Source organism: Sulfitobacter sp. TCYB15, from assembly GCF_040435955.1.
Lineage (GTDB): Bacteria > Pseudomonadota > Alphaproteobacteria > Rhodobacterales > Rhodobacteraceae > Sulfitobacter > Sulfitobacter pontiacus.
Genome location: NZ_CP159196.1, coordinates 56,782 through 111,825, shown reverse-complemented (window position 1 = coordinate 111,825; position 55,044 = coordinate 56,782). Strand labels below are relative to the sequence as shown.

The window sequence follows — 55,044 nt, the reverse complement described above, 5'->3', positions numbered from 1 at the left end:
GTGTTTGGCTCGTGGCGCCCAAGGCATGGTCGTCCGCACGGCGGCTGTCGCCCGACATGAACCTGCTCATGGTCATCGCAGTCGCGGGTGCAATTAGCCTCGGCGAATTTTTCGAGGCGGCGACGGTTGCGTTCTTCTTCTCGCTCTCGCTTTTCCTCGAAAGCTGGAGCGTCGGGCGTGCGAGGAATGCGGTTTCAGCTCTGCTGGACCTGGCGCCGCCGACGGCAAGAATTCTTTATGATGACGGTTCGGAAGCGGACGTACCGGCTTCCGCGGTTGCTATCAACGCACGTTTCGTCGTGCGCGGCGGAGACCGCATCCCATTGGATGGTGAGGTTGTCGATGGGGCAGGGGCCGTCGATCAGGCGCCAATCACCGGAGAGAGTGCGCTGGTCCCAAAGGAACGGGGCGACGAAGTCTATGCCGGTACGATCAACGGCGAAGGCACACTGACGGTGCGCGCCACGAAGGCCGCCTCGGACACCGTATTGGCCAAGATCATCCGCATGGTCGGTGACGCCCATGCCCGCCGCGCGCCGGTGGAGCAGTGGGTGGCGAAATTCGCCCGCATCTATACGCCTATCGTCATGGCTCTCGCCATTGCAATTGCCCTGCTGCCGCCGCTCATTTTCGGGGGGGCCTGGGATTATTGGTTCTACAATGCACTCGTGCTGCTGGTGATCGCTTGCCCATGCGCTCTGGTCATCTCGACACCGGTCTCCATCGTCGCTGCACTCACCGCCTCAGCGCGGGCCGGGGTGCTGATCAAGGGCGGTGCATATGTTGAGGCACCGGGCAAGACCACTGCACTGGCCATGGACAAGACCGGCACGATCACCATGGGCGAGCCCGAGGTGGCGGCGGTGCATCCGCTGGGCAAAGCATCGGCGCAAGATCTGATGACCCTCGCCGCTGGGCTGGAGGCACGTTCCTCGCATCCCTTGGCGCGCGCCATTCTTGCGCGGGCAGAAGCCGACGGCATCAAGGTATCCGCCGCGGAAGATACCCGAACCGTTCCGGGCAGGGGACTTGAAGGACGCACAGACGGCCGGTCGATCTGGCTGGGGTCGGACCGGTTTGCCGAGGAGAAGGGTTTCGGCGACGCCATTCCGAAGGATTTGCGCGACCGCATCGAAGGGGCTGGCAGCACCCTTGTTGCCGTGGGCGACGACACCGGTGTCACCGGCATCTTGGAATTGCGCGACCGTATCCGCCCGGATGCCAAAGGCATCGTGGCGCAGCTTCACGCGCAGGGTGTGAAGACCATCGTCATGCTGACCGGTGATAACGAGCGGACAGCGCGCGCTGTTGCAGCCGAGGTCGGCATCGACGAGGTCCGTGCCGAGCTTCTGCCCGAAGACAAGGTGACAGCCATCGAAGAACTGGTCGAAACGCATGACATGGTGGCCATGATCGGCGACGGGGTGAACGACGCCCCCGCCATGGCGCGCGCGCATTACGCCATCGCGATGGGTGCTGTTGGTTCGGACGCGGCAATCGAGACGGCGGATATTGCCCTGATGACCGACGACCTCGGCAAGGTGCCTTGGCTGATCGGTCATTCGCGCCGGACAATGTCGATTATCCATCAGAACATCGGTATTTCCTTGGCGACCAAGGGCGTTTTCGTTGTCGCTACCGCGTTCGGACTGGCATCGATGTGGGGCGCTATTGCAGCCGACGTAGGAGTGTCATTGCTGGTGGTGGCCAACGCCCTGCGCCTGCTTAACAGCCAAGAGGCCAAGGCGCCGCCGTCCGGCGGTGAACAGGTTGGCGAAGGCTTGGCCAAAGGGGCGCTGGCACATGGTCATTGAACTGGGAGAACGCGGAAAGGAGCCGAGACGGGACATGAGCGTGAAGGGCAGGATGATGTGTCCGGTTTGCGAGGTGCCCTTGAGTATGACAGAACGCCAGGGGATCGAGATCGACTTTTGTCCCGATTGCCGGGGTGTCTGGCTCGACCGAGGCGAACTGGACAAGATCATCGAGCGTTCGGCACCCGATGTGGCGCCTCAGCGGGTGCCTGAGCCGCGCGGCTACAACGATGATCGAGGCTACCGGCGCGGAAAACACGGCGGCGGCGACGGCAAGCACGGCTATCGCCGCAAATCCTGGCTTCACGAGTTGTTCGATTAAGGCCTGCCGTGGCCTCCCTGCCGGTCGCCCTCAAGGCGCTGCGGTAGGCCCGCAAGGCATTCAGCGGTGAGCAGGTTGGTCCAGCGATGGCAAAGGCCGCGCTTGCCCACGGACATTGATCACGCAGCATTTGCAAGGTAATGTAGTGTCCATATCAGCCCTCACGAAAGAGGCATCGAGCAGTGAAAACCATCCGATTTCCCCGCCGCGCCGTCCTGCTGGGCGGGTTGGCAGCGTTTTTGTCTGGCTGTGCCAGCAAGTTCCGCAGCTATGGCGGACCCGAGGTGACCCGTGTTCGGCTTTACAAGGGGCAGCGTTTGCTTGTTCTGGACGGAGCCGATCGCGTATTGCAAACCTATCCGGTCGGGCTGGGTTTCGCTCCTGAGGGTCACAAGCAATTCGAGGGAGACGGCCGGACCCCGGAGGGCACCTACATAGTAGATAAGCGCAACCCTGAAAGTACGTATCATCTTTCAGTTGGTATCTCTTATCCGAACGAGGCCGACATCGCCTTTGCCGAAGCGCAGGGCCTTTCCCCCGGCGGCGACATCTTCATCCATGGTGGTCCACGCCCGGGCATCGACCCAACGGACGTCCGCGACTGGACAGCTGGCTGCATCGCGGTCACAGATCGGCAGATCGAGGAAATCTATGCAATGGTGAAGGACGGAACACCGATCGACATCTACGCCTGATGGGAGGAGATGATCTTCCGTCAGATCAGGCAAATCGTCGGCACAGGGCCACGTTGATCGCTTCGATGGCGATCACGGCCAAAGTGACGCTCGCCGCCGTGGGCCAGCGCAAGCACCCGGTACGCGTAAGGACACTACAATATGTGTCCAGCCGTGGCAGTGGCGAAACAGGCGGGCCCTAGCGGAGAAGAATACGTCTGGTCTCATGTCGAATTCAATCTATCCGAGGGCATAGACGATGGTCACGACGGTAATCATGACAACCATGAACATGGAGGATGCGCCAAGGGCGAGCGTACGGCCCATGTCCCGGTTCGGCTTCTCTACTTTCAGACGCAGTTCCTCCGCGGTTTCCGGAAACTCGAGCGCCGCCGCATTCGATTGGCGCATCAGGTCGTAGCGGGACGTCCAGCGCCGTTCCTCCGCCGCGTTCCAGCCGTTCAGCACCAGAATGATTGCCACGATGAGAACCATCGACGACGGGACCCAGATTACGTAGCCACCGATTGTCTCGTCAGCTAGGGCGCGAAGTCGACCACCGCTCGCTGCGATGATTTCTGATCCATAGAGGGGCACCTCCTTGAGCGTTGTCAGGGAGCCCAGAAAGATGTTGGAAACGATCACCACGAACCCTGACATCAGCCGAGCACCGCGCCGCGCTCCTTCAGGTGGATCGCGCAGATCGAACAGCAAAGCAAAGTACCAAAGCCCAGCCAGCACCATAGACAGATGTGCCAGCGCTTCCATCGCCGCAATACGTTGTGTAAGGGCGTAAATCATCGGGATCTGCCAGACGAAAAGCGCACCAATCAACAAGGAGGTGGCAGATGCAGGAAGCGCCAAGAATCGCGGGATGCGCGCACGCCCAATCGCGGCAAGGCGTCGGCGCCATTCCCTTTTCAATCCAGCTTGAAGGCCAAGCCAGGGCTGAGAAACCGCGATAAGAAGCGGTCCTACCAGTCGCAGAAGAAGATGCTCGACCTGATGTACCGAAAACAGACTGTGCCCCAATGGCGCGAGCGGCCCATTCGTCGCGACTAGGACGGCCGCGAGGCCGGCAAAGAAGGCGGTTCGACGCCAACCAGAAACCCTTCCGAGACAGCGAGCGTGTATTTTGAGCCCACGCAAAAACAGCCATGCTGTAAGACCGACGACAATGAGCGACACCGGTGACAGCACATAGCCGAAAGGGTCGTATAGGAATAAGAAGTTCGTGATCATTCGCTCTGGCCCTCGCTCATCCGAGGGTTGTCGGAGGTAGCTGGTGTGAGCCGCGAGATCCCGGAAGCGCCGCCACGGGCCAGTGACAGATCGGTCGACATGGCGAGGTATTCGCCTTGTATCCACGAGGGAAAGAGATTGTCGTAGAATCGAGATAGCGGATGTCCCGACTGTCCGGCGGGCGAGATGTAGTATGATCCCGCTGCTTCCGATATCGACATGACCGCCTGAAAATTGCTTCCGGCACTCACAAGGAATGGACGGTCTTCTACGACACCAAATGATGTTAAGAATTGCGTAAACGGATCGCCTGAAATCGGCGCTTGAAGGGACAGCAGGTTGGTCAGCAACCGACGCGAACTGATCGGCGACCACTGCATGTCCAATCTATGCTCTTCCCCCCAGGTCCACGTCGAGGGATCGCGCCCATATCGATCGACCAGCCAGCCAAGGGCATCATCCAGGGCCACGCGAACCTGCTCCTCGCATGTCTCGCGAGGTGAGGATAGGCGGATGTCACACCAGATCGCGCTACCGCGACGATCGCTGAGTACCGCAAAAAGAAAGTTCGAGTTCGGACGGGTCCAGAGTTGCTCCGCTGTCGGAAACTCGTCCTTCAAAATGCGCTGCTGCAAAGCCCGGACCCAGGTCCAGAACAGCAGAGGTTCCGGTGAATAGCGATCCATTTCGCCATTCCACGACGCAAGCCTGTCCAGTAGCTCACGACGAAGGCTGTCCGCATCGGTGCCTTCGGTGCTGTCTCTGGACTGCACAAACCAAAGCTCTTTCGCCATCAGGGGCAGGAGGGTTCGCGCCACGGAACTTACGGTGTCCCTTTGAACACCGATGGCGCCTTCCGTCGAGAAGATCGATTGCCGCGCTTCAAGCTCCGCCAGTCGAATGTCGCGAAAAGACGACGCCCGAACGGCCTCCGCTCTTGGCCATCGGGCAACGGTCTCTCGGTCAATGGCCAATGCCTCCATGCCCTTCGGCAACATGTCTGCGGCAACTCCGATGGCATCGGTCGCGTCGGCCGAACGCGCGAACAGCTCCAGCATCGTCAGGAAACCTGCCGCCTGCACGGGTGACGGCCCCCTTGGTGCCTCCTCGTCTGGCACGGGAAATGACCGGAAGGCCCAGGCGACGCGCGTATTGCGACCGACAATAACGAAAGGTACGCCCGGCATTGTGGCCCCTATGGTCGGCCCTGTCGAAAATTGAAGATCTGCGAGATACCATTCCGAGGGAAGCGACAGGGAACCGCTGGTATCGGCGGCTAGAATTGGCGTTCCGGTCGCTGTTCGGTCGCCGTCCATCGCCCATGCATCAAGGCGCTGCTCCGGATCAGTCGCAAACAGTTCGGGCACTCTCAGGCGATCCGCCGGTATAATGGCACCTGATATACTCGGCATTCCTTCCCGTGCGCTTCCCGGTCGCAGGCCATTCAGGAAAGACCGGGCAATCCTCAGGCTATCGCCGGGTGTCCAGGCCGCGATCGACCGTTCGTCTGCGATCAGCAGCTCCGGAGAGCCTCTGCCACGCCCGCCTTCTGACACAAGCTCGAGCCACGCATTGACGCCCGCGGCATAGGACGCGAGCGCGTCTGAGACCGCTGGCGCAACGGACAATGTCTCATCGGATGGCCACGAAGCTTCCGCTTTTCGCCTTGCCCTTAACAGTTGACCGAGCCTGTCTTGGGCGTGAACGAAGCCGATCGCGAAGTAGACATCTGCAGCGGAAGTTGCGGAGATGTGCGGGACTGCCGAAGAATCTCGCAGAATGTCGACCGGTCCGCCTAAGCCTGCGACCGTGAAGTCCTCGTCGTAGTCGGGAACGGATGCGCTCAGCAGAAAATAGACCAACCCGGAACCAACCGATACCGTGATGCAGATTGCCAGAAACCCGTACAGCAATATGTTGAAAAGCCGTCTCATGTCGGTGCTGTTTCGAAACCTTTCTTAAAAAAAGATGCGCAAGAGGACCACCGATATGAAATAGGTGAGAAGACCGAAGGCGATCGCCGAACTTGCCGCATACTGGAGGATATCCAGCCGGTTTCCTTTTCGGTGTCGCGCCAGATATCCACCCCAGATCGCACCCGCGACAATGCCCGCGATTACCAGCATGACTTTTTCTCCGTTCTTGTTCTCTTGTTGCACCGGTGTGTGCCGACCAGATCTGCAGCCAGTCCCACGGCCCAAGTAGTGAAGATGAGAGCCAGCAGCGCCCAGTCGCCGAAGCGCGCATAGAGGGTTGACGGATGAGCAGAGGGCAGAGCCGCATCTATGACACCGGTTTCTCCGTTGCCGAGCCGCGCGACGAGGTCACCGTTTGCGTCGATGATCGCGGAGATCCCTGTGTTTGCGGCCCGGACGATGGGAAGCCCTTCCTCGACAGCGCGCATGCGTGCGGAGGCGAGGTGCTGCTCCGGTCCAATTCTGGTTCCGAACCAAGCATCGTTGGTCGCGTTGAAAATCCAGTCCGGCCGGAACAGGTCGTCGACCACATGCCCTGGGAAGATGATCTCATAGCAGATCGCCACGGCGACCAGCGGCACACCCGGAAGCGCAAGCGTTCGTGGGCCTGGTCCGGGCGTAAAGTCGCCCAGCCCCGCCGTGAGCCGCTCGATCGGCAACCAGCCGCGGAATGGCACATATTCGCCGAAGGGTACGAGATGGTGTTTCGCGTATCCGGTCAGGATCTCGCCGGTCTCGTCAAATGCCTGAACCGTGTTGAAATATTGGATCCCATCCTCACTCCGTACACGGTCCGGCACCCCGGTGAGCAGCACGCTGCCTTCCGGTAGCGCAGCGGCAATGCGGGCCTGCGCCTCCGTATCCTCATCGAGGAAACCCGGAAAGGCGGTTTCCGGCCAGAGAAGAACGTCGAAATCGCCGCGCCGGGTTGAAAGCTCAAGATAGCGCGCGAAGGTCGCCTCGCGGTTCTCGGGCGCCCATTTCTCCTCTTGTGGAATGTTGCCCTGGACGATGCGCAAATCGACACCGGGTGGCTGTTGTGCATCCGACTGGAGGCGAAGCGTGCCGACAGCCCACATCGTCGCTATGCCGGCCAGCGCCATGAGCGAAATGGTCAATCGTTGCCGCCCGGACGCCATGGCAGCCGCGCCGGGGAGTACCGCAACGAACACGGTGAGAAAGCTTAACCCATAGCTTCCGACCCAGGCGGTGGGCTGGCGAAAAGCGGCGTAATCGACCAGAGCGTAGCTGGCGAGGTTCCACGGAAGTCCTGTCAAAACGTGACCTCGCAACCACTCGGCAGCGGTCCAGGAGGTCGCGAACAGGAGGCAGGCCAAGAGACTGCCCATGGCTCCGCGCCGCGCGATTTCGGCAAAAAGCGCGGCGGCAATGGCTGGGAAAATCGCGAGACCTGCGGACAATCCCGCGACCGCCGGGATCGCCATCGTCCCAAACCGCTCGGCCTCGACGTAGAAACTTTCCGCGATCCACGAAATCCCGAAACCGAACTGGCCAAGACCAAACGCCCAGCCGACGAGGAAAGCGCGCCCGAAGGAGAGATCGCGAAGACCGACAAACAACGCGGAATAGGCAATGGGAACAAGCAAGAGAAGCGAGAAAGGCGGGAAAGTCAGAACGGTCAGCGCCCCGGCGACGAAACCAAGCGTCATCCGCGAAAGAAAACGGTGGCGCAGAGCGATGCGGTTCAGAATTTCCGGCTTCACGACTTGATCGAACGCCGCGCGCTGATCCATGCCGCGGCGAGCAAGAGCCCCACGCCACTGACGACAAATACATCGGCCAAGTTGAAGGCAGGCCAATGTGTTGTGCCAATGTAGAAATCGAGAAAGTCTGTTACAGCCCGATACCGCACACGATCGATGACATTGCCCAGGGCTCCGCCAATGATCGCGCCATAGGCAAGTGTTTCGACCGCATTTTCGGCGCGAAACAGCATAACCCCTAGCCAAACACAGATGGCAAGAGCGAGAGCGATTAGGCTCCACCACGGAGCGCCGCCCAGCATTCCGAAAGTCACGCCGTCATTACGATAAAAGACGAGGTTGAATCCCGGAAACACGGAAATCCCGGCGCTTAAAGTGGCGGCATTCGCAACAACAATGGCTTTGGTGATCTGATCAATCGCGAACGCAGCAAGTGCTGCGAAGACGCCGATCATCGGAGATACCTTGTTTAGTGACATTGCCTCATCCCAACCAGACATCAAGGAACAGCATCAGAACGAGCCCGACTGCGAGACCGAGCGTCGCCCTGTTCTGATGGCCGCTGCGATGGGTTTCGGGGATGATTTCGTGGCTGATGACGTAGAGCATCGCTCCCGCGGCAAAGGCCAGTCCCCATGGAAGCAGCGGTTCCGACAGTGTGATGATCCCGGCCCCGAACAGGCCGCCAATCGGCTCGACCATGCCCGTTAGCGCCGCGATGCTCCAGGCGCGCAGCTTCGGATATCCCTCGCCCAGCAGAGATACAGCAACGGCCAATCCTTCGGGCGCATTCTGAAGCCCGATGCCGACAGCAAGCGGCAGACCGCCCTCTATACCTCCGGATCCGAAGCCGACCCCGACCGCGAGGCCTTCGGGGAAGTTGTGGATCGTGATCGCGATGATGAACAGCCAGACCCGCCGCAGAGACGCCGCTTCGGGCCCTTCGCGTCCTGTCTTGAAGTGCTCGTGCGGCAGCTTTTCGTTCATCAGCGCGACAGCCCCCATGCCCAGAAGGATCGAGACGCATACGATGGCCGCAGGCATCGCGCCGTTTTCGAATATTGGCTCTGCCGCATCCAATGCCGGGATGATCAGCGAAAAGAACGAGGCTGACAGCATGACACCGGCGGCGAAGCCGAGCGACAGATCGCGCGTGGCCCGAGACGGGATGCGCCCGAACAGCACGGGAGCTGCTCCGACTGCTGTGAGCGAACCGGCGGCGAGACTTCCGAGAAAGCCGAGCGTTATCGGAGACAGATTTTCCATGGGCGGGCCAGATTATCCTTCGGCGTAGCTCGAAAAGACTTCCGTCGACCCGTCCTTGCGGATGAGGAAGACATCATAGGCCTCGCGGTCGTCTTCTGGCCCCATGCCGGGCGAGCCGTAGGGCATCCCCGGAACGGCGAGGCCGACGGCGTCCGGGCGCTCCTCGCGAAGGCGGCGGATGTCAGCGGCTGGGACATGGCCTTCGATCACGTAGCCATCAATGAGCGCGGTGTGGCAGGAGACCATGCGCTGCGGCACGCCGTTGTCGAGCTTGAAGCGAACCAGCGCCCCACCGAACATGTTCTCGCCCTTCGGCGCAAACCCGTTTTCTTCGAGATGGTTCATCCACGAGAGGCAGCAGCCGCAACCGTTCGTCTTGCGGACGTCGATCGCCGTTGCCTCTGCGAGGGCCTGTGCCGCCGGGAACAGGGCGAGCGTGATGGCAAGAGCTTGGGTCATACGTTTCATGGGTCAGAGCCTTTCGGTTGTCGTTTTGGCAATCTCGCTGCCGAGGTTTTCATTCAGAAGCGCGCGCGCCTCGGCCAGGCGGTAGAGCGCGGCGGTATCATCCGCTTCGCTCTCTGCTGCTTCGGCGAGCCGGTTGTCAGAGAGGGGGTCAGTCGGGCGCCCATCCACGAGAACTTCGTAGTGCAGGTTCGGACCTGTCGCCGTGCCAGTCGCGCCGACGCGGCCGATCACATCTCCCGCCGCAACGCGTTGGCCTTGTGCCAGGTCTTCCGGCACGGCGCTCAGATGCGCGTAGCGCGTCATGGTGTCGGAGCCGTGCAAGATTTCGACCACGCGACCATATCCGCCGCGCCAGCCGATGAAATTGACCCGCCCCGGTGCCGTCGCTTGAACCGGTGTCCCACGTGCCGCTGCGAAATCGACGCCGGTGTGCATCCGGACGTTGCCAAAGACCGGATGCGTTCGGCGCCCGAACACCGAGCTGAGGCGCGCACCCTCGACCGGCTGTGCGAAGACGCGCAGCACCTCGCCATCGACGTAGATCGTCGCCTGACCGCTTCCGTCGTCAGGCCATACGATCTCATAGAGCGAACCGCCGATCTCCAATGCCGCGAAGGCAAGATCGGGTTGTCCGATCCTGTCCTCGCCGACCCGCGCCTCGCGCCAGAGAAGCCTTAGTGTCTCGCCACCGGCCATCTCGCGGCGGAAATCCACGGTCCCACCCAGCATCTGCGCAAGGTCCACCGAAAAACGGGCGGGTATGCCGGCTTCGTCGAGTGCCGCGAAGATCGAGCTGTCGATCACGGCTTCGCCGGCAAGGGTTAAGATCTCCGGATCCGGAGCCACGACCTGCGTGGACAACTGCTCGCCGAAAACCACCTCGATCCGCACTCCGTCCTCGACGGCGAGTGAGACGATGCGGGGGCTGCCGTCCACGGTCGAAGCGACAGTGACCGAGTGCCCAGGCCGCAGCCGTCGCAGATCGTATTCCGCGCCAAGCGCGAAGGCAACTTCGGCTCTGTCAGGTGCCGCAAGTCCAGCTTCGGACAGCAAGAAATCGAGCGTCTCGCCAGGTGCAATGTCGCGCGACCACGTCGACAACGGTGGCTCGATCGCCCTTACCGGCCTGTCGGCAAACGCGACCTGCAGAAGGGGTAGGGGGCCGAGGTCGGGTGCATCCTCTGCCCATGCCGTCGCGGGCAGCGTCACGAGGATGTCAACGTTTCTAAAGGCTTCAGGACCTTGGGGCATCCAGCCACCTGCCTGAGCAAGTTCCGGTGGCGCGGGTTCTTTCGACATGAAATCAGAGATGGCGATAGCCGCTCCCGAAACCGTCCCCGCAATTGCGACACAAGCCGCCAAAGTTCTGAGCCTCATGTCGCCCCCTCCATTTCTTCTGCCAGCGCGCGGCGAATTTTCGGCACCGCGAATTCTCTGGGTTCGTGATAGTCGATCATGGTGACGAACCGCCCAGAGGCTGCGAATAGGAAGACGCTCGCGGTGTGGTTCATCGTGTAATCGCCGCTTTCCATCGGCACCCGCACGTAGGTGGCGCGGAAGCCGTCCGCGACGCGCGCGATCTGCTCTTCCGGTCCCGTCCAGCCACGTATCCCAGGATGGAAGTAGCCGACATATTCGGCCATCGTTTCGACAGTGTCGCGCTCGGGATCGACCGTGATGAAAACCACGTTCATCTCGTCGGCCTCGTCTCCCAGATCGTCGAGCCATCCCGAAATGTCCGAGAGCGTGGTCGGGCAGACATCGGGACAGTAGGTGAAGCCGAAGAACGCCATCGTCGGGCGACCGATCAGGGTTTCTGGCCCGACCGCGTTGCCCTCATGATCCGTCAGACGGAAATCCATCTCGGTCAGGGCGACAGGCCGCTGCCCGACAGGTTCCGGTCCATCGACCTGCCACCAACCGACGAAGAGCATCAGGGCGACCGCCCCGACACCAGCCGCGCCGTACCCCAAGATCGCCCGTCGCCGCATCAGTCCTCTGGCCCCCGCGCGGCTATTCCGAGGATCGGCACCTCGACCGTCACTTCGCCTCCGTCGTCGAAAAGCAGGGTCAGCGGAAAGGTGTCCCCTTCCGTCATCGGTTCTTGTAGCCGCATCAGCATTGCGTGCAGGCCCCCCGGTTCGAGCGCGACGCTCTCGCCCGGGGCGATCGCGATCTCCCCCGCCGGGCTCATGGAACTTACACCTTCGGCATTTGTCTTCGTCTCGTGGATTTCGGGCATCATCGCGAGCGGTGTGGCAAGGCCGGTCAGCGTCACTGGCTCGTCGCCAGTGTTGCGGATCGTCATGTAAGCGGCCCCGGGACGGTTCATCCCGATGGAGGCGCGGGACCACGCGTTCTCGACGACAACATCCTCGGGTCCGGCCAGCGCGGGCGCTGAGAACCCTCCAAGGGTCAAAAGCGCCGCCAGTGTGCTGGTCAAAATATACTTTTTCATCGTTCTGATCCTGCCCTTTCCATTCAGCTTTGCGCGGCAGCGACTTCGGCAGCCACCAGACGACGCAATTCTGCCTCTCCGAATGGATCGAGCGGCATGCCGTTCACGAAGAATGTGGGCGTCTGGCGAATTCCCACGGTCTCGACGTCAGCACGATCCTGGTTCAGGATCGCCACGACATCGGGTGCCAGCATTTGCGTGCGCGCGGCCTCGGCATCGAGTCCGGCCGTGGCGGCGATCTGAAGGATCAGGCCAGGCGCCGGGGCACCGTGCGACGCCCATCTCGGCTGTTCCCGCAGAACGGCCTCAAGCACCGGCACGTAAACGTCCTGCATGCGCGCCGCCTCGAGCACGCGGATCGCTTCCTCGGATGCCGCGCCGTGGAAGGGCGTGTAGCGGATCACGACGCGGACAGCATCCCCATGCTCGGCCATGATGTCCTTCACGATGGGATGAAAGGCGCGACAGGCCTCGCAGGCCGGATCGAAGAATTCGACGATCGTGACGGGCGCCTCCGCAGGTCCGAGGATGGGCGAGTAGGGGCGGATCATCGCCTCAGCAAGTTCCGGAGCAACAGGCTCCGCTTCGGCCACCGGGCCGGGGCGGGTTGCAAACCAGGTGGCTCCGCCGAAACCGGCGACGCCGAGGGCGAGAACGGACAGGATCAGGCCGCGTCGGTTCATGTTCGTGTGTCCTTCAATGAAAGGGCCGACAGCGCCCCGATCAGCGCGAAGGCGACGAGCGCCATCAGCGGGATAGGGACGCCGAAGACCAGTTGGTTGTCATCGGTGCAAGAGGGGCCGGTGGCCGTGCAGGGCTGGATGCGTTCGGGAACAAGACCGACGTACAGCCCCATGTGCCACAGGGCGACTGCGCCGCCGCCAAGCGCCAATGCGATGCCGTAGCGCCCCACACGGCCGTCCCGCCACCACAGGCCCAGCCCGAGGATAATGGCCAAGGGGAACATGAAGGCGCGCTGGAACCAGCACAGCACACAGGGCGTCTGCCCCAGCACCTCGCCGATAAAAAGCACGGCAAGCGAGGCGACGAGCGCGATGATCCACGCCAGCCCGAGGGCTGTTTCTCCGAACATACGGTTCATGTCGGTCAAATCCTCTCTTCCAGATCGGCGAGGATCTCTTCGGCGGAGGTGCCGTAGGGCCACGAGTCGGCGAAGCCTGCCTCGGGGTCGAAGAGGAACAGATGCGACGTGTGGCCCATGGTGTACCCATCCGGCGCTGCGGCCTCTTCGACGCGCTCAAAGAAGATTGGAAACGTCTCGGACGTGGCGGCGATCTGTTCCGGCGTGCCCGTCAGCCCAATGATGCCCGCATCGAACAGCGGGACGTATTTGGCGAGTGCTGGGGGCGTGTCTCGTTCAGGGTCGATTGTTATGAAAATCGGCTGGACCTCGGCGGCATCGTCGCCCAGACCGTCCATCACCGCCGCGACCTCAGATAGGGTCGTCGGGCAGACATCGGGGCAGTTGGTAAAGCCGAAAAACACCAGCATCCAGCGCCCCGCAAAGTCCTCCTCGGTTTGAACCATACCCCGGTGATCTGTCAGTTCGAATTCAGCGAAAAAAGGCGGCTCGGCGTCAGTTCGGGCGCTGTCGGCACGATAGTCAGACCAGAGCAAAAGCCATACGAAGGCAAGCGCTGCCACGCCTGCCAAAACCCAAAGAAATTTCTGTGCCGATGTAAGGGACAATCCTGTGCGCCTGTTTGTGATTCTTATTGCATGTGCGGATACATCCTCTAGCCGCTAGAGGTTCAAGCACGAAATCATGGTATAGCTTGAACTCACGCGTCTGTGAATCCGGCACTTGTTTATTCCGACGGCAAAACCTACACAAACTGTATCTTTTTCATGGAGGCGAAAATGCTCACGATCGGTACCCTGTCAAAGAAGACCGGCACAAAGGTGCAGACCATCCGGTACTACGAACAGATTGGGCTCATGCCCGAACCTGGCAGGACCGAAGGCGGACAGAGGCGCTACGACAATGCACAGCTCGACCGACTATCCTTCATCCGCCATTCGCGACAACTCGGTTTCTCGCTCGATGCGATCCGCGAGCTGCTCGACCTCAGCGACCATCCCAACCGACCCTGTGACGAAGCCGATGCGATCGCGCGCCGGCAGCTCAAACAGGTGGAGCAGCGCATGGCCCGCCTGAAGGCGCTGCGCACGGAACTGAAACGCATGGTTCACGAATGCAGCGGCGGGCGGATGGGAGATTGCAAGGTGCTTGAGGTGTTGCGGGACCATTCGGAATGCCTGACCGAGCACGAGGAAATCGGGGCCTGAAGGAATTCAGCCAACATTCCGGCTGGAACGCAGATCAGCCGCAGAAGTTAATGTGTCGTACAACACAAGCTGGAACCACAAAATGGCCGCTAGACAAGATTCAATGGAGAGACGGACGCTTTGGATCGTTCTGGCGCTCAATATCGGTTTGGCCGTGGCCTTTTTCGCAACAGGCGCCTTCGGCGACTCAAGTGCCCTGATCGCCAACGGGCTCGATAACCTCTCCGACAGCTTCGTCTACGCGATCAGCCTTTTCGCTTTGTCCCGATCCGACAAATGGAAACGCGGGGCGGCGAATGTTTCCGGTGGGCTGCTGATCCTGTTCGCTGCAGGCATCCTCTACGATGCGTGGCGCCGCTACATCGGCGGGTCAGATCCGCTCGGGACGATCATGATCGCCATGGCCCTGATTGCTGCGGCCATCAACGCAGTCTGCGTCTGGCTGCTCGCTAAGCTCAAGGATCCGGACGTCAACATCCGCGCGGCCAACACCTTCAGTTACAACGATTTCGCCGCGAACCTCGGAATCGTCGTGGCTGGCGGCCTCGTCGCCTGGCTAGGAACCAACTGGCCGGACCTCGTCGTCGGCGTGATTGTCGCCGGGATCGCGGCCTGGGGAGGTATCGACATTCTGCGCGACGCACACGGCGAACACCACAAAGCAGTTCATACGGGAAAGTAAATGCGGGAGATTCTTTCTGAAAGAAAGGATTGAAGCTACAGTGACTATAGCAATTAGTCTTATTCCAAGACGATTCGAGGAGCGACCCGTTGCAGATGACCGACCCCCTACTTGTACCCACCAAACTACTGAATTTTGATGCCGCGCCTCTTGCGCATCTAATTGAGAACCGCAGCTGGCGCGGCTTATCCGAATACGATCAGATCGGAGCTGCCTATGATTTCGTTCGGAATGAAATCGCGTTCGGATACAATCGAGCTGACGACATCCCCGCATCCGAAGTGCTTTCCGACGGCTACGGGCAGTGCAATACCAAAGGTACGCTCTTGATGGCGCTGCTGCGTGGTGTCGGCATTCGTTGCCGGTTGCATGGGTTTAAGATCCACAAAGGCTTGCAGCGCGGTGTTGTCCCTGAGCTGGTGTATCCGCTTGCTCCGCAGGAAATTCTCCACTCATGGGTAGAGATCGAATATCAAGGTGCCTGGATCAACCTTGAAGGCTTCATCTTGGATGACGCTTTCCTCAATGTCCTGCAAACGTCATTCTCGGACACAGAAAGTCTCTGCGGTTATGGCGCGGGCACGGATTGCCTTGGCGCGCCTCCCATTGCCTGGAACGGAGAAGATACCTACATTCAGAAAACCGGCATCGTGCAAGATTTCGGCGTGTTTGATACGCCGGACGCCTTCTATTTGTCCCATGAGCAATCCTTTGGATGGCTGCGTGGTGCCCTTTACCGTCATATCATACGCCACTGGATGAATGCGCGCGTACGTGGTTTCCGCAGCGGCCGCCTCAAGACTGACCGACGCGCGACACACGCGCATGAGGAGCCTGCCAATGCCGCATGACCATGGGCACGCGCATATCGATCCGGATTCTGGCGATCGGCGGGTTGCCATCGCCATCTGGGCAAACGGGCTACTTACCGTTGCGCAAGTCGTTGGGGGCATATTCTCGGGCAGTCTGGCACTGATCGCCGATGCGCTGCACAACTTTTCCGATATGGCCTCGCTTGTCATTGCCTTCGCCGCACGCAAGATCGCACGCCGCCCGGCCGATGAGCGCATGACCTTCGGCTATGGCCGGGTCGAAATCGTCGCGGCCCTGATCAACTACACCACCCTCATCGTGATCGGCTTCTATCTGATCTACGAAGGCGGCATGCGCATGATTGACCCACCCGAAGTCATGGGTTGGACCGTCGTCATTCTCGGTGGAATTGCGCTTGTGGTCGACACGCTGACCGCAATGCTGACCTATTCGATGCAGAAGGGCAGCGTGAACATCCGCGCGCTTTTTCTGCATAACCTGTCGGACGCGCTTGCTTCGGTCGCGGTTATCGTCGGTGGATCACTGATCATCCTTTACGACATGCGTTGGGTTGATCCTGCCATCACCATCGGCATCGCGCTCTACATCCTGTATCTGTCTTTCACTGAAATAGGCGGCCCAATCCGAACCCTGATGCTCGGGAGCCCGCCGGACATCGACAACGAGGCCGTCGTCGAAGCGATGCGGAAAGTCGAAGGCGTCGCCGACGTCCACCACGTCCATCTCTGGCAAATGCAAGAGCACGAGGCTGCGCTCGACTGTCATGTCGTCGTGGCAGCCGAGGGGTGGTCGAAGATCGAAGAGATCAAGAGCGCGATCAAGAAGCGGCTGAAGGAAGAGTTCGGCATCAGCCATTCCAGTCTCGAATTTGAGCACGAGGATCGCGCTCATCAGAACGCCGATCTCTACGGTCACGGCAACGCAAGTGAAAAGGAGAAGACCAATGTTCAAGGAAACGCTGACCGAGCATGATGATGTCATCGGGCTCGTCTGCGAAGGCAAGTTGACAGAGGCAGACTTCAAGAAAATGCACGCGCTGCTTCATGAACGTCTTGGAACAACTGATAATCCGGGTCTGGTTCTCGACCTTACAAGTTTCGAGGGCTACGAAGAGCCTTCGGCGATCTTGGAAGATCTGAAGATCGACACCGCCCACGTGAACGATTTCCGTCGTATAGCGGTTGTCGGAGAACGTAGATGGATGGAATGGGGCGCACGGGTGGTCAACCTACTGACGGGCTCCGAGATGCAGTGGTTCGAATCCAGCGATACCGAGTCCGCACTTGCGTGGGCGCGTGACGGGTAGCCAACGATTCTGCAAGAAAAGGACTAACTGAATTGGATATGGAATAATGCTTCTGGCGGATCCGGACCTACTACGTAGCGACTTTAACCGGGTACTGTGTGCCGATGTGCGATTCGAGTGAAATGACATCCGCCTCAAGATCGTGAGGCTACAGGGACATCACGTCCAAGTTACAGAATATCGCTTGACCTCCCCTTACTGGAAGGTTGTAAAAACTGTTTATGTTCCGCGTTTTTCGCCTTGTTTTGATTCTCATGCTGACCTTCGGTGCAGTGACTGCGCCGGATGTGTCGTCGGCCAGTATGTCGGTCACGGCTATGGCGCAGATGGACCCCTCCGAGAGCGCGGATGGCCGTTGCGGCGGGTGCTATCCCACCGGATTTGCTGAGGGCACTGCCTGTGAAGGTGGGTGTCCTGTTCCTTGCGGCTCCAGCGGTACTTCTGGCCTCCTTGCCAATATGCCGTCAGCGCGGCTCACGAGGCCTTTTGGTACTGCCGTCCGGGGTGCCGAACCTCTGATCTCACTCGGCACGAATCCGTCGCTTGATCCATTCCCTCCCAAACTGCCTGTCTGAACCTGAAACCGGCCTCGCCTGCTGCGAGGCCTAATTGTTGCCTTGGCCGAAGCTGGCTGAGTGCGACCCTTTCAGATCAAGGCAAATGCGATGATCCTCCACAGACCGATTTCACGAAGGCACGTGCTTCGCACAGGTGCCGCATTAACAGCCCTATCCGCTCTGTCACTTGCACGAATGGCGATGGCCGATCCAACTGGGGACCCATTCGTCCTACGCGCGGCATCCGGACAGGCCGCCCTGCGCCCGTCACCATACGGCCCGACTAATGTCTGGAGCTATAACGGGTCCGTCCCCGGCCCTGAAATCAGGGTCCGGCAGGGCGACCGAGTGCTGGTTTTGGCTCAGAATGGGTTAGATGAAGGGACCACAATCCACTGGCATGGCATCCGCACGCCCAATGCGATGGACGGAGTGCCGTTCCTCACGCAGGACCCGATCCCGGTTGATGGCGATTTCCTGTACGAATTCGATGCACTGGATGCGGGCACGTTCTGGTATCACCCGCACCAGCGCAGTTCGGAACAGGTCGGACGTGGACTCTACGGGCCGCTGATCGTCGAGGAGGTGGACCCGATCCGCGTGGATCGTGACCTGACCTGGATGCTGGACGACTGGCGCATGACGCGGGCGGGGCAGTTGTCGAATGACTTCGACAACCGCCACGACGCGATGCACGGCGGTCGTATCGGCAATTCCGTGACCATCAACGGCCAGATACCCGAACGCATCGCGGTGCAATCCGGTGAACGCATCCGCTTGCGGCTAATCAACGCGGCGAACGCGCGGATATTCGGGCTGGATTTTGGAGATTTTGAACCAGTCGTCGTCGCGCTGGATGGCCAACCCGTGACCCCTCATGCACCAGATGGCGATATCGTTGTGATCGGCCCTGCCATGCGTGTCGATCTGGTGATCGACATGACCGGCAAACCCGGAGAAGTCGTCACGGTCACCGATGCCTTCTACGAGGGTCTCGAATACCGTCTGGTCGATCTCGCCTACGGGCCGGACAAGTTGCGGGACAGTGTACCGGATTGGCCGATGGACCTGCCGCCCAACCCGCTGGCGGAACCGGACATGGCGTCGGCCGCGCGACATCAGATCGTCTTCAACGGCGGAATGATGGGGCAGATGATGATGGGCGGCGGCATGGGGTCAATGATGGGCCAGATGCGCGAAGGAAACATGTGGTTCATCAACGGCGAAGCCGCGACGGGTCACATGATGGACCCCTTGCTGGTCCTGCCGCTCGGCACATCGCATGTGTTCGAGATGGATAATCGCACCGCCTGGCACCATCCGATCCATTTTCATGGGCATTCGTTCCGTGTGATCGCCCGCAACGGACAACCGACTCGGTATCGCGAATGGCAGGACACCGTCCTGATGGCACCCGAAGAACGGGTCGAGATCGCCTTCGCCGCGGACAATCCCGGTGACTGGATGTTCCATTGCCACATTCTGGAACACCAGGCGGCGGGCATGATGGGCGTCATCCGTGTCGAACCTGGCACGACCAAAACCTGAAACTCACACACTTAGGACCATGAAAATGAATGAACCGATAAAGAAGATACTTGGATTTGCCAGCCTCGGCACGGCAGGTGCCGTCGCCGTCCTTGCGATGAGCCTGAATGCCGCGCCTGCCGCGGCGCAGGAGGTCACGCTCTACAAGAACCCACAATGCGGATGTTGCGAGAGTTACGCGGACTATCTGCGCGAGAACGGTTTCACGGTGGAGGTGAAGCCGACCCACGATCTGGCGCAGATCAGCCGCGATGCGGGCATCCCGGATGACTTCCAAGGCTGCCATACAGGCTTTTTGGACGATTACGTCATCAGCGGCCACGTGCCGATTGATGTCGTCTACAGGCTGCTGGAAGAGCGCCCGGAAATTGCCGGTGTGACTCTTCCCGGCATGCCATTGGGGTCGCCGGGTATGGGCGGCGCGAAACAGGAGCCCTTCAAGATTTACACCGTCGAGGAAGGTCTGAGCCCGACCGTATATTCGGTCGAATGATCAATCGCGCGGTCTGGTGCGAACCCGTGCCAGACCGGTTTCAAGGGAAAACAAAGGATGGAATGCATGATGGTGGACGGTGGAATGATGGGCGGCGGCATGATGATTGCGATGGGCCTCGTCTGGTTGCTGATCGTGGGTGTGCTGGTGCTCGCGGCGATCGCTTTGGTCAAATACATCCGTTCGGACAGCGGAAAATAGAAATGTGCCAGAATGCGGATTGAGGGTGCCAGCAGCGGCGACAGCCTGTTGTCGATGGGGTTGGTCTGGGCGCTTTGCGTCCTGCTTGTCCTGTCGTCGCTCGCGGCACTCATCGTCCTCTGTAGGTGGCTCGTAACAAGAAGGCGGAAACTAGTGAAAAACACGATTAGGCTCTCGGCTGTCCTGCTCGCCACAACGGTTTTGCCGGTTGCGGCGCAGAGCGACGTGCGCATGGGTGAGCGCCTCTATCAAGAGAATTGCGCCAGTTGCCATGGGGCGAGCCTAGAGGGGCAGCTAGATTGGCGCTCCAGATTGCCGAACGGAAGGTTGCCTGCCCCACCGCACGACGCCTCCGGCCATACCTGGCATCACCCCGACCGCGTATTGTTCGACATCGTGAAACGCGGACCGGCGGCGATTGTCGGGAACGGGTACGAAAGCGACATGCCCGGATATGAGGATGTGCTGACAGACGATGAGATCACGGCGATCATCGACTACATCAAGAGCACATGGCCCAACCGGATCCGCGCGTCGCAGGAAAGCCGATCCCTTGCCGATGAGCAGGCGCAGCCATGACGGAAGAGGTCGAGAGAAATGCCGACCCTGTGTCGCGACGCAGAATCTCCGGGTTCGTGCTGGTGCCGCTGATAGCTTTTGCCCTCATGGTCCTGTTCAGTTGGGGGCTTTTTTGGGGTGGCGACGACTTGCCGTCGGCACTTCTCGGTAAACCCGTGCCCGACTTCGCGCTGCCCCCGGTGCTCGGCCGCGAAGAAGGTCTTTCGACGCAGGACCTGATCGGCCATGTCTCGCTGGTGAACGTCTTTGCCTCGTGGTGTGTGCCCTGCCGTGCCGAACATCCGCTGTTCATGGAGTTGAGCGCAACCGGTGAGGTGCCGCTCTACGGAATCAACTACAAGGACCCGCCCGATCAGGCGCGCGCCTGGCTCGACGAGTTGGGTGATCCCTACGCGCGCATCGGGGCCGACATCAACGGACGCGCCGGTATCGAATGGGGCGTCTATGGCGTGCCCGAAACCTACGTCATCGCGCCCGACGGCACCATCGCCTACCGCCATGTTGGTCCGATCACACGAGCAATCCTGCAGGAAACGCTGCTGCCGATCGTCCGTGACCACAAAACCCAATCCGCCAAGGAGAAAACGCCATGAAAAATCTGAAACCGGCGCTGATCGCCTGGGCACTGTCCGTCGGCGCGGCTTTCGCGACACCGCAAGGGTTTGCACTTCACGACACCCCGCAGCCTGTCGCCAATGTGCGCTACGAGAAAGATGACGGCAGCCGCGGAGACATGGAAGATTTTCGCGGCAAGGTGATCCTCGTGAATGTCTGGGCAACCTGGTGCGTCCCCTGCCGCGAAGAGATGCCGACGCTCGATGCGCTTCAGGCGGAACTTGGCGGCGACGACTTCGAAGTGGTTGCCCTTTCCATCGACCGGGCCGGATCACAAATCGTTCGGCGTTTCTACGACGAGATCGGTGTCACCAATCTCAATATGTATGTCGACCAGACCATGCTTTCGATGACCGCGCTGCGCACCGTTGGCCTGCCGACGACGATCCTGATCGACGCGCAGGGGCGGGAGCTCGGGCGACTGGTCGGCCCGGCCGAATGGGATGATCCCGAGATGGTGTCCTTTTTGCGAAGCTTTATTGAATGAATTCCAGCAAAAGTCCACTGCTCACCCTTGACCTTCCAGTTACTGGAATGACTAGCTTTTAATCATCGAAAGGACTTTCCGGATGACCGAAATATCACCTTCCAACATTGCGGGTGCCGCCAACATCGAAAGCGCAGGAAATTGGCCCCGGTGGTTGACGCGCAGACGATTGCTGTTCGTCGGTGCGGCAACTGTGATGGGGGGCGGCATGGCCCTGAACTGGGGATGGCTCACCGCGATCGGGCTCGCGCCTGTTCTGGTCTCGCTGGCCCCCTGTGCCGCGATGTGCGGCTTGGGTCTGTGCATGAAGGGCGGGTCTGGAAAGGGCTGCTCCAAATCGCCGGAGGGGGCGTCTCCCGACTGAGCTCTTTCAATAACCACACGACCAACCAACCCAAGGAGAAAACCATGAGAAAAGCATTTAAAACCTTCGTCGTCGCAACGGCCCTTACCGCAAGTGCATTTGCCGTCAGCGCCCAAGAACAGACCACGCCGGAAACGGGCGAAATGATGCAGAATGAGGGGGCCATGCAAGGCGGCATGATGGACGGCGACATGATGGACATGATGAAGATGATGACCGAAATGAAGCCCATGATGGAAGCCTGCACCGAGATGATGGCGTCCATGACCGAGAATATGGACGGCGGCATGATGCCTTCGCCAAATTCTGACGGCTAAATTGCCGAAAGTGCCTGTCGGTCTACGGATCGGCAGGCAATAGTTTTGAAGGATTCAAGAATTGACAGCACTAACACGACGCGCCGCTTTGGCGATACTTGTGACCACGATTTCGTCTCCGGCCTTCGCCGATCATCCGGGTGAAAACCTGGATGCGCGCATGTTCGAGATGGAGCCCTACTTCCAAGCCATCGATGCAGCGCAGGCTCCGGGTTTCGAGCTGCAGGATTCCGAGGGGAATCCCGTGCGCTTGTCGGATTTTAGCGACAAGGTGGTCATCCTGCACTTCATCTACGCCAACTGCCCGGATGTCTGCCCGCTCCACTCCCAAAAGATCGCGGCCATACAGGCCTCGATCAACGACGGGCCGATGAAGGATTTAGTGCAGTTCATCTCGATCACGACCGATCCGGTGAACGACACGCCGGACGTGCTGCGCGATTACGCGGATCGGCATGGGTTCGATCAAAGCAACTGGGTCATTTTGACCAAGCAGCCCGATCAGGCTGAAGACACCACGCGCCTTCTGGCGCGGGACTATGGGCTTGAGTTCACGATGACCGCCGACAGCGACATGATGACGCACGGGGCAGTCACTCATGTCTTGGATATCGGTGGGCGGTTCGCCGCAAAATTCCATGGCATGGAGTTCAAGAACGTGAACCTGATCCTCTATGTCAGCGAGTTGATCAACAATGCCCAGCATCGACGCCGGGAGCTCAGCTGGTGGGACCGGCTGACAGGTGTGTTTCAATGAGTGTCGTCGCGACTGGCGTCAGGCTGTCCTTAACAGACGGAATTTCCCTGACAGCTCTGCGTCGGTATTTTGCGGTGATCATCCCGGCCAACTTGTTCTGGGAGTTCGCGCATATGCCGCTCTACACGATCTGGAACGAGGGCACTTGGGGTGAGATCGTTTTCGCAGCCGTCCATTGCACGGGTGGCGATATCCTGATCGCCATGAGCGCGCTGATGCTTGCCCTCATGCTGACGGGCCAGGGCTGGCCTCTGGTCGCCTCCACGCGGCGGTCTGTGACCGTCCTGACGGTGGTGTTCGGGCTGGGATACACGCTGTTCAGTGAATGGCTCAACATCGTGATCCGTGAGGCATGGGCCTATTCGGACCTGATGCCGATCATTCCGATCCTCGATGCGGGCCTGTCACCTGTTTTGCAATGGATGGTGGTCCCGCTGGTCGCGTTCTGGTGGGCCGTGTGGCCCTTCAGCACCGAGCGTGATGTATGATGGATATTTCCGGCATCGGCATTTTCGCGGCATTCCTGGCGGGAGCCATCTCTTTCCTGTCACCCTGCGTCCTGCCGCTGGTGCCGGGCTACGTATCCTATATCGCGGGTCAGCCGGATTTGCGCACGACGCGGTCGGTCGGCTTGCGGGCGCGCGCCGGGGCGCTCGGGTTGAGTGCCTGCTTTGTCCTGGGCTTTTCGACGGTCTTCGTCGCCCTCGGGGCCGGGGCCAGCGCGCTCGGATCCCTGCTGCTGACATGGCGCTCCGAGCTCAACTTTCTCGGCGGCGCGATCATCATTCTGTTCGGACTGGTCACGCTGGGTGTCTTTCGTCTGGAGACGTTCTCGCGCGATACCCGTTTCAATCTCGACATTCCCGGCGGTCGCCCGTTTGGGGCCTACGTGCTGGGACTGGCCTTCGCCTTTGGCTGGACACCCTGTATAGGACCGATCCTCGGCGCGATCCTGACACTCAGTTCGACGTCCGGCGGCATGTCGGACGGCATCTGGCTGCTGTCGATCTATTCCGCTGGACTGGGGGTGCCTTTCCTGCTGGCTGCGCTGTTCACCGACGCCATCGCCGCGCGGGTCAGACAGATCGGCAAGGCCGGTCGCTGGCTCTACAAGGGCGCGGGCGTCGCCATGATCATCATGGGCATTGCCATCATGACTGGTCAGCTGTCCCGTTTTGCCTATTGGCTTCTGGGGACGTTTCCCTTTCTCGCGACGATCGGCTGACGAACTTCGAACCAGCTCTTGGCGCGATGGCTGGTAAGTGGGGATCATCTCCACCAGTCAAAAAGGTCGTACACGCCGCGCCTCTGTAGAGGTCGCGGGGCCGTCAACCGATCAGGTAGAACCGGATCGGCATCCAGATACCCATGACCATCGTCATCAGGTTCTCGGTGAGCGAGACGAACCCTAGTGGCACGTTGCTGTCGCCCCCGACGCAGGCGCATTTCAACTCGCGCTTGTCGATATAGACCGCCTTGAAGACCGATACCGCTCCGACGGTGCCGATGAACATGGCCACGGGAGCCGACAGCCAGGTGAGCGCCCCGGCGACCATGAGGACACCGGCGAAAGCCTCTCCGAAGGGATAGATCTTGCCGTAAAGCACCCAGCGGCGCGCCAGCAGATTGTAGTTCAGGAACATGGTCGAAAAGCTTTCGACAACCTGGAGTTTCTGCACCGCGAGAAAGCACATTGAGATCGAGATGAACCATTCCAGCGTGCGCAGCGTTAGGATGTTTCCGAAGCTGTACCACGACAGGCCGAGCGCCATCAGGAAAGCGACCGCGAAGATCGCGATCACCGGCTGGTAGGCGGTGTCCGAGCGTTCGCTTTCCGGCGCGTCGAGGCCGAAATGCACCCGCAGATCGTCATAGCCGCCGATCCGCTCATCGCCGATCCACGTTTGCGGCGTGGTTTCGACACCATGTTCATCCATGAAGGCGTCTGTTTCCTCGCGTGTCGTCAGGTGATGATCCTCGACCTCGTACCCTTCCCGTTCGAGCAGGTCTTTGGACTTGAGACCATAAGGGCAAAGATGATCCGGCATGACCATCCGGTAGAGTTGGGCTGATTTCGATGCGCCTTTCGGCATGGTGTTTCCTCCAGTTTCTGGTTCAGGCACCGCAACCGTAATATCCGCGATACCCTGCACGCAGACCGGACCCAAGTTCGAGAACGAGATCGGCGTCCTGCATTTCGCCACTATTTGCGTCCAATATGCCGGGTCCGCTCGGCGCGCTCAACGCCACTGTCATGCCTTCCGTGCCCCAAGTGCTTCCGGCGTCGCCAGCCTCCAGCCGCACCAGATCGCCGCTGATCTTGGCGAGAGCTACACTCCCACCGTCGATGCGGCCCACCGCCAGCGCAGGCCTGCTTGTGGTGGTGTAGGTGAACGTGCACGCGGCGCCGCCGGGAAACATCTGCGCAATGTCCTCCGTAGTAAGAAATTCGAGGTCGAGAATGGCGACTTCCGGGGTTGATAGCGCCTCGTCAAGGCTCATGATCTGCGGCGGTCCGCTTTCTGACTGTGCCGGACTGTCACCGTTGGCGTCGATATCGTTCACCAGATAACGCATCTCGGCGATTTCCTTGTCCTGCGCATAGATGATCTCATCCGCCAGCTTGCGCACGCGCGGGTCCGAGATATCGGCGCGGCTGGAGGTCATGATCGCGATCGAGTGGTGCGGGATCATTGCCCGCATGTAGCTGGTGTCGCCCACCGTCACCTGGCTGCGGACCAGCCAAATCGAGGCGGCAAAGACCACAGCGGCACCGATGAAGATGGCGGCGTTAGCCATCTTGCTGGAATACATCGACAGCATGAAGCCCAGCATGATGATCGCCATGGTGGCACCCATCAGGAGAGCCATGTAGGTCCGCGTTTCGGACCAGAACACATGCGTCCAGAGATAGGTGTTGAGATACATCAGACCGAACATGACGACGGTAGATGTGGCGATCATCGCGAAAAAGCGGCTGTAGGACATGGAATCCTTCTCTCCCGAAATTGTGAAAGCTGAGGACGGAACAACTTTCCCGCGCTGGAATGTTCCGAAAATCCGTTCCCAAGATGGCGGCGTCGCTGCCGCGCCAAGTTTTTGGAGTGTCGTCAGATTGCGGCTTTGGTGGCCGAAGGCGATTTCTCATACATCGCCAGATCGGCCAGGATCGGACAATTGGGGGGGGTGGTCACCTGCACATGCATCGACAAGGTGCGATAGAGTTGCGCGCATCTCAGTCAACTCCGTAATCTTGCGATCGATCCGGTCGAGATGTTCTTCGGCGATCTGCTTGACCTCGGCGCTGGCCCGGTCGGTATCGGCATAGAGCTTCAGCAGGCTCCGGCAATCCTCGATGGTAAAGCCAAGCGCGCGCGCCCTCCCGAGAAACGCCAGCTTGTGCACATCGCTCTGCCGAAAGCTTCGATAGCCGTTGGTACTGCGCAGCGGCTCGACCAGCCCGATGTCCTCGTAGTAGCGGATGGTCTTCGCAGGAAGGCCGGACAGGTCGGCCACGTCTCCGATATTCATGATCGTTTTCTCCTTGTTTCATTCCGCCGGGAGGGGGGACATGCGGGGGGCAGTCGCGGCATTCGCCGCGTCGTCCATCGCCGGGCGGACACGGCGCAGGCGCAGCGCGTTCGTCAGTACGAAGACCGAGCTGAGCGCCATTGCCCCAGCCGCCAGCACCGGCGACAGCAGCAGGCCCGACACCGGGTAGAGCAGTCCCGCCGCCACCGGAATGAGGGCTACGTTATAGCCGAAGGCCCAGAACAGGTTCTGGCGGATGTTGCGCATCGTACGCCGCGACACTTCCAGCGCGTTGACCACGCCGCGCAGATCGCCCGACATCAGCACCACGTCGGCCGATTCGATGGCGACGTCGGTGCCGGTGCCGATGGCGATGCCCACGTCCGCATGGGCAAGCGCGGGCGCATCGTTGATGCCGTCGCCGACAAAGGCGATGTGCTGGCCCGTGCCGCGCAGATCGTCCAATGCCGCGACCTTGCCATCCGGCAGCACACCCGCGATCACATGGTCGATGCCGGTCTCGCGCGCGATGGCTTCTGCCGTCTCGCGCTTGTCGCCGGTGATCATGGCAACCTTCAGGCCCAGATCGTGCAGCGCCCGGATGGCTGCCGCGCTGGACCGCTTCACCGGATCGGCCACGGCGATGACGGCGGCAACGCGTCCGTCGATGGCGGCGTAAAGCGCGGTGCGGCCCCGTTCGGCCAGGCGGCGCTCTTCGTCGGCCAACGCACCGATGTCCAGCCCTTCGTGCGTCATCAAACGGTCGGCCCCCACCAGGACGTCATGGCCCGAAACCTCTGCCCGGACACCGTAGCCGGTGATGGAGGTGAATTTCTGCGCGTCGTGACGGGCAACGCCCTCGGCCTCCGCCGCCCGCAGGATGGCCTCGGCGATGGGATGTTCCGACTGCGCCTCGACCGCCGCGATCAGCGCCAGCACCTCGGCGCGGTCAAAGCCGTCGGCCAGCACCAGATCGGTCAGCTCGGGGCGGCCTTCGGTCACCGTGCCGGTCTTGTCCAGCGCCACCACATCCACTGTCGAAAGCTGTTGCAGCGCATCGCCCTTGCGGAACAGCACGCCCATTTCGGCGGCGCGCCCTGTGCCCACCATGATCGAGGTCGGCGTAGCGAGCCCCATCGCGCAGGGGCAGGCGATGATCAGGACCGAAACACCGGCGACCATCGCAAAGGACAGGGCGGGTGACGGCCCGGCCAGCAGCCAGACCAAGACGGTCAGGGCGGCAAAAGCCATGACCGCGGGCACAAACCACAGAGTGATCCGGTCGACCAGCCCCTGGATCGGCAACTTCGCCCCCTGCGCCTCTTCGACCATGCGGATGATCCGGCCCAGCGTCGTATCCGCCCCCACGCGCGTCGCGCGGAACCGAAAGGCACCGGAGCCGTTGACCGTCCCGCCTGTGACGGGGTCGCCCACCGACTTGGCAACCGGCACCGGTTCGCCGGTGATCATGCTCTCATCGACACGCGCGCTGCCTTCGGTCACCTCGCCGTCCACCGCGATCCGCTCTCCGGGACGCACCAACAGGATGTCGCCCGCAGTGATACGTTCGATAGCCACGTCCTGCGGCTCTCCGCCCACCACCACTCGTGCGGTCTTGGCCTGAAGGCCTAGCAGCTTCTGGATCGCGGCCCCGGTCCGGCCCTTTGCGCGGGCTTCCAGCCAGCGGCCCAGCAAGATCAGCACGACAATGACCGCCGCCGCCTCGAAATAGACCGCGCGCGACCCTTCGGGCAGCAGCGCGGGCGCGAAGAGCGCCACGAGGGAATAGAGATAGGCCGCCGAGGTGCCGACAGCGACAAGGCTGTTCATGTCCGGTGCGCCCTTGAGCAGCGCGGGAAACCCGAGCGTGTAGAAGCTGCGCCCCGGCCAGAACAGGACCACGGTGGTCAGACCGAACTGGATCAGCCAGCTGGCCCGGTGGCCAATGGTTTCGCCGATCAGGCCATGCATCCCGGGGATCAGGTGCGCGCCCATTTCCAGCAGGAACACCGGCAGGGCGAGGGCCGCCGCCATAGCGGTCCTGCGGGCCAGCCTGCGCGCCTCTTCATCCTTGCGGGCACTCGTGTCTTCCGGCGCGCTGTCCTGCGGCAGGGTCGCGGGATAGCCTGCGTCAACCGCCGCCTTGAGCAGGTCGGCGACCACGACCGCGCCTTCGAGATAAGTCACCGTGGCGGTTTCCGAGGCCAGATTGACGTTCACGTCCAGCACGCCCGTCATCGCCGCCAGCGCCTTGTCCACCCGCCCGACGCAGGACGCGCAGGACATGGAGGCCACGTTCAGACGAACGCTCTGAGTCCGGACGGGATAGCCGATCTCTTCCAACTTCTCGACGATGTCCGAGATGCGCTCCGGCCCGTCGATCTGCGCCTGGGCCGTCTCGCTGGCGAGGTTGACGCGAACGTCGCTGACACCCGGCAGGCCGGAAAGCCCACGCTCCACCCGCCCAACGCAAGAGGCGCAGGACATGTTTTGAAGGGAAAATCGGACGTTGTGCGGACCGGACATGGAAATCTCCTGATTCTGATCCTCCGAGAGATAAGGGTTCCATTCGCTGGAAGGTCAACAGGTGCATCGAGAAATTTTTTCGGGCATTGACCTTCCCATAGGGGAACGCCCTAGGTAGCAGCAGCAAGAAGGAGATCGTGATGATCAGGTTCAGCGTGCCGGACATGAACTGCGGACATTGCACCGCGTCGATAAAGAAGGCCATTGTGACGATAGACCCACACGCGACTGTCACCTGTGACCTGACTGCGCGTTCCGTCGAGGTAGATAGCGCATTGGATGAAAGCGCTCTGAAGGCAGCGATTCACGATGCGGGCTACGGATCGGAAAGACTGACTTAGTCCCGTCAATTCCAGTCATTATTGAAATACTCCCTGCCATTTTCGCGTCTTCTGTCTGAATGGTGAACGTTGCTATGTACCTATTGCGCAACAGTTTTGAGCGCTTGCAGCGAGAATTCGCCTGCCTCGCTAGAATGTGCCAAACCTTCCCGCGCTGTAAGCGTTGACTAATTTGTCAAAACGTCCAAGTTTCCGTTCATGAGAATGCGTGTCGCCACTTCGGTATGGGTGAAATTCCTCACTTGCTTCGCTTTTGCGTTGGCGCTGGTTCTGTCTCCACCTTCTGCGGCACACGCGGCCTCGGGAATGCATGATGGTCAGCATTCTGGATCGATCAGCGCCCTTCTCAGCGAACCGACTGTTGGTCAGGGAACTGATATCCACGCCGACCACATGAAACACCCGGCGACAGTTGACGTGGATGACATATCCTCCGACATTGGTGAAACAGAGCATCAATCAACTCAGTGTTGTAACGGAATATGCATTTCTGTCGTCATTCCAGACGCAGACTTGGTATTCCCGGATCCTATTGCTGCGAAAGAATATATGATCCTGAGCGGTCAGACGCATTCCGTCGAAACATCAGGGTTTCTGCGGCCCCCTCGATTCCTGATCTGAAACGGCGCCCAATCCGGGTGTGAGCCTTGCGCAGACTCTGCGTGAGACATCGTTCATCAATCAGGATACCTTCATGAAAATTCATCTACTTATGGGGGCTTCGGCCCTCGGGCTTGGCGCATGCGCCTATGAGCCTACCCCTTTGCCCTCCGTTGCGACACAACAGGCTGTCGTCAACGCGACCGTTTCGTCTCCGATTAGCTATCAAGATCCATTGGCTGGCTACACCTATCGTGGTACGACCGGCCCCCGTGATTGGCGGTCTGTCAATCAAGAGCAGACGGAGGGCAACTGATGCGGGTATCTAAGATTCCGCTGGTTCTTGGCTTGCCACTTTTCTTGGGTGCCTGCGCAACCGCAGTACCGGGAAGCTACACCGAACCGAAGGCCGGTTTTGCCAATGTGGCCAGCCAGATCACGCCAGCGATCGGCAAACGGACCGTGTTTGCGGAAACGCAGGCCGAAAACGAAGCTCTCAAGAAACAGGTGCACAGCATGGTGCATCAGAAGACGATCTCGGCCGATACGGCGGTTCAGGTTGCGTTGCTGAACAATAAGGGTCTGCAAGCGTCTTACGCCAATGTTGGCCTCTCGGCCGCTGAGGCTTGGCAGCAATCGACGCCGGAAAACCCGATAGTCTCAATTGGTATCTTGGGAATCGGTGCGCCTGAGCTCGGTGCCTACAGGGCGATCGAAGGGCTGATCCGGTCGAACGTCCTCGATGCCACCACGCGCAAACAGCGTATGGCCATTGCTGATGCAAGCTTCCGGCAGGCTCAGCTTGGTGCGGTTAATGACACCCTCGCGCTCGCCAATCAGACGCGAAAGGCATGGGTCGATGCAGTCGCCGCCTTCGAGGCAGTGAGCTATCTGCGCCGCGCGAAAGCGACCTCTGACGCCGGCTCTGAACTGGCGATGAGGTTGGGCGAGACCGGCGCACTTAACAAAGCTGGGCAGGCCCGCGAACAGGCATTCAATGCCGAACTGGCCGGGCAACTTGCACAGGCACGATTGAACGCCACTCGGTCCAAGGAGGCTTTGACCAGGTTGATGGGCCTCTGGGGCACCGAAGTCGATTACTATGTGCCAGACGCCCTTCCTTCACTGCCGCGTTCTGTCGGCCGTGTGACCGACATCGAGACCAAGGCGCTAAGAAATCGGGTGGATCTGCGTGTTGCCAAACTTGGCCTGGAAGCGCAGGCCAAGGCGTTTGGTCTGACCGATCAGACCCGCATTGTCAGCGATCTGGAGATCGTTGCGGGAGCCGAATTTGAGCGTGAAGTTGAAGGCAGTGGCGACATTGAAACCAAGACTTTGCCTCAGGTGGAAGTGGAGTTCGCGATCCCGATCTACGACACCGGCAAGGCCCGGATGCGCAAGGCGGAATTGTCTTATCTTCAAGCGGCCAACGTGCTCGCAGAGAAGGCCGTGAACGTCCGGTCTGAAGCGCGCGGTGCTGAAGCCTCTTATCATGCCGCATACAAAATCGCTCGCCACTACCGCGACGTTCTGGTGCCGCTACGCACGACCGTCGAAGAAGAGGGTTTGCTGTCCTACAACGGCATGATCACCAACACTTTCGAGCTGCTGACTGATGTGCGCGAGAAACTTGCCGCATCCCTGGAAGCGGCAAACGCAAAACGCGAGTTCTACATGGCACAGGCCGATCTGACCGCTGCGATCTATGGCGGCGGCGAAGGCGGTGGTGGTGCTGGTGGAGAAGGCGCAACGCTTGCCGCCGGTGGCGGCGCAGGACACTGAAAGGAACTGACATGTTGAACAGACGTCAATTACTCGGAGCCGGCGCCGCAGGTGCAACGCTGGTCTCTTCAAAAGCCTGGGGTCAAACCCTGAACATGGGCCTGCCCGAAGCCGCGCAGATGGACAGTGCGGCAACGGCGATTACGGCGCGTCCATCGTCAGGGCCGGACTACACACCTGTGGTCACGTTGAACGGGTGGACCCTGCCGCACCGGATGAACAATGGGGTCAAGGAATTTCACCTCGTGGCCGAACCGGTAGAGCGCGAGCTTGCAGACGGCATGATCGCGCATTTGTGGGGTTACAACGGCCAGTCCACCGGTCCAACGATCGAAGCAGTCGAAGGTGACCGGGTCCGCATCTACGTCACCAACAAGCTGCCGGAAGGCACCACGGTGCATTGGCACGGGCTCATCCTGCCCTCGGGCATGGATGGGGTCTCCGGGTTGAGTCATCCCAGCATCCCGCCAGGGAAAACGTTTGTCTACGAATTCGACTTGGTGAAGTCCGGCACGTTCATGTACCACCCCCATGGCGACGAAATGACCCAGATGGCGATGGGGATGATGGGCATGTTCGTGGTCCACCCCAAGGATCCCACGTTCATGCCGGTGGATCGCGATTTTCTGATCATGCTGAATGCCTTTGACATCGATCCCGGCACATACGTGCCCCGCATCATGACGATGACGGACTTCAACCTGTGGACATGGAACAGTCGGATCTTCCCCGACATCGATCCGCTGGTCGTGAACAAGGGCGACAAGGTGCGAGTACGCGTCGGCAACCTCACGATGACAAACCACCCGATCCACATGCACGGCTATGATTTCAAGGTCACCTGCACGGATGGTGGCTGGGTACCGCCAGAAGCGCAATGGCCGGAGGTCAGCATCGACATCCCCGTGGGCGCGATGCGCGCCTATGAGTTCGTCGCAGACCATCTGGGTGACTGGGCGATTCACTGCCACAAGTCGCACCACACGATGAATGCCATGGGTCACGATGTGCCGACGTTCATCGGGGTCAACAAGAAGCCGCTGACCCAGAAGATCCGTCAGTTCCAGCCGGAATACATGCCCATGGGGATGTCCGGCATGGGGGACATGGCGAAAATGGAAATGCCGCTGCCTGACAACACGATCCCGATGATGACGGGTTGGGGGCCCTACGGCCCCATCGAGATGGGCGGCATGTTTTCGGTCGTAAAGGTGCGGGACGGCATCGACGCGGACGATTACTCCGATCCCGGCTGGTACGAAAATCCTCCGGGCGAGATGGCCTACGAATGGACCGGCGAATTGCCCGAGTTCGCCTCGAACAACAGTCCCAAGACCATTCTCACACCAAAACCAAACTCGAAGGGCTGAACGGCCCTTCGTCGACTCCAACCAAACCAACTTACAGGACAATGAAATGAGAAATCTTCTTTTGACGACAAGCTTCGCGTTGGTGCTTTCGGCACCAGCATTTGCCGCAGGCACACATGATGGCGGGCACGGTGAGACCAAGCCGGCCGCAATGATGATCGGCATGCCGGGAGAAGCCGCCAATGTGGACCGCACAATTGATGTCACTCTGCTCGAAAACGACGAAGGCGAAATGCTGATCGAGAGCGAAGAGATGACCATCAAGGAGGGTGAAACCATCCGCTTCAACATCACGAACAAGGGTGAGCTGGAGCATGAATTCGTCCTTGATACAGTCGAGCGCAACGCCGAGCACAAGATCGAAATGGCCAAGATGGATATGGAACACGACGACCCGAACCGAATCCGTCTCGATGCAGGCGCTTCGGGTGAGGTCGTCTGGACGTTCGCGAATGCTGGTACGTTCGAAGCGGCGTGCCTGATTCCGGGTCACTACGAATCCGGAATGCACCGTGCGGTCTCAGTGGGGGACCAGATGGCTCAGGCTGACGTGGAATATACGAGCGGGACCATCAAGAAGATCGACGCCAAGGCCGGCAAGGTCACAATCATCCACGGCCCTCTGGTCAACCTCGATATGCCCGCGATGACGATGGTGTTCCGCGCGGACGAAGCGATGATGGCCAAGATGGCGGAAGGTCAGGACATCGAGTTCGTTGCCGACCGGGTCAAGGGCAAGCTTACTGTCACGCAGGTGAAGTGAAGATAGACAATGGGGCCGAGGCGAACACGCTCGGCCCCTACGTTTTGAGGCAATAAAATCAAGCGCTACGGAAATAGCCGAGCATTATGAATTTCCTGATAATCTGCACCACCGCCCTTGTGCTCGTCTTTCCGGCTTTCTCAGTGAACGCTTCTAGTGGCAAAGGCCAGCAACCTCATGCGCGGGCCTTTGAATTGCCTGGCCATGATGCGATCGGGAAGCCCGGTGTCGGTTCCTCATTCGACCGGACGATCGAAATATCCATCAGGGAGACAGAAAGCGGATACATGCTTTTCGAGCCGGACGCGATCCAGATTGAAAAGGGATCGGTCGTTCGGTTTTTGATCGGCAATACGGGCGCTCTGGATCACGAGTTCTTTCTCGGCTCCTTTGACGAAATTGCGAAACATCAGCAGTGGATGCGCGAACACCCCGATATGCAACATGATCGCGCCAACTCGGTTTTGATCCCAAGTGGACAAAATGCCGACCTGATCTGGGAGTTCTCCGATATGACAAACCTGGAGTTCGTGTGCTTGATACCCGGCCACCGGGAAGCGGGCATGTGGGGCGTCATCATGGTGCACGATCACCTTGCGCCGAAATCAAAGGGTTAGAATTTTTGATGTCACTCCTGGACAGGTATCACGTGCTTGTACACAACGTATCTGCCGCGTTTGGGTACGACTACAGCGATGCGACGCCAGACTGGGTTCACCCGTTCATTCATCTGATACTGGTCTTGGCACCCGCGCTGCTGATCACTGTCGGCTCATATCTTGCTATTCGCGGCATTCTCAAGCTTTGGAAGCGCCGTCACACCCCTACGTTCCACCCCGAACCCATACGGGGGCTTGAAGGCAGTCTTTTCAGCACGGTCCTGCGCTACTCCAGAAGGCAGCAGGCATTGATGATTGTCGTCAGCCTCATCGCGATGCCTATTCTATATTTGACCCTCGAACTGCCAAAGCAGATCGTCAACAACGCTTTGGATTCTGATCGTTTCCCCGTTGCCGTTTTGGGGCGAGACGTCGATCAGGTCGTTTTCCTAATGCTTCTCTGTGGTCTCTACCTTTTGGCGATCATCCTGAATGGGCTAAACAAATATGGCCTTAACGTGTTCAAGGGATATGTAGCTGAGCGTTTTCTGCGGCGCTTCCGGCTGCTGGTCTATCGGCAATGGCGCAGCGATCCCGACTCCCGAAACCAGAGCGAAATCGTCCCTATTCTCGCACAGGAAGTTGAGCCCATAGGTGGCTTCGCGGCAAATGTCCTCACGCTGCCAATCCTACAAGGTGGTACACTGTTGACGATCCTGTTTTTCATGTTCGTTCAGGACCCTGTGTTGGGTGCCGCCGCACTGACGGTGCTGCCAATCCAGCTCGTGCTGCTGCCCAAGCTACAGCGGCGTGTCAACGCCCTTTCACGTACAAGAATCAAGGAAGTCCGACAGCTCGGCAGACAGCTCAGCGAACAGTTGCATGAACGGCAGGTCAATCCGACCGGACTGCTACCGGCCGGAGCGAGTTTTAGAGAGCTTGAGCACGTCCGCAGGAAAATTTTCCGCCTGAAGTTCTTCATCAAGGCCCTCAACAATTTTCTTACCGCGCTGACCCCATTCCTGTTCTACTCATTGGGAGGATATTTCGTCATCGAAGGGCGTATTACACTCGGTGCCCTGGTGGCCGTCCTGGCCGCACACAAAGACTTCTCGGCACCGCTTAAAGAACTCTTCAATTACTATCAGACGCTGGAAGACACGCGGATCCGGTACCAGGAAATCACGACCTTTTTCAACAAATCGATCCAGCAATCCGCAATTGTTCAAGCAGACAACACCTTGCCGCAAGAGGTCAGTCAATTCGAGCAAGCCCAACTGAGATACCCGGCTTCGTCTCTAAAAAGGCAGGGGGCCATCGCAACATCATGAGAGAGTTTGATAGTATGAAATGGGCAGCGATATTTTTTGCTCTGGTCGCCGTCGCTGCAGCAGTATGGTTCATTGTGCAACCGAGCCACACTCGGACGGGCGCCCAGAGGCAGGACAGCATCGCGCTTCCCGCGGGTGCTCTCGCTACTGTCAAGCTACCAAACAGTTTCACAGAGCAGGAGCAAATCGGCGCAAGCGCTTATGATGCGGTCTGTTCCGCTTGCCATGGCCGAAACGCGCAGGGCCAAGATGGCGTCGCTCCTCCGCTTGTTCACAAGATCTATGAACCCAGCCACCACGGCGACATGGCGTTTGTCCTCGCAGCGCAGAATGGAGTTCGGGCGCACCACTGGGAATTTGGCAACATGCCAGCGGTTGAAGGCGTGACGCGCTCAGACATCCTTGCTATCGTGGCGTACATTCGAGCTTTGCAGCGGGCCAACGGAATTGACTAAGCATTTTCGTCGGTCAAAAGAATGGGAGTTGGCTCACGGCCAATTAGCATTCGGGTTGCCACAGAAAAGCAATAGCTGGTGGGAAAATTCTGTTCATGATTAAATGTTCTGCTGCGTCGACTCTGATCCTTGGTGCATTGTTCGCTTCGTCCACCGCATCATACGCGGAGGAAACCGGTTTATTCAGATTGACCGACCGCGGATCACCTGTTGGCATCAATGCGCGCGAACCATCACTCGCACCCTTGTCGGATGGCAGGGTTTTACTGAGCTGGACCGAAGAAAGCGGAACCGAAGCGGAAGTTCGCATGGCCATCCTCAACGGCAGTGAGTGGTCGGACGTCCGCACAATTAATGTATCGTCAAAGACTTACATCAACTGGGCCGACTTCCCTTCGGTAGTGGCGCTTGCTGGTGGCGGTTTGGCGGCACAATGGCTAGAGCTGAATGGACCGGGCGATTACCAATACGACGTCAAAATCGCTTTTTCCAAAGATGAAGGCAGAAGCTGGACGGACCCGATTGTCCCTCACGATGACAGGTCCCAACGTGAGCATGGTTTTGTTTCGTTGGTACCCGACCAGTTCGGCGGATTGACGGCTTTATGGCTGGATGGCCGCGAGTATGACAGTCAGACGGAAGGCGAGAGCTTCGAGAATGCGATGCAGTTGCGCGCGCGGCAGATCAACTCCGACGGGACGTTGAATGCAGAAAGCTTGTTGGATGTGCGCACCTGTACGTGTTGTCAGACGTCCGCAGCCCGGACAGGCTCGGGCGACATAGTGGCCGTCTATCGTGACCGAACCGCAGATGAAATTCGCGATATATCGGCTGTCCGGCAGGCCGACGGGGAGTGGACGGAGCCCGCCACGATCCATAACGACGGATGGGAAATCGCCGGATGCCCCGTCAATGGCCCGGCCATTGATACCATGGGCGACAGGATTTCCGTTATCTGGTTCACGGCAGCCGAGAACGAGCCGAAGGTTCGTATCGCCTTTTCGGACGATGGCGGTGCGCAGTTCGACGAACCGCTCCGCATTGACCTCGGCGCAGCCGCAGGTCGGGTGGACGTCCTGCAATTTGCAGATGGCAGCGCATTGGCGCTCTGGATCGAATATGTGGGAGGCGGTGAAGCGATCGTCATGTGCCACGTAACGCCAGATGCCGGATGTGTCGCGCCTCAGGCGCTCCACATCAATCGAGGCGGCGGATCGGTCGGTTTTCCGAGGATGGCGCTTGGCGGAACCGGGGCGTTTGTGGCCTGGACGCAACCAATCAGCGGCGCGGACGGCAGTACCACCATTCGCGTCGTTGAAGTCGCTCTGACGCCATAGGTTTCAAGCATTCATCTCGATTCCCAATGCCTCCTTAATGCTGTTGCCCTTATTCTGCGGCCTGCCCGAGGGCCAAATCAGGCGCTGTACCGGCCTTCTTGAGGCTCCAGCCTTTGATGATGGCATAAACCGCCGGAATGACGATCAGGGTCAGCAAAGTTGACGACACCATCCCGCCGATCATTGGAACGGCGATGCGCTGCATGATCTCGGACCCGGTGCCATGCGCCCATAGGATCGGCATCAGGCCGGCCATGATTGCGACAACTGTCATCATCTTGGGGCGAACGCGGTCTACTGCACCCACCATGATCGCGGCGTAGAGTTCGTCGCGGGTCAGGTCGCGGCCGCCCGCGCGGTCACGCGCTTCATTCAACGCCTGATCGAGATAGATCAACATGATCACACCGGTTTCAGCCGCCACCCCGGCCAGCGCGATAAACCCGACGGCCACCGCAACCGAGATGTTGAAGCCCATGAACCACATCAGCCAAATGCCGCCCACTAGCGCGAAGGGCAGCGACAGCATCACGATCAGCGTTTCCGTCAGACGGCGGAAGTTCAGGTAAAGCAGCAGAAAGATCAGCGCCAGCGTTAACGGCACAACTGTGGCCAGCCGCTGTTTCGCACGTTCAAGGTACTCGAACTGCCCGCTCCAGCCCAAGGAATAGCCGGGGGGCAGGGTGACGGAAGCCGCGACCGCCGCCTGCGCTTCGGCCACGTAGCCACCAAGATCGCGTCCGACGATATCGACGAAGATATAGACGGCAAGCTGTCCGTTTTCGGTGCGGATCGACGTGGCTCCGCGAGTGCGTTCGATGGTGGCTACGTCCCCGAGTGGAATTGTGCCACCGCCCGGCAGCGCCACTTGAACCTCGCGTCCGATGGCCTCCGGATCGGACCTCAGTGTCGCCGGATAGCGCACTGCGACGTCGTAGCGCTCGCGGCCCTCGACGGTCTGCGTGATGGCCTTGGCCCCCAATGCCATGCCGATCACCTCCTGCACATCCTGCACCGACAGACCGTAGCGGCCAAGGGCAGCGCGGTCGGGCGTGATGTCCAGATAATAGCCGCCAATCACCCGTTCGGCATAGGCGCTGGTCGTTCCTGGCACCGTGCGCACGACGGCTTCGACCTCACGGGCTACCTTTTCCATCTCGGTCAGGCTGGTACCGAAGACCTTGATCCCCACTGGTGTGCGGATGCCGGTGGACAACATGTCGATTCGCGCCCGGATCGGCATCGTCCAGGCGTTCGACACGCCGGGAAATTGCAGCGCGGCATCCATTTCCTGCCGCAGGCTTTCGATGGTGACACCGGGACGCCATTCGTCTTCCGGGCGGAGCTGGATGATCGTCTCGAACATCTCCGTCGGTGCTGGATCGGTCGCAGTCAGCGCGCGGCCTGCCTTGCCGAAAACCGACAACACTTCGGGGAAGGTCTTGATGATGCGGTCCTGGGTCTGCATCAGCTCGGCGGCCTTGGTGACCGAAAGCCCGGGCAGCGTGGTCGGCATGTACATAAGCGTGCCCTCGTTCAGGACAGGCATGAATTCAGACCCCAGCTGGCGCGCGGGCCAGATGGTGATTACCAGTGCCGCAATGGCCACGATGATCGTAAGGCTCTTGGCCTTCAACACGGCGCTGATAATCGGGCGGTAGACCGCGATTAGCACGCGGTTTACCGGATTCCTGTGTTCAGGGATGATCCGACCCCGCACGAAAACCACCATCAACGCAGGCACCAGCGTCACCGACAGGAACGCTGCTGCCGCCATCGAGAAGGTTTTGGTGTAGGCGAGCGGGCCGAACATGCGTCCCTCCTGTCCTTCAAGCGAAAAGATTGGCAGAAACGAGACAGTGATGATCAGCAAGCTGAAGAACAGCGCGGGGCCGACCTCGCTTGCCGCTTCGATCAGCACCTGGATGCGTGGCTTGTCAGGGGCGGCCCGTTCGAGATGTTTGTGCGCATTTTCGATCATCACGATGGCCGCGTCGATCATCGCGCCGATCGCGATGGCAATGCCGCCGAGGCTCATGATATTGGCCCCGATCCCGAGAAATTTCATTGCCGTGAAGGCCATGAGCAATCCGACAGGCAGCATGATGATCGCCACGAGGGCGGAGCGGACGTGCAACAGAAAAATGATCGTTACCCCCGCCACGACAAGGCTTTCTTCGAGCAGCGTTGTTTTCAACGTCTCGATTGCCGACAGGATCAGGTCGGACCTGTCATAGACCGGCACGATGTCGACTCCTTCCGGCAGGCTTTGGGCCACCACGTCCAGTTCTGCCTTGGCGTTTTCAATCACATCCAGCGCATTGGCACCCACCCGCTGAAGCACGATACCACTGGCGACCTCGCCCTCACCGTTCAACTCGGCGATGCCGCGGCGTTCGTTGGGGACGATTTCGATCCGTGCGACGTCTTTCAGGTTGATCGGCACCCCGCCAATGCTGCGCAGGGTGATGTTGCCGATATCCTCGGTCCCCGCCAGATAGCCGCGTCCGCGCACCATGAATTCGAACTCGGACAGCTCCACCGTGCGCCCGCCGGTGTCCATGTTGCTCTCGGAGATGGCCTTGCCGATATCAGACAGCGTGATCCCCTGCGCGCGCATCCGGACCGGGTCAACTGTGACCGAGTATTGCTTAACGAAGCCACCGACACTGGCCACTTCGGACACGCCCTCTGCACGGCTGGCCCCGAAACGCACTACCCAATCCTGCAACGACCGCAATTCAGCAAGGCTCAGGTTCTCGCCGGTGATCGCATATTGGTAGACCCAGCCCACCCCCGTCGCATCCGGACCAAGGGCTGGTGTCACCCCGTCCGGCAGGCGAGCCGCTGCGGCGTTGAGGTATTCCAGCACGCGCGACCGCGCCCAGTACGGGTCAACGCCGTCCTCGAAGATGATGTAGACAAAGGAAATGCCGAAGAACGAAAACCCGCGCACGACGCGGGATCGCGGCACCGTCAGCATGGCCGAGGTCAGCGGATAAGTGACCTGGTCCTCCACCACCTGAGGGGCCTGGCCCGGGTAGTCGGTCAGCACGATCACCTGCACGTCCGACAGATCGGGAATAGCGTCGATCGGCAAGTTGCGCAGTGACCAGACCCCGGCGGCGATGATCAGGGCCGTGGCAAAGAACACCAGAACAAGGTTCCGGGCGGACCATTCGATGACACGCGCGATCATTCGCTTGCCTCCGGGGAGGCCAGCGCAGCCAGGGCGGCGTTCAGGTTGCTTTCCGCGTCGATCAGAAAGGTCGAGGTGGTGACGACCCGGTCGCCCTCGGAAATACCTTCGCGGATTTCCACCATTCCGGAGGCCTGTCGCCCCACGACCACATCCTGCGGCGCGAATTTACCCTCTCCCATGTCCCGGATCACCACCTGGCGATCGCCGGTGTCGATCACTGACGTTTCCGGCACTTGCACCACGGGCGCGCCGTCGCCCGTCGCCAAAGCCACATCAGCAAACATGTTGACCAGCAGGCGTCCCTCAGTATTGGGCAGATCGATGCGGACGCGTGCAGTTCGGGTCTGCATATCGACCTCAGGGTATATCTTGTCGATCAAGCCGCTGAAGGTTTCGCCCGGCAGGCCGGGAAAGGTGATCGTGGCCGCGTTTCCGTCCGCAAGGCCCATCAGAGCGGATTCCGGCACGTCCGCAAAGACCCAGACAACCGAGGTATCGGCAATACGAAACAGCGTTTCGCCAGCCTCGGACATCATGCCTTCGACGGCCATTCGTTCCAGAACCACGCCCGACCGCGGTGCCATCAGGCTGATTTGCACCGGCGCACGCCTGTCCGCCGCGATCTTGTCGATCACTGACACGGGAACTCCCAGGTTTGCCAGCCTTTGACGGCTGCCTTCCACGCGCCCTTCACCACTTCGCAGGTCCGAAACATACTGTGCGGCCGCCGAGACGATATCCGGAGAATAGAGCATCGCCAGCGGTTCGCCCGCTTCAACGATTGATCCGGTCGTTACATCCTCAACTTCTTCGATGAAAGCATCTGCACGCAATGAAATGACGCTTACCCGACGCTCATCCAGCGCGACGATCCCCGGCGCTCGCACCGTCATTGCCATGGGCTTGAGCACCGCAACTGACGTACGTACGCCGGTGCGCTGTAGTTTGCCGGGCGATACCGTCACCGATCCGGCATCTTTTGCCTCATCGGCAAAAACGGGAAGGTAGTCCATGCCCATGGAATCCTGCTTAGGCACCGGCGACGTATCGGGCAGGCCCATCGGATGCCGGTAGTAGAGAACGGTTCGTTCGCCAATTTTCGCCTCTAGGGGGTTGGGCGCCTCTGGGTCAAACGACACATCTTCGCTTGCCAGCACCGGCAGAAACGCCTTGCCATCGACGGTGTCGGTCGGCACCGCGGACCACTCGGCAAGACCGTCAGGGTGTCGATAGTAGATAATCGGGCCCATCGCCGATCGGATTTCGGCCGGCATCGCATCAGCTCTACGTCCCAAAAGTGCTGTGAGCTGCGTCTGCGCCACATCCGTCAGCATCGCAGGCGTCCAGCCTTTGCCGCCCGCCGCAAGGCCAACCCATCCAGCCGCGCTGCCAACGACGGCGATCAGCACCAGTTTGCCAAAGGCGCTCATGGCTGTACCTCGATCACGATCTGTGCCTGAACGGTTTCCATCTCGCCCTGCACCTTGGCCGCAACGGAAAAGCGCCAGTTTCCGTCCATCGTCAGATCGGCAGAGAAGCGATAGAGACCCGGCTCTTCGCCGGGTAACGCCAAGACCGGTGAAGTCATCGTCTCCATCCCGTCCGGCGCCATATCCAACCTTGTGGCAAAGATGACGGCGCCCTCCACGGGCGCATTGGTGCGGGTATCAATCAGACGAACTTCTAGAACCGCATCGTCTCCGAAGGCATAAGTCGTCTCGACAAGAACGAGAATGTAATCAGATGCAGCGGCCTGTGCCACCGGCACGGAAAGCTGGGCTGCGACCACGAGGGCAGCAAGGGCGCTGTGAATATAACGGGGCATGATACGCCTGTATTGACGGGCAACGGGAACGCCGACCATCGTATCGACCTGGAACTGGTCTAAACGTTACATCGGCGCGCGGCTTTTGGTGCGACAAGCACCAGAACCGCTATGCCTTGGGCGGTCTTTGCAATCCGCCGTCCGCGTGTTGCAGGATCGCCGTCGCCTCGGTCCGCAAGAACCCGGCACGTCCGGAGCGAGGCAGGTTCGCCAGGATCACCCGTTCGAGCCCGGCCACGATCGGGACCACACGACATTGCGTCGTGGAAATGCAGGCAGCATCGCATTCCGGCATATCCGGACAATCACTCGGGCAGCAATCGCTCTGCATGGCCATTTCAGGCGCTGGGTCCACGCTTGAAATGGACGCGAAGGTGGTTTGCGCCAGAACAGCGCCAACCAACAGAGCAACCAGAAAAAGGCGCGTTTTGAATAACATGCAACATGCTATGCTGAAGTTCTCATAGATCAGCAATACACGTTTTGCTGAAGTAGAAGTATCGACCGTTTCCACGTTCAAAACGCGGGTCGTCTAAAGCCTCAATCGTCGCAGTCTGAGCGCGTTCGCGATGACAGAGACCGAAGACAAGCTCATGGCGGCGGCGGCGAACATGGGCGACATCAGCAGGCCAAAGACGGGGTAAAGCACACCCGCAGCCAGGGGCACACCGAGCGTGTTGTAGGCAAAGGCCCAGAACAGGTTCTGGCGTATGTTGCGGATCGTCGCCACCGCCAGCGTCCGTGCCTTGACGATACCGTTTAAATCGCCGCGCAAGAGAGTGATGCCCGCGCTTTCCACTGCCACGTCCGCACCCGTGCCCATGGCAAGGCCGACATCCGCTGCGGCGAGGGCCGGCGCGTCGTTGACGCCATCTCCGGCCATTGCGACCTTCTTGCCATCGGCGTGCAGTTCGTCCACCAGCGCCTTCTTGTCTTCCGGCAGAACGCCGGCACGTACTTCGTCGATGCCAAGCCGCTGCGCCACGGCCCTTGCCGTGCGTTCGTTATCCCCCGTAGCCATGATAATCCGCAGGCCCGCCTCGTGCAGTTCCTTGATGGCCTCGGCCGTCGTTTCCTTGATCGGGTCGGCGACGGCGACGATGCCGGACAGTTTTCCTTCTATGGCCACGAACATGGCCGTCTTGCCTTCGCTGCGCAGAACATCTGCCGCCTGCTCGGCTGCGGAGGTGTCGAGGGACATGTCGCGCATCATCGCGGTGTTGCCAAGCGCGACGGCCCGGCCCGAGACGGTCCCGCTCACACCCTTGCCGGTCACCGCCTCGAAGTTTTCGGCATTGCCGACCTTGATGCCCTTTTGCTTCGCGCCTTCGACTATGGCCTCTGCCAGCGGGTGCTCCGAGCCTTTTTCCAGTGCCGCGGCCAGAGTCAGAATGGTTTCCTCGGTCTCTTCGCCCAGAGCGTTCACATCGGTCAGCTTCGGCTTGCCCTCGGTCAGGGTGCCGGTCTTGTCCACGATCAGCGTATCGACCTTGGCCATGCGTTCCAGCGCTTCGGCGTCCTTGATCAGGACACCCGCCTGCGCACCGCGACCTGCGGCCGTCGTGATCGAAATCGGGGTCGCCAGACCCAGAGCACAGGGGCAGGCGATGATCAGCACTGACACCGCCGAGGCGATGGCAAAGACGAGCGCCGGTTCGGGCCCGAAGCCGAGCCAAGCGGCGAAGGAAACGATGGCGACCACGACAACGGTAGGCACGAAATAGGAAGAAACCTTGTCCGCAAGCCCCTGGATCGGTGCACGGGATCGCCGCGCGTTGGAGACCATCTCTACGATCTGACTCAGCATCGTGTCGGCACCGACACGGGCGGCCTCTATGACAAGGGAGCCGTTCTTGTTGATCGTGCCGCCGGTGACCGTATCGCCGGGGCCTTTTTCGACCGGCAACGGTTCGCCAGTGATCATGCTCTCGTCGATGGAAGACGTGCCGTCAATGACCTTGGCGTCGACGGGGACCGCGTCGCCCGGGCGAACTCTCAGGCGATCGCCCTCGACGATGTTTTCCAGCGGTGCGTCGTATTCCGTGCCGTCGGGCAGAATGCGTCGCGCGGTTTTCGGCGCTAGATCGAGCAGCGCCCGGATGGCATCGCCGGTCCGTTCCCGCGCCCGCAATTCCAAAACCTGTCCGACGAAAATCAGAGTGATGATAACGACGGCGGCTTCAAAATAGGTACCGACTCCCGCGCCCATCCGGTAAGCCTCCGGAAACACGCCCGGAAGGAACGTGGCGACCAGCGAATAGATGTAGGCCGCGCCGACACCAATCGCGATCAGCGTCCACATGTTGGGCGAGCGGTTCACGATCGACGCCCATCCCCGCACGAAAAACGGCTTCGCTGCCCACAACACGATAGGCGTCGCCAGCAGGAACTCGATGTATGTCGCCAGCCGATGTCCGATCAAGTCCCGGACCGGCAAACCGACCAGCTCTCCCATAGTCAAGATAACCAGAGGAACGGCTGCGGCGGCACTGATCCACATCCGGCGGGTAAAGTCGGTCAGTTCTTCGCTGGGTTCATCCGACGGCACCATCGGTTCAAGCGCCATGCCGCAGATCGGACAGGCGCCGGGCTCGTCACGAACTATCTCGGGGTGCATTGGGCAGGTGTACTGAGTCCCGGCTTTCGGGGTCATGCTGTGATCCGATGCCGTACCTGAGGCATAGTAGATCGGATCGGCCTCGAACCTGGTCTGGCACTTATCGGAGCAGAAGTAGAAGGTTTCACCGTCATAATTTGCCTGACGGGCCTCCGGAGACATAGTGACGGACATGCCGCAAACTGGATCCTTGGCCTGATCGGATGACCGCTCTTGCGGGTGCGGTTCTGTTACCTGTATCATGCTCTAGCCCTCCAAAATGATGCCAACTCCTAAGATGGGGCTTCCAGCAACGGGAAGGTCAAGCTTGGATTGCTGATTAGCGAAGGAAAGCTGATTGATACTGCCAATATATTACATAATAACTATTACGCGCAAAAGAACTGTAGCCAGGCGCGCGCTACCCTCAAGTGCGACTCTTGTTAGAAAACAGTAGTTTATCTAATGAGAGGAATCGGTATGGGAGCCGTTTACGACCAACTCAGTATCACAGAACGACGCAAGATAGAACGCTGGAGACACGCGAAGGTCCCAGTTGACGAGATGGCGCGCGTTCTGAAGCGCTGCAGATCAACGATATTTCGCGAGCTAAAGCGTAACCATTTCTCGGACGAAAACATGCCTGAATGCGATGGCTATTACGGTGCCGCCGCGCACTTGATGCAAGCGGAACGGCGTTCTCGAGAGCGCAAACTGATCAAACATCCTGAGCTGTGTAAACGCGTGATCGAGCGCATCAAGAACGGTTGGACACCCGAGCAGATCAGTAACCGCATGATCCACGAGGGTGCTCCGCTTAGGGTCTGCCAAGAAACCATCTATCGCTACATCTATTCCAAGGAAGGTCAGCGCGAAGACCTGTGGTGGTATCTACCGACCCACCGTGTCGCCCGCAGGCCACGTCGCACGAGAAGGCGCAGAGAACCTAAATTCCACCGCGATGTCAGCATTCTGTTCCGACCCGATGATGTCGCGCATCGCCGTCAGTTCGGTCATTGGGAAGCTGATTTGATGCTGTTCAAACAAAAGCTTGGCCAGAACAACGTCACCTCACTGGTTGAGCGCGTCAGCCGCTTCACCGTGATCCTGAAAAACCCGAACAAACGCACCAAACCGGTCATGGGAAAGATAATGAAGTCTCTCAAAGACCTCCCCCTCATCGCCCGCCGGTCCATCACTTTTGACCGCGGAACCGAGTTTGTCAGTTGGCCCCACCTACAAGCCGAGATCGGAACCCAAACGTGGTTTTGCGACCCCTCCAGCCCTTGGCAGAAAGGCACAGTCGAGAACACTAACCGACGCCTTCGAAGGTGGCTGCCCCGCAAACGCGACATCCGGCAATGCACAGATCACGATATGAAGGTGATCTGTGATCGCCTCAACAACACGCCACGAAAGTGTCTTGGATGGAAGACCCCAGCCGAGGTCTTCCGCGAAAAGGTATTGGAGGAAATGCGATAACATCCCTACCCTGATCCCAACAAGAGTCGCGGTTCACGTATCGCTCACACCAAGGCGTTCGCGCAATTGAAGCCCCCAGGTTTTTAGATCACTGACCGTTTCGGCTCGAGTCCTCGTAAGCAACGAGGTCGCAGCCTCGTAGAGGAGCCCACGCAATCGTTGATCCCCCCTTCGAGAGATGTGGCCGTTAAAATCCATCTCTCCCGATTGGTATCGGCGTGTAGTGAGGCCAAGCCATGCGCCGACAGATCGGGACTTCGGAAAGTTCTTCGGGTCTTCGATAGCGGCCACATAGGAAATTGCTGTGATTGCCCCAACGCCTGGTATCGTCATGAGCAAACGCGTGCTTTGGCACTGTCGCGCCGCCAACAAGAGCTGGCGGCTGAGCGTAGACGCCCGCTCCCTGACAGCTTGACAAGCTTCAAGCAGCGGATAGATGATCCCTTTCAACTCGACATGTCCGTCCAGTAGATCGTTAACCTTTTCTATGAACACCCGGCCTTTGCTCTTGGGCACGACAAGACCGAAAGTCTTCATCAAACCACGGATCTGATTGGTCAATTGTGTCGTGATGGCCAAGAGTTGGGTGCGGGCTGCAACCAATGACCGGATCAGCATCGCTTCGAACGACTTGACCCTGACAGCCTTATAGAAGCCGGTTTCGGCAAGTTTGGCCAATCCCTCAGCATCGTTTGCATCGGTCTTGTTCATCGTCTCACCCAGAATTTTCTGAGCATGCCGCGCCTCAATGCAAATCGCCCGGAGTCCTTCCCCCGTTAAGGCATGAAAGAACCAAGTGGCGAGGGGGCCAGTTTCGAAAACGACGCTCAGGGGGTCGTCCGAATGCTTCCGAACCGCCTGCGCAATAATTCCCGGGTCGGAGGGACATTTCCCGCGCCATATTCTTTTGCCGTCTTCTCGGATTGAGATCGCGGTATCCTTCAACGAAACGTCAAGCCCTATGTACTGGCCCATGCTCAATCTCCATCTGTTGCTTCGAACAAGACCCTTTCGGATCACGCTCTGGATCATACCGGAGAAAAAACATTTCGATGCCATGACGAAACGCGGAGTGACAGAGCGATTACCCCATGTTCTGCGACCCGCAAGCGCCGTACCAGAAAGGCACGGTCGAGAACACGAACAACAGGCTGCGGAAGTACCTGCCCCGCTCAACCGACCCGACGGCGCTGACAAATCGATATTTGAGGTCGATTTGCCACCGCCTCAATTCCACGCCGCGTAAATGCTTGGATTACCGGACACCGGCGGAAGTCTTTGAGACCAAGCTGATGGAAATCCAGAACCGTCTGGAATAAAACGAGATATCAGGAACTGCACTTCACCGTGAGCTCACATAATGTTGGCCCATGCTCAATCTCCGTCTGTTGCTTCGAACAAGACCCTTTCGGATCACGCTCTGGATCATACCGGAAAAAAAAGACATTTCGGTGCCATGACGAAACGCGGAGTGACCGAGCGATTACCCCATGTTTTGTGATCCGCAAGCTCCGTGGCAAAAGGGTTCCGTCGAAAACCTGAACAAGCGTGCGCGGCGCTACTTACCAAGAGATGCGCCTGTGTCCGCGCTCTCAAATCGAGATATGAAGTCGATTTGCGACCGCTTGAGGCACGCCCAGAAAGTGTCTGGGCTACAGGACACCGGCCGAAGCCTTCAGAGATGAATTGATGAAACTGGAGCGTTAATGAGGTACCCTGCCCCGTAAACCGATACAATCGAAATGGAACTCACAGTTGCGATAGTATATTTTTGCATGTACGCTCAAGGCTGTCACAAAGAGCCTTCAGCATGCGTCATTTTCTCAAGAAGCTCCTCCCCTCGGTCGCAGTCGCTTTGACTGTGACAAGTTCTTCGCTGCCAATGCCCGCCCGCGCGCAGTCATATCCGATTGATTGCGCGATCCTCCTGTGCCTGTCTGGCGGATGGCCTGCTTCCGTGCCATGCGCCAGAGCCCGCGCTGAGTTCATTCGACGCATTACGCCTTGGCCGGTGGAACCTCCGCTTCAAATCTGGCGCTGTCCCATGGGCGCGTCCTTTGAGTCCGCTCCAGCATCAAACAGTGCAGACCGTATCTTCGAAGCGTTCTTCAAATCTAACAGTGCAAGATCGCGCCATTCCTTCGCTACGCACGAAGTCACCGACCTTGATGAGCGAATAGAAGTCGCTTGGCGCACGCCAGACGCAACGAATTACCTTGTTCCCGCCGACCAGGCCCTCCAGCTCGTTCAAGATCGCGCAGACATTGATATCAGCGGACCTGAGTTCAACTTCGTCCGATCCATACGAGTCTTTGATGTCCGGTTTGCGCGGCAGCACGAATCCGGTCGTGATGGTGACTGCAACCGTAGCGCCACCGTGGTCCTCGGCACTTATGGCACCCAAGGTGACTTCGCCTGGCAGAGGTCTTCCATAGCCGCCCTACCCGCCGACCATGTCGGTCTCGAACGCTGGGGCCAGAATTGCCCAAGCATCTATCACCGATCCGTGTTCGTAGATTGGCGTGACTATGAGGGCAACTACGGGTTTGAACAGGTGAGCTACTAGCGCCCCAAAGACCGCGTTGGCAGTCATTCGTATTGACCTAAGTCCTACTAGGCAGTCGATTGTCTGTCATTCGCTGCTGTCGATGACAAGCTCCAGAGAGCGGACCTTCCAGACCTTCGCTTCATCTGCATAGTTTCCGCCGCACCTGCGAAGGCTTTTGGAAGGAAAGGACGGAGAGCTGACCTTTGCTGCAAGTGCGATACGGCGACGTCGGTGATCTAATAGCGGACATTCCTGGATTGCCGTCGCGGTCTCATTGCGGCCTTCGCGATTCGAGTGATCAATGTCCGGCGCGGCGGAGCTGGCGCCCCCCCGCGCGCGCCAGGGGGCCTGATCCGGATGGCCGACCGAGGCCCTCAGCCCAGGGAACATTCCGGCCCGACAGGCACGATGCCGGTGGGGTTCAGCGCCTTGATCGAGTAGTAGCCGCGCTTGATGTGGTCAATGCTGACCGTATCGCGCACCCCGGGGATAGCGAGGATACGGGCCTGGTAGCGGCTTAGGGCAGGGTAGTCCGCGATGCGGCGCAGGTTACACTTGAAGAGGCGGTGATAAGCCACGTCGAAGCGCACCAGCGTCACGAAGAGTCGCACATCGGCCTCGGTGAAGCGACCTCCCAAAAGGAACCCGCGACCGTCGCCGAGGCGCTCCTCGAGTTCATCGAGCATTGCGAAAACCTCGCAGAATGCTTCCTCGTAGGCGACCTGCGTGGTGGCGAAGCCCGCGCGGTAAACGCCATTGTTCAAGCTCGGATAGATGCGGTCGTTGAGCGCCTCGATGTCCTCGCGGAGGTCCGCCGGATAGAGATCGATGCTATGGTCGGCCAGATCTCCGAAACCGGAGTTCAGCATCCGCAGAATGTCGGCGGACTCGTTGTTCACGATGGTCCCGCGCTTCTTGTCCCAGAGCACCGGCACCGTGGCCCGGCCCGAGATCGTCGGGTCGGCCCGGGTGTAGATTTCGTGCATATAGGACGCGCCCTCGGCCTCGGTCGGATCGCCGAAGTGCCAGCCCTGGTCGGAGAGATCCGGTTCGACGACCGAGACCGAGATCACGTCCTCCAACCCCTTCAGCTTTCGGGCGATCAGCGTCCGCGACGCCCAGGGGCAGATCAGCGCGACATAGAGGTGGTAGCGGCCCGCCTCGGCCTTGAAGCCGCCCTCGCCGGTCGGCCCGGCGCTCCCGTCAGGCGTCACCCAGTGGCGGAAGCTGGAGGTCTGGCGGACGAAGCCACCCTTGTCGTCCTTGGCCTGGACCGGCTGCCAGTCGGCAACCCATTTCCCGTCTCGAAGCATGATCGTCTCCTTAATTCTTGAGCGTGATTGCGGTGCCCCAGGGATCGCGAACGGTCAGGCCGTTGGCATTCTTGATGCTTTCAAGCCCGGCGCTTTCAACCCGGCCAGCGATGGAGGTAATGTCCGCCGCATCACGGACAACAATCTCGATGGCATCGAGACCTGCCATACCCTCGGGGCGTTTGCTGGCCCGGCGGCTGTTCCAGATATTGCCGGCAAGCTGGTGGTGGTAGCCGCCGCTGCCGTAGAAGCTGGCCCCAGGATAGCGCGCCGCGATATCGAGGCCGAGCACGTCGCGGTAGAAGCGGTCGGCTTCGCCCGTGTCGCCCACCTGAAGGTGGACATGGCCGATGCTGCCGTTCTCGGGGAAACCCGACCATTCGGTGCCTGCGGCGCTTTGCAGCAGACCCTGAAGATCCAGCGGGTCGGTGCTCATCCGGATCTCGCCGCCCTCGCCGTGCCAGGCCGAGACCGGGCGGTCCGTATAGACCTCGATACCGTTGCCCTCGGGATCGGCGAGATAGAGCGCCTCGCTGACGATATGATCCGAGGCACCGTGAAGCGGCACACCCGCCTCGGCGATGTGAGCGACCCAGCGGGCCAGGTCGGATCGGGTCGGCATCAGGAAGGCGGTATGAAAGAGCCCGGCCTGCCGCGGGTCGAGTGGGGAAAGGCCTGGGTCGCCCTGAAGCTCCAGAAACGGCGTGTCGCCGGTGCCGAGGGTGACGCGATGCTCGCTGGTCGCGACCGGGCTGAGCCCCAGCGCCATCTGGTAGAAAGTGGAGACCGCATCGAGGTCCCGCACCTTGAGCCGGACCGCCCCGATACGCATCGGCGCGGTCGTCATGTCGAAGAAGTGGTCGACGGTGGTCATTGCAGGTCTCCTTGTGAAAGAGTGCGGCCGCGGGAGATGACCCGCGGCCAGCAAGGGAGGTCAGGCGAACTGGCCGAGGCGTTGGTCGAGCTGCGGCACGCGCAGCGCGAAGGCTCCGCGTCCCAGGACGGCGACGACGCCTTGCACGACCGCCCAGAACAGCGGGTATTCCCAGCCGCCGCCTTCGTTCGAGAAGCTCCAGCCGAAACCGGAATGCGCCCATGTCGCGCCCAGGAGGACGGGGATCAGCGCGATCGAGACGAGGCGTGTGCCGAGACCGAGGATCAGGGCGATACCGCCCGCCAGCTCTGCGAAGATCGTGAAGTAGGCGAGCACGCCGGGCAGGCCGAGGCCTTCGAAGAAGGCGACGGTGCCGGGGATGGTAAAGGCGCTCACCTTCATCCAGCCATGGGCGAGGAACAGGACGCCGGTCGAGATGCGAAGGGCGGCGGCGGCGTAGTCGGTATGGGTCTGCGTGGTCATGTCAGATGCTCCGTGGGGTTGGGGATGTCAGGAAAACTGCCAGCGCGGCGCGATCCCGGTGCCGTGACCGAAGACGTAGCCGAACTGGATGTTGAGGAAGCCGATGGGCTCGAGGTAGCGGGCGTTGGCGAGCGGGCCGGCATCGACCGGCTCGAGGCCGATCTCGGCGGCCAGCGCCTTGACCGTCTCGCGCGCGGCCTCGTCATCGCCAGCGACGAAGGTCTGGATGGGCTGGCCATTGACCTTGAGGCCCGTGCCGTAGTGCTGGGCGAAGACCGTGTTGAACGCCTTCACCACCGTCGCGCCGGACAGCCTGGAGGCGATCTCTTCGGCCGCCGAGGTCTTGTGCCCGACTTGAAGGCCGGAGAAGTCCTCGGTCACCGGGTTCGAGACGTCGATGACGGTCTTGCCGCTGAAGTCGGCCTTGCCGGCAAGATCCGCGATGGCCCCGTAGGGCGTGGCGACGACTACCACCTCCGCCTTGGCGACGGCGGTAGAGAGATCGTCGTTGCGGCCGATGGTTGTCACCTCGTGGCCGGCCTCGCCCAGAATCCGCGAGAGCCCTGAGCCGACATTTCCGTTGCCGATAACTGCGATACGCATGGCATTCTCCTTCGCTTTGCCGCCCTGCGGCGGCCTGTTGATCACTAAAGCGAAAGTAAGGCTTTCCCATATTCCATAAAATGACGATTTTATGGAATGACTATCGCGAATTTATTCTCAAAAGGGCGCTCATGGATATTGTCGACGAACTCAAGGCTTTCGTGGCCACCGCACGGACCGGCTCCTTCACCGCAGGGGCCGAGCAACTGGGGGTCTCGAACCGCCTGACCTCGAAATACGTGGCCGAACTGGAGGCGCGCCTCGGCGCGCGGCTGCTCCAGAGAACGACCCGGAAGGTGGGGCTGACGCCAGCCGGCGAGGATCTCCTCGCGCGGGCGCCAGCCGTCCTCGATGAGCTCGATGCTCTGCTGGGGTCTGTGTCAGAGGGGTCGCGCGGCCTGAGCGGGATCATCCGGGTCTCGGCGCCTGTGACCTTCGGCGAAGTCTACGTGGCCGGCATGTTGGCCCGGTTCGCCGAAGCGCACCCGGATCTGACTTTCGACCTCAGGTTGGACGATCGCTACGTCGACTTGGCCGCCGACGGCATCGATCTGGCGTTCCGGATGGGTGTGTCGGAGACGCTGTCACTCAAGACGCGCAAGCTCGGCACGTTTCACAGCTCACTGGTTGCGCATCCAGACTACGTGAATGAGCACGGGGCACCGAGAACACCGGATGATCTCTCTCAGCACGCCTGCATTGTCGATACCAACCGGCGCCAACCGCATCGGTGGACGTTTAGCAAAGACGGCACCGCGATCGTCGCCCAAGTGCGGGGCCGGTTCCATGTCAACTCGGCCCGGGCGGCAATCGAGTTGGCCTCGGCCGGCATGGGGATCGCCTATGCGCCGCGGTTCGCGACCGCCGACATGCTGGACACTGGCCGCCTCGTTCCATTGCTCGAGGATTTCGACATGGATGGGGGACCGGTTACCGTCGTTTATCTCGAAGGTCGGACCTTACCTCGAAAGATACGAACCCTCATCGACTTCGCTGCTGAGGATGTTCACGCCATGTCTTGACGAGCCATGAGAGGCAATCCTGGTCGGGTCAACAGCACCGGCATGAATGGCACCTTCGGGTAAGTTGCGACGCAGCGAAAACCTCCCTGACGAAGGTCTGGTCTGGGCCGTCTGTGGCGACGGCCCAGCGGTTTAGATTTCGATAGCTTCGGCGATCGCCAGCGCATCTTCAAGCTCGACGCCGAGGTACCTGACAGTGCTGTCCATCTTGGTGTGACCCAACAGCAGCTGGACCGCCCGCAGGTTGCCTGCCTTCTTGTAAATCTGCGTGACCTTCGTTCGCCGCATCGAGTGCGTGCCATAGGCGCTTGCCTCCAGACCAATGGATGTCACCCAGTCACGCACAATGCGCGCGTACTGGCGGGTAGAGATGTGAAGCCGTTCGTGAAAACGCCCAGGCCAGAGGTGTTCGGATCCGACCATCAGCGGCTCCCGCATCCATCTTGCCAGCGATGCACGGGTGCCTTCGGAGATTTCGAAGCGCACAGGTTTCTGGGTCTTGCTCTGAAGAACCGACGCGCGTTCCTTGATTTGGCCGGATGCCATAACATCGACCACCCTCATTTTCACCAGATCGCAGCCGCGCAGCTTGCTGTCGATGGCAAGATTGAAGAGGGCCAGATCACGGTGGTTCTCGGCCAATTCCAGCCGCACCCTGATCGCCCAGACGTGTTTGGGCTTGAGCGGCCTTTTCTGGCCGACGATCCGGCCTTTGTTCCAGGCTGGGCGTAAGGCGCGGATGGCCGGTACGTTTGATGTTTCCATGATGCATCCTCCGATCCACCACGCCCTCCCACATCGAAAACCCGACGTTGACAAGACATCATACCATATGATGCTGCGCCGCATCCGAGGTCGGCTTTGAGCCCAAACTTACTGAGCTACAAACCTCAAGCGGTCCATTTCCTTGGCGATCAGAAACGCGCATACGTCAACTGAGTCGTGGGCGGTATCCACGATCAAGCGATCGCACTGCCATGGCTCAAAGGTTCGTTTGGAAACCTCGTGCCAGTTGGGAACGACAAGCCCGTTGATGTCGCTGACACGCGTCTCGACTCGTTTTCGATGAAGCGCTTTATCGGAACAGATGACTTCGACGTTCAACAAGTGAGCCGCCCCGTTAGAAGCAGTCTTCGTCCATAGTTCTCGTGAAACTCCGACAGGATTGACTGTGTCGGCAATAACGTCGAGGCCAAGCAATAGGTTGTCTTCCGCGATTGCTGCGAGCGCCAAGTAGCCTGCATCCTCTGCGGGATGAATACATAGGATGTTTCGTTTCAAAGCAGTTTCAACGGAATCTACACGAAGATGAACAGCCGGAGTAAGCGCCGCCAGTTTCCTTGCCAAGGTCGTTTTGCCGACACCGGGAAGTCCGGAAAGAGAAACTAAAATATTCATTCCGCGAACCTATCATGGAGGCGGCGCAACCCGCCAGTCGAACGGCAGCAAAGTCCGCGAAGCTGACCT

At 59.9% G+C, this 55,044-nt stretch carries 59 protein-coding genes and 4 pseudogenes (1 of these 63 only partly in view); 33 read left to right on the top strand and 30 right to left on the bottom strand.

Annotated features, from left to right (window positions below; translation table 11 throughout):
• The 3 genes from ABM428_RS17295 to ABM428_RS17285 all read left to right on the top strand — a co-directional run.
• Positions 1-1,814, top strand: the 3' portion of a protein-coding gene (locus tag ABM428_RS17295; RefSeq protein WP_353628629.1) for a cation-translocating P-type ATPase. Its footprint begins 541 nt before the window's first position; only the last 1,814 of its 2,355 coding nucleotides appear in the window; the start codon falls outside the window, past its left edge; it ends in the stop codon at positions 1,812-1,814.
• Between the two features lie 34 nt (positions 1,815-1,848).
• Complete coding sequence (locus tag ABM428_RS17290) at positions 1,849-2,136, top strand: zf-TFIIB domain-containing protein (RefSeq protein WP_037941812.1); 288 nt, start codon at positions 1,849-1,851, stop codon at positions 2,134-2,136.
• Positions 2,137-2,318: 182 nt separating this feature from the next.
• On the top strand, positions 2,319-2,831 hold the full coding sequence (locus ABM428_RS17285; RefSeq protein ID WP_289085204.1) for a murein L,D-transpeptidase family protein: 513 nt from the start codon (positions 2,319-2,321) through the stop codon (positions 2,829-2,831).
• Positions 2,832-3,050: 219 nt separating this feature from the next.
• Here ABM428_RS17285 and ABM428_RS17280 read toward each other — a convergent pair whose 3' ends face one another.
• From ABM428_RS17280 to ABM428_RS17220, 13 genes are read right to left on the bottom strand one after another with little or no spacing between them, the layout of a single operon-like run.
• Entirely contained in the window at positions 3,051-4,052 is a 1,002-nt protein-coding gene (locus tag ABM428_RS17280) for a cytochrome c oxidase assembly protein (RefSeq protein WP_289085205.1), read from the bottom strand.
• Positions 4,049-5,986 (bottom strand): penicillin acylase family protein, encoded by a 1,938-nt coding sequence (locus ABM428_RS17275; protein WP_353628628.1) that lies wholly within the window; start codon positions 5,984-5,986, stop codon positions 4,049-4,051. The genes ABM428_RS17280 and ABM428_RS17275 overlap by 4 nt, the downstream gene beginning before the upstream one ends.
• Before the next feature lie 24 nt (positions 5,987-6,010).
• The gene (locus tag ABM428_RS17270; protein ID WP_174226640.1) at positions 6,011-6,178 is read right to left on the bottom strand and encodes a hypothetical protein; all 168 of its coding nucleotides are present in this window, start codon (positions 6,176-6,178) and stop codon (positions 6,011-6,013) included.
• Complete coding sequence (gene lnt / locus ABM428_RS17265; protein ID WP_348291648.1) at positions 6,169-7,782, bottom strand: apolipoprotein N-acyltransferase; 1,614 nt, start codon at positions 7,780-7,782, stop codon at positions 6,169-6,171. Before lnt ends, ABM428_RS17270 begins: the two co-directional genes overlap by 10 nt.
• Positions 7,749-8,207 (bottom strand): signal peptidase II, encoded by a 459-nt coding sequence (gene lspA / locus ABM428_RS17260; RefSeq protein WP_037941767.1) that lies wholly within the window; start codon positions 8,205-8,207, stop codon positions 7,749-7,751. Before lspA ends, lnt begins: the two co-directional genes overlap by 34 nt.
• Before the next feature lie 28 nt (positions 8,208-8,235).
• Entirely contained in the window at positions 8,236-9,018 is a 783-nt protein-coding gene (locus ABM428_RS17255) for a ZIP family metal transporter (protein ID WP_037941766.1), read from the bottom strand.
• A 12-nt stretch (positions 9,019-9,030) separates the two neighbouring features.
• Complete coding sequence (locus tag ABM428_RS17250; protein WP_037941765.1) at positions 9,031-9,486, bottom strand: DUF411 domain-containing protein; 456 nt, start codon at positions 9,484-9,486, stop codon at positions 9,031-9,033.
• A gap of 3 nt (positions 9,487-9,489) precedes the next feature.
• Complete coding sequence (locus ABM428_RS17245) at positions 9,490-10,863, bottom strand: M23 family metallopeptidase (RefSeq protein ID WP_114865718.1); 1,374 nt, start codon at positions 10,861-10,863, stop codon at positions 9,490-9,492.
• Complete coding sequence (locus tag ABM428_RS17240; protein ID WP_289085209.1) at positions 10,860-11,477, bottom strand: SCO family protein; 618 nt, start codon at positions 11,475-11,477, stop codon at positions 10,860-10,862. Before ABM428_RS17240 ends, ABM428_RS17245 begins: the two co-directional genes overlap by 4 nt.
• On the bottom strand, positions 11,477-11,944 hold the full coding sequence (locus ABM428_RS17235) for a copper chaperone PCu(A)C (protein ID WP_289085210.1): 468 nt from the start codon (positions 11,942-11,944) through the stop codon (positions 11,477-11,479). Before ABM428_RS17235 ends, ABM428_RS17240 begins: the two co-directional genes overlap by 1 nt.
• Before the next feature lie 23 nt (positions 11,945-11,967).
• Positions 11,968-12,627, bottom strand: coding sequence for a thioredoxin domain-containing protein (locus ABM428_RS17230; protein WP_289091437.1), 660 nt, complete (start codon positions 12,625-12,627; stop codon positions 11,968-11,970).
• Complete coding sequence (locus ABM428_RS17225) at positions 12,624-13,046, bottom strand: disulfide bond formation protein B (RefSeq protein ID WP_114865721.1); 423 nt, start codon at positions 13,044-13,046, stop codon at positions 12,624-12,626. Before ABM428_RS17225 ends, ABM428_RS17230 begins: the two co-directional genes overlap by 4 nt.
• Positions 13,047-13,051: 5 nt before the next feature.
• Positions 13,052-13,618, bottom strand: coding sequence for an SCO family protein (locus ABM428_RS17220; protein WP_114865766.1), 567 nt, complete (start codon positions 13,616-13,618; stop codon positions 13,052-13,054).
• Positions 13,619-13,825: 207 nt separating this feature from the next.
• Here ABM428_RS17220 and ABM428_RS17215 point away from each other — a divergent pair, with 207 nt between their 5' ends.
• The 16 genes from ABM428_RS17215 to ABM428_RS17140 all read left to right on the top strand — a co-directional run bounded on the left by ABM428_RS17215 (position 13,826) and on the right by ABM428_RS17140 (position 24,219).
• Entirely contained in the window at positions 13,826-14,254 is a 429-nt protein-coding gene (locus ABM428_RS17215) for a helix-turn-helix domain-containing protein (protein WP_037941862.1), read from the top strand.
• A 103-nt stretch (positions 14,255-14,357) separates the two neighbouring features.
• Entirely contained in the window at positions 14,358-14,936 is a 579-nt protein-coding gene (locus ABM428_RS17210) for a cation transporter (protein WP_037941752.1), read from the top strand.
• Positions 14,937-15,031: 95 nt separating this feature from the next.
• Entirely contained in the window at positions 15,032-15,787 is a 756-nt protein-coding gene (locus ABM428_RS17205; RefSeq protein ID WP_289085236.1) for a transglutaminase family protein, read from the top strand.
• A complete protein-coding gene (locus ABM428_RS17200; RefSeq protein ID WP_289091435.1) occupies positions 15,777-16,742 on the top strand; it encodes a cation diffusion facilitator family transporter in 966 nt (321 codons plus the stop codon). The genes ABM428_RS17205 and ABM428_RS17200 overlap by 11 nt, the downstream gene beginning before the upstream one ends.
• Positions 16,714-17,076, top strand: coding sequence for an STAS/SEC14 domain-containing protein (locus tag ABM428_RS17195; RefSeq protein WP_114865724.1), 363 nt, complete (start codon positions 16,714-16,716; stop codon positions 17,074-17,076). Before ABM428_RS17200 ends, ABM428_RS17195 begins: the two co-directional genes overlap by 29 nt.
• 665 nt (positions 17,077-17,741) lie before the next feature.
• The gene (locus ABM428_RS17190; RefSeq protein WP_353628627.1) at positions 17,742-19,181 is read left to right on the top strand and encodes a multicopper oxidase family protein; all 1,440 of its coding nucleotides are present in this window, start codon (positions 17,742-17,744) and stop codon (positions 19,179-19,181) included.
• A 37-nt stretch (positions 19,182-19,218) separates the two neighbouring features.
• Positions 19,219-19,674, top strand: coding sequence for a DUF411 domain-containing protein (locus tag ABM428_RS17185; RefSeq protein WP_353628664.1), 456 nt, complete (start codon positions 19,219-19,221; stop codon positions 19,672-19,674).
• A gap of 66 nt (positions 19,675-19,740) precedes the next feature.
• On the top strand, positions 19,741-19,875 hold the full coding sequence (locus ABM428_RS17180; RefSeq protein WP_353628626.1) for a hypothetical protein: 135 nt from the start codon (positions 19,741-19,743) through the stop codon (positions 19,873-19,875).
• A gap of 153 nt (positions 19,876-20,028) precedes the next feature.
• Positions 20,029-20,454, top strand: a complete 426-nt coding sequence (locus ABM428_RS17175) for a cytochrome c (protein WP_373276856.1) — start codon at positions 20,029-20,031, stop codon at positions 20,452-20,454.
• On the top strand, positions 20,451-21,047 hold the full coding sequence (locus ABM428_RS17170) for a DsbE family thiol:disulfide interchange protein (protein ID WP_037941739.1): 597 nt from the start codon (positions 20,451-20,453) through the stop codon (positions 21,045-21,047). The genes ABM428_RS17175 and ABM428_RS17170 overlap by 4 nt, the downstream gene beginning before the upstream one ends.
• Positions 21,044-21,556, top strand: coding sequence for a TlpA disulfide reductase family protein (locus ABM428_RS17165; RefSeq protein WP_066010346.1), 513 nt, complete (start codon positions 21,044-21,046; stop codon positions 21,554-21,556). The genes ABM428_RS17170 and ABM428_RS17165 overlap by 4 nt, the downstream gene beginning before the upstream one ends.
• A gap of 82 nt (positions 21,557-21,638) precedes the next feature.
• Positions 21,639-21,920 (top strand): hypothetical protein, encoded by a 282-nt coding sequence (locus ABM428_RS17160; RefSeq protein ID WP_037941737.1) that lies wholly within the window; start codon positions 21,639-21,641, stop codon positions 21,918-21,920.
• A gap of 44 nt (positions 21,921-21,964) precedes the next feature.
• Positions 21,965-22,237 (top strand): hypothetical protein, encoded by a 273-nt coding sequence (locus ABM428_RS17155; RefSeq protein ID WP_114865727.1) that lies wholly within the window; start codon positions 21,965-21,967, stop codon positions 22,235-22,237.
• Positions 22,238-22,298: 61 nt separating this feature from the next.
• Positions 22,299-22,994, top strand: a complete 696-nt coding sequence (locus ABM428_RS17150; RefSeq protein ID WP_353628625.1) for an SCO family protein — start codon at positions 22,299-22,301, stop codon at positions 22,992-22,994.
• Positions 22,991-23,482: a hypothetical protein gene (locus tag ABM428_RS17145; RefSeq protein WP_051843822.1), complete on the top strand. Its 492-nt coding sequence runs from the start codon at positions 22,991-22,993 to the stop codon at positions 23,480-23,482. The genes ABM428_RS17150 and ABM428_RS17145 overlap by 4 nt, the downstream gene beginning before the upstream one ends.
• Positions 23,479-24,219 (top strand): cytochrome c biogenesis protein CcdA, encoded by a 741-nt coding sequence (locus tag ABM428_RS17140; protein WP_353628624.1) that lies wholly within the window; start codon positions 23,479-23,481, stop codon positions 24,217-24,219. Before ABM428_RS17145 ends, ABM428_RS17140 begins: the two co-directional genes overlap by 4 nt.
• A 103-nt stretch (positions 24,220-24,322) precedes the next feature.
• On the opposite strand, the gene ABM428_RS17135 is transcribed toward ABM428_RS17140, so the two are convergent.
• The 4 genes and pseudogenes from ABM428_RS17135 to ABM428_RS17120 form a co-directional block, all read right to left on the bottom strand.
• Entirely contained in the window at positions 24,323-25,087 is a 765-nt protein-coding gene (locus ABM428_RS17135; RefSeq protein ID WP_353628623.1) for a glutaredoxin, read from the bottom strand.
• Positions 25,088-25,109: 22 nt separating this feature from the next.
• On the bottom strand, positions 25,110-25,982 hold the full coding sequence (locus ABM428_RS17130; protein ID WP_353628622.1) for a DUF305 domain-containing protein: 873 nt from the start codon (positions 25,980-25,982) through the stop codon (positions 25,110-25,112).
• 122 nt (positions 25,983-26,104) lie between these two features.
• A pseudogene (gene cueR, locus ABM428_RS17125) lies at positions 26,105-26,525 on the bottom strand (Cu(I)-responsive transcriptional regulator).
• 18 nt (positions 26,526-26,543) lie between these two features.
• Positions 26,544-29,051 (bottom strand): heavy metal translocating P-type ATPase, encoded by a 2,508-nt coding sequence (locus tag ABM428_RS17120; protein ID WP_353628621.1) that lies wholly within the window; start codon positions 29,049-29,051, stop codon positions 26,544-26,546.
• Positions 29,052-29,191: 140 nt separating this feature from the next.
• On the opposite strand from ABM428_RS17120, the gene ABM428_RS17115 reads away from it, so the two are divergent.
• The 8 genes from ABM428_RS17115 to ABM428_RS17080 all read left to right on the top strand — a co-directional run bounded on the left by ABM428_RS17115 (position 29,192) and on the right by ABM428_RS17080 (position 36,292).
• Positions 29,192-29,392, top strand: a complete 201-nt coding sequence (locus ABM428_RS17115) for a heavy-metal-associated domain-containing protein (RefSeq protein ID WP_037941729.1) — start codon at positions 29,192-29,194, stop codon at positions 29,390-29,392.
• A 198-nt stretch (positions 29,393-29,590) separates the two neighbouring features.
• Positions 29,591-30,013 carry a hypothetical protein gene (locus ABM428_RS17110; RefSeq protein ID WP_081858737.1) on the top strand — a complete coding sequence of 141 codons (423 nt, stop codon included), beginning with the start codon at positions 29,591-29,593 and terminating at the stop codon, positions 30,011-30,013.
• 294 nt (positions 30,014-30,307) lie between these two features.
• Positions 30,308-31,774, top strand: a complete 1,467-nt coding sequence (locus tag ABM428_RS17105) for a TolC family protein (protein ID WP_353628620.1) — start codon at positions 30,308-30,310, stop codon at positions 31,772-31,774.
• Positions 31,775-31,785: 11 nt separating this feature from the next.
• Positions 31,786-33,144, top strand: coding sequence for a multicopper oxidase family protein (locus tag ABM428_RS17100; protein WP_110476940.1), 1,359 nt, complete (start codon positions 31,786-31,788; stop codon positions 33,142-33,144).
• A gap of 46 nt (positions 33,145-33,190) precedes the next feature.
• Positions 33,191-33,907, top strand: a complete 717-nt coding sequence (locus ABM428_RS17095; protein WP_353628619.1) for a copper-binding protein — start codon at positions 33,191-33,193, stop codon at positions 33,905-33,907.
• A gap of 86 nt (positions 33,908-33,993) precedes the next feature.
• Positions 33,994-34,524, top strand: a complete 531-nt coding sequence (locus tag ABM428_RS17090; protein ID WP_221227930.1) for a plastocyanin/azurin family copper-binding protein — start codon at positions 33,994-33,996, stop codon at positions 34,522-34,524.
• 8 nt (positions 34,525-34,532) lie between these two features.
• Complete coding sequence (locus tag ABM428_RS17085) at positions 34,533-35,837, top strand: ABC transporter transmembrane domain-containing protein (RefSeq protein ID WP_353628618.1); 1,305 nt, start codon at positions 34,533-34,535, stop codon at positions 35,835-35,837.
• Positions 35,834-36,292: a cytochrome c gene (locus ABM428_RS17080; RefSeq protein ID WP_353628617.1), complete on the top strand. Its 459-nt coding sequence runs from the start codon at positions 35,834-35,836 to the stop codon at positions 36,290-36,292. The genes ABM428_RS17085 and ABM428_RS17080 overlap by 4 nt, the downstream gene beginning before the upstream one ends.
• Positions 36,293-36,335: 43 nt before the next feature.
• Here ABM428_RS17080 and ABM428_RS17075 read toward each other — a convergent pair whose 3' ends face one another.
• On the bottom strand, positions 36,336-36,602 hold the full coding sequence (locus ABM428_RS17075; RefSeq protein ID WP_353628616.1) for a hypothetical protein: 267 nt from the start codon (positions 36,600-36,602) through the stop codon (positions 36,336-36,338).
• Between ABM428_RS17075 and ABM428_RS17070 the strand changes: the two genes are divergently transcribed.
• Positions 36,601-37,629: a sialidase family protein gene (locus ABM428_RS17070; RefSeq protein WP_237267635.1), complete on the top strand. Its 1,029-nt coding sequence runs from the start codon at positions 36,601-36,603 to the stop codon at positions 37,627-37,629. The genes ABM428_RS17075 and ABM428_RS17070 overlap by 2 nt on opposite strands.
• A gap of 49 nt (positions 37,630-37,678) precedes the next feature.
• On the opposite strand, the gene ABM428_RS17065 is transcribed toward ABM428_RS17070, so the two are convergent.
• The 5 genes from ABM428_RS17065 to ABM428_RS17045 form a co-directional block, all read right to left on the bottom strand.
• Entirely contained in the window at positions 37,679-40,828 is a 3,150-nt protein-coding gene (locus ABM428_RS17065) for a CusA/CzcA family heavy metal efflux RND transporter (protein ID WP_353628615.1), read from the bottom strand.
• Complete coding sequence (locus ABM428_RS17060) at positions 40,825-42,261, bottom strand: efflux RND transporter periplasmic adaptor subunit (protein ID WP_353628614.1); 1,437 nt, start codon at positions 42,259-42,261, stop codon at positions 40,825-40,827. The genes ABM428_RS17065 and ABM428_RS17060 overlap by 4 nt, the downstream gene beginning before the upstream one ends.
• A complete protein-coding gene (locus tag ABM428_RS17055) occupies positions 42,258-42,656 on the bottom strand; it encodes a FixH family protein (RefSeq protein ID WP_037941715.1) in 399 nt (132 codons plus the stop codon). The genes ABM428_RS17060 and ABM428_RS17055 overlap by 4 nt, the downstream gene beginning before the upstream one ends.
• 109 nt (positions 42,657-42,765) lie before the next feature.
• Positions 42,766-43,176 carry a hypothetical protein gene (locus ABM428_RS17050; protein ID WP_288397507.1) on the bottom strand — a complete coding sequence of 137 codons (411 nt, stop codon included), beginning with the start codon at positions 43,174-43,176 and terminating at the stop codon, positions 42,766-42,768.
• 12 nt (positions 43,177-43,188) lie between these two features.
• The gene (locus ABM428_RS17045; RefSeq protein ID WP_353628613.1) at positions 43,189-45,516 is read right to left on the bottom strand and encodes a heavy metal translocating P-type ATPase; all 2,328 of its coding nucleotides are present in this window, start codon (positions 45,514-45,516) and stop codon (positions 43,189-43,191) included.
• Between the two features lie 216 nt (positions 45,517-45,732).
• On the opposite strand from ABM428_RS17045, the gene ABM428_RS17040 reads away from it, so the two are divergent.
• Complete coding sequence (locus tag ABM428_RS17040; protein ID WP_353628612.1) at positions 45,733-46,734, top strand: IS30 family transposase; 1,002 nt, start codon at positions 45,733-45,735, stop codon at positions 46,732-46,734.
• A 48-nt stretch (positions 46,735-46,782) separates the two neighbouring features.
• Here the strand turns inward: ABM428_RS17040 and ABM428_RS17035 are convergent.
• Positions 46,783-47,709 (bottom strand): annotated as a pseudogene (locus ABM428_RS17035) (IS110 family transposase); the annotation flags it as partial.
• Between the two features lie 113 nt (positions 47,710-47,822).
• On the opposite strand from ABM428_RS17035, the pseudogene ABM428_RS17030 reads away from it, so the two are divergent.
• The 3 genes and pseudogenes from ABM428_RS17030 to ABM428_RS17020 all read left to right on the top strand — a co-directional run.
• A pseudogene (locus ABM428_RS17030) lies at positions 47,823-48,053 on the top strand (transposase); the annotation flags it as partial.
• Between the two features lie 168 nt (positions 48,054-48,221).
• Positions 48,222-48,441: pseudogene (locus tag ABM428_RS17025) on the top strand (transposase); the annotation flags it as partial.
• Positions 48,442-48,544: 103 nt separating this feature from the next.
• Complete coding sequence (locus ABM428_RS17020; protein WP_353628611.1) at positions 48,545-49,300, top strand: hypothetical protein; 756 nt, start codon at positions 48,545-48,547, stop codon at positions 49,298-49,300.
• Between the two features lie 356 nt (positions 49,301-49,656).
• Here the strand turns inward: ABM428_RS17020 and ABM428_RS17015 are convergent, their stop codons facing one another.
• From ABM428_RS17015 to ABM428_RS17000, 4 genes are read right to left on the bottom strand one after another with little or no spacing between them, the layout of a single operon-like run.
• Complete coding sequence (locus tag ABM428_RS17015) at positions 49,657-50,595, bottom strand: glutathione S-transferase family protein (RefSeq protein WP_353628610.1); 939 nt, start codon at positions 50,593-50,595, stop codon at positions 49,657-49,659.
• A 10-nt stretch (positions 50,596-50,605) separates the two neighbouring features.
• Positions 50,606-51,469, bottom strand: coding sequence for a VOC family protein (locus tag ABM428_RS17010; protein ID WP_353628609.1), 864 nt, complete (start codon positions 51,467-51,469; stop codon positions 50,606-50,608).
• A 60-nt stretch (positions 51,470-51,529) separates the two neighbouring features.
• Positions 51,530-51,952, bottom strand: coding sequence for a DoxX family protein (locus ABM428_RS17005; protein WP_166125638.1), 423 nt, complete (start codon positions 51,950-51,952; stop codon positions 51,530-51,532).
• A gap of 27 nt (positions 51,953-51,979) precedes the next feature.
• Entirely contained in the window at positions 51,980-52,555 is a 576-nt protein-coding gene (locus tag ABM428_RS17000; RefSeq protein ID WP_166125636.1) for an NADPH-dependent F420 reductase, read from the bottom strand.
• Between the two features lie 131 nt (positions 52,556-52,686).
• Here ABM428_RS17000 and ABM428_RS16995 point away from each other — a divergent pair, with 131 nt between their 5' ends.
• Positions 52,687-53,577, top strand: coding sequence for a LysR family transcriptional regulator (locus ABM428_RS16995; protein ID WP_180828223.1), 891 nt, complete (start codon positions 52,687-52,689; stop codon positions 53,575-53,577).
• Between the two features lie 132 nt (positions 53,578-53,709).
• Here the strand turns inward: ABM428_RS16995 and ABM428_RS16990 are convergent, their stop codons facing one another.
• On the bottom strand, positions 53,710-54,342 hold the full coding sequence (locus ABM428_RS16990; protein WP_353628608.1) for a tyrosine-type recombinase/integrase: 633 nt from the start codon (positions 54,340-54,342) through the stop codon (positions 53,710-53,712).
• Between the two features lie 108 nt (positions 54,343-54,450).
• Positions 54,451-54,969 (bottom strand): AAA family ATPase, encoded by a 519-nt coding sequence (locus tag ABM428_RS16985; RefSeq protein WP_373276857.1) that lies wholly within the window; start codon positions 54,967-54,969, stop codon positions 54,451-54,453.
• Positions 54,970-55,044 lie beyond the last annotated feature (75 nt).

What these genes read in the sequence shown, in the direction of transcription:
- ABM428_RS17070 (WP_237267635.1), top strand. Translation starts at nt 36,601, where the DNA reads ATGGCCATCCTCAACGGCAGTGAGTGGTCGGACGTCCGCACAATTAAT.
- ABM428_RS17250 (WP_037941765.1), bottom strand. Translation starts at nt 9,486, where the DNA reads ATGAAACGTATGACCCAAGCTCTTGCCATCACGCTCGCCCTGTTCCCG.
- ABM428_RS17080 (WP_353628617.1), top strand. Translation starts at nt 35,834, where the DNA reads ATGAGAGAGTTTGATAGTATGAAATGGGCAGCGATATTTTTTGCTCTG.
- ABM428_RS17200 (WP_289091435.1), top strand. Translation starts at nt 15,777, where the DNA reads ATGCCGCATGACCATGGGCACGCGCATATCGATCCGGATTCTGGCGAT.
- ABM428_RS17020 (WP_353628611.1), top strand. Translation starts at nt 48,545, where the DNA reads ATGCGTCATTTTCTCAAGAAGCTCCTCCCCTCGGTCGCAGTCGCTTTG.
- ABM428_RS17045 (WP_353628613.1), bottom strand. Translation starts at nt 45,516, where the DNA reads ATGATACAGGTAACAGAACCGCACCCGCAAGAGCGGTCATCCGATCAG.
- ABM428_RS17075 (WP_353628616.1), bottom strand. Translation starts at nt 36,602, where the DNA reads ATGCGAACTTCCGCTTCGGTTCCGCTTTCTTCGGTCCAGCTCAGTAAA.
- ABM428_RS17210 (WP_037941752.1), top strand. Translation starts at nt 14,358, where the DNA reads ATGGAGAGACGGACGCTTTGGATCGTTCTGGCGCTCAATATCGGTTTG.
- ABM428_RS17205 (WP_289085236.1), top strand. Translation starts at nt 15,032, where the DNA reads ATGACCGACCCCCTACTTGTACCCACCAAACTACTGAATTTTGATGCC.
- ABM428_RS17145 (WP_051843822.1), top strand. Translation starts at nt 22,991, where the DNA reads ATGAGTGTCGTCGCGACTGGCGTCAGGCTGTCCTTAACAGACGGAATT.
- ABM428_RS17135 (WP_353628623.1), bottom strand. Translation starts at nt 25,087, where the DNA reads ATGCCGAAAGGCGCATCGAAATCAGCCCAACTCTACCGGATGGTCATG.
- ABM428_RS16990 (WP_353628608.1), bottom strand. Translation starts at nt 54,342, where the DNA reads ATGGAAACATCAAACGTACCGGCCATCCGCGCCTTACGCCCAGCCTGG.
- ABM428_RS17095 (WP_353628619.1), top strand. Translation starts at nt 33,191, where the DNA reads ATGAGAAATCTTCTTTTGACGACAAGCTTCGCGTTGGTGCTTTCGGCA.
- ABM428_RS17055 (WP_037941715.1), bottom strand. Translation starts at nt 42,656, where the DNA reads ATGCCCCGTTATATTCACAGCGCCCTTGCTGCCCTCGTGGTCGCAGCC.
- ABM428_RS17230 (WP_289091437.1), bottom strand. Translation starts at nt 12,627, where the DNA reads ATGAACCGACGCGGCCTGATCCTGTCCGTTCTCGCCCTCGGCGTCGCC.
- ABM428_RS17090 (WP_221227930.1), top strand. Translation starts at nt 33,994, where the DNA reads ATGAATTTCCTGATAATCTGCACCACCGCCCTTGTGCTCGTCTTTCCG.
- ABM428_RS17190 (WP_353628627.1), top strand. Translation starts at nt 17,742, where the DNA reads ATGATCCTCCACAGACCGATTTCACGAAGGCACGTGCTTCGCACAGGT.
- ABM428_RS17065 (WP_353628615.1), bottom strand. Translation starts at nt 40,828, where the DNA reads ATGATCGCGCGTGTCATCGAATGGTCCGCCCGGAACCTTGTTCTGGTG.
- ABM428_RS17100 (WP_110476940.1), top strand. Translation starts at nt 31,786, where the DNA reads ATGTTGAACAGACGTCAATTACTCGGAGCCGGCGCCGCAGGTGCAACG.
- ABM428_RS17290 (WP_037941812.1), top strand. Translation starts at nt 1,849, where the DNA reads ATGAGCGTGAAGGGCAGGATGATGTGTCCGGTTTGCGAGGTGCCCTTG.
- ABM428_RS17180 (WP_353628626.1), top strand. Translation starts at nt 19,741, where the DNA reads ATGATGGTGGACGGTGGAATGATGGGCGGCGGCATGATGATTGCGATG.
- ABM428_RS17160 (WP_037941737.1), top strand. Translation starts at nt 21,639, where the DNA reads ATGACCGAAATATCACCTTCCAACATTGCGGGTGCCGCCAACATCGAA.
- ABM428_RS17140 (WP_353628624.1), top strand. Translation starts at nt 23,479, where the DNA reads ATGATGGATATTTCCGGCATCGGCATTTTCGCGGCATTCCTGGCGGGA.
- ABM428_RS17010 (WP_353628609.1), bottom strand. Translation starts at nt 51,469, where the DNA reads ATGACCACCGTCGACCACTTCTTCGACATGACGACCGCGCCGATGCGT.
- ABM428_RS17215 (WP_037941862.1), top strand. Translation starts at nt 13,826, where the DNA reads ATGCTCACGATCGGTACCCTGTCAAAGAAGACCGGCACAAAGGTGCAG.
- ABM428_RS17270 (WP_174226640.1), bottom strand. Translation starts at nt 6,178, where the DNA reads ATGCTGGTAATCGCGGGCATTGTCGCGGGTGCGATCTGGGGTGGATAT.
- ABM428_RS17255 (WP_037941766.1), bottom strand. Translation starts at nt 9,018, where the DNA reads ATGGAAAATCTGTCTCCGATAACGCTCGGCTTTCTCGGAAGTCTCGCC.
- ABM428_RS17000 (WP_166125636.1), bottom strand. Translation starts at nt 52,555, where the DNA reads ATGCGTATCGCAGTTATCGGCAACGGAAATGTCGGCTCAGGGCTCTCG.
- ABM428_RS17170 (WP_037941739.1), top strand. Translation starts at nt 20,451, where the DNA reads ATGACGGAAGAGGTCGAGAGAAATGCCGACCCTGTGTCGCGACGCAGA.
- ABM428_RS17105 (WP_353628620.1), top strand. Translation starts at nt 30,308, where the DNA reads ATGCGGGTATCTAAGATTCCGCTGGTTCTTGGCTTGCCACTTTTCTTG.
- ABM428_RS16995 (WP_180828223.1), top strand. Translation starts at nt 52,687, where the DNA reads ATGGATATTGTCGACGAACTCAAGGCTTTCGTGGCCACCGCACGGACC.
- ABM428_RS17005 (WP_166125638.1), bottom strand. Translation starts at nt 51,952, where the DNA reads ATGACCACGCAGACCCATACCGACTACGCCGCCGCCGCCCTTCGCATC.
- ABM428_RS17275 (WP_353628628.1), bottom strand. Translation starts at nt 5,986, where the DNA reads ATGAGACGGCTTTTCAACATATTGCTGTACGGGTTTCTGGCAATCTGC.
- ABM428_RS17235 (WP_289085210.1), bottom strand. Translation starts at nt 11,944, where the DNA reads ATGAAAAAGTATATTTTGACCAGCACACTGGCGGCGCTTTTGACCCTT.
- ABM428_RS17060 (WP_353628614.1), bottom strand. Translation starts at nt 42,261, where the DNA reads ATGAGCGCCTTTGGCAAACTGGTGCTGATCGCCGTCGTTGGCAGCGCG.
- lspA (WP_037941767.1), bottom strand. Translation starts at nt 8,207, where the DNA reads ATGATCGGCGTCTTCGCAGCACTTGCTGCGTTCGCGATTGATCAGATC.
- ABM428_RS17120 (WP_353628621.1), bottom strand. Translation starts at nt 29,051, where the DNA reads ATGTCCGGTCCGCACAACGTCCGATTTTCCCTTCAAAACATGTCCTGC.
- lnt (WP_348291648.1), bottom strand. Translation starts at nt 7,782, where the DNA reads ATGGATCAGCGCGCGGCGTTCGATCAAGTCGTGAAGCCGGAAATTCTG.
- ABM428_RS17130 (WP_353628622.1), bottom strand. Translation starts at nt 25,982, where the DNA reads ATGTCCTACAGCCGCTTTTTCGCGATGATCGCCACATCTACCGTCGTC.
- ABM428_RS17245 (WP_114865718.1), bottom strand. Translation starts at nt 10,863, where the DNA reads ATGAGGCTCAGAACTTTGGCGGCTTGTGTCGCAATTGCGGGGACGGTT.
- ABM428_RS17115 (WP_037941729.1), top strand. Translation starts at nt 29,192, where the DNA reads ATGATCAGGTTCAGCGTGCCGGACATGAACTGCGGACATTGCACCGCG.
- ABM428_RS17195 (WP_114865724.1), top strand. Translation starts at nt 16,714, where the DNA reads ATGTTCAAGGAAACGCTGACCGAGCATGATGATGTCATCGGGCTCGTC.
- ABM428_RS17240 (WP_289085209.1), bottom strand. Translation starts at nt 11,477, where the DNA reads ATGCGGCGACGGGCGATCTTGGGGTACGGCGCGGCTGGTGTCGGGGCG.
- ABM428_RS17040 (WP_353628612.1), top strand. Translation starts at nt 45,733, where the DNA reads ATGGGAGCCGTTTACGACCAACTCAGTATCACAGAACGACGCAAGATA.
- ABM428_RS17085 (WP_353628618.1), top strand. Translation starts at nt 34,533, where the DNA reads ATGTCACTCCTGGACAGGTATCACGTGCTTGTACACAACGTATCTGCC.
- ABM428_RS17110 (WP_081858737.1), top strand. Translation starts at nt 29,591, where the DNA reads ATGAGAATGCGTGTCGCCACTTCGGTATGGGTGAAATTCCTCACTTGC.
- ABM428_RS17015 (WP_353628610.1), bottom strand. Translation starts at nt 50,595, where the DNA reads ATGCTTCGAGACGGGAAATGGGTTGCCGACTGGCAGCCGGTCCAGGCC.
- ABM428_RS17165 (WP_066010346.1), top strand. Translation starts at nt 21,044, where the DNA reads ATGAAAAATCTGAAACCGGCGCTGATCGCCTGGGCACTGTCCGTCGGC.
- ABM428_RS17155 (WP_114865727.1), top strand. Translation starts at nt 21,965, where the DNA reads ATGAGAAAAGCATTTAAAACCTTCGTCGTCGCAACGGCCCTTACCGCA.
- ABM428_RS17280 (WP_289085205.1), bottom strand. Translation starts at nt 4,052, where the DNA reads ATGATCACGAACTTCTTATTCCTATACGACCCTTTCGGCTATGTGCTG.
- ABM428_RS17225 (WP_114865721.1), bottom strand. Translation starts at nt 13,046, where the DNA reads ATGAACCGTATGTTCGGAGAAACAGCCCTCGGGCTGGCGTGGATCATC.